Source organism: Sinorhizobium sp. 6-70 (assembly GCF_030124375.1).
Classification (GTDB): Bacteria; Pseudomonadota; Alphaproteobacteria; order Rhizobiales; family Rhizobiaceae; genus Sinorhizobium.
In genome coordinates, this window is sequence record NZ_JASKLS010000014.1 from 114,859 (window position 1) to 170,938 (window position 56,080).

A 56,080-nucleotide genomic window follows, 5' to 3' on the forward strand; every position below is an offset into this window, starting at 1 on the left:
TTCACCGCCCTTGACCGGATCGTTCCAGGCGTCCGGTGTCGTGCCGGTATAGGCCTCGAGCACCTTGACGTCCGCGCCGACCGACTTGGCACCGCCGACATAGCCGCAAGCGAACTTGTGGATCAGCGGGATGTCCATGCCGCCGACGAAGCTGACGGTCTTCGACTTGGAGGCGAGGCCGGCGAGCACGCCGACGAGGTAGGAGCCTTCCTGCTCCTTGAAGACGATCGATTTGACGTTCGGTTTTTCGACCACCATGTCGATGATCGCGAACTTCGTGTCCGGATATTCCGCGGCAATTTTCTCGAGTGATGCCGCCCAGTTGAAGCCGGCCATCACGATCGGGCTGTTGCCGTCGCTGGCGAAGCGGCGCAGCGCCTGTTCGCGCTGGGCATCATTGGCGATTTCGAATTCGCGGTATTCGATACCTGATTCGGTCTTGAACTTTTCGGCGCCGTTAAAGGCCGCTTCGTTGAAGGATTTGTCGAACTTGCCGCCGAGATCGTAGATGATCGCCGGCTTGATGTCGGCGGCCAATGCCGTCGCGGACATCATGGAGAAAGCAAAGAGACCGAGAATGGTTTTTTTCATCGTGCAGCCCTGTTGTCACTATTGATCTTATCGGGTCTGGCGACAGTCCAACGGGGGCCCGTACGCGCAGCCCGCCCCTCTCTTGTTAAGGCTTGGGTGGGCGCATCCTTGCACGGCTTCCGCAAAAAAACACTCAAAATTTTTCGGATGGTAAAAAAGATGCGGCACCTGGCACAGGGGCGCCGGACGCTGGTTCCAAGACGTAAATCGACCCGCCGTTTCCGTTAGGCGACAAGCCTACAGCGCCGCGCGTCTTCGGACGCGCAAGGTCGCTGTAGCACTTTGAATTACTGCGGCCGATCGGGCAGCTGACACCGGTGCCGCGAAGACGGCATTACACTTCGAACTGCTGCATGTTTTATCTGAATCCGCTGCGATTTAAGGAAACATGCAGCAGCGGTGATCAGGCGGCAAATCGCCCGGCGGCGGGGCGTTTCTTGTAGCCCGCCATCCAGAGGATGAGGGCGAGCGCCAGCAACACCGCGAAAGCGGGCCGGGCAAGGAGCCATTGCAACGCCGTCAGCCAGATGGCAGGCCCCGCACCGGTGCGCTGCAGGCCGTGCACCCAGTTGAGTGCCTCCGGGCCAAGGGCGGATATGGCGTCGGCAAGCGAAGTCATCGCCGGCTCCGACGCGGCAACCGACTGGATCGAGTCGACCGTCCCGGCGAGCACCGCGACCGCCAGCGCGAGAAAGCTTGCAAGCCTCAGCAGCAACCGCATCTTCGTCCTTTCGTCCGCCGTGGCCCGGTGCGCGCCGATGCGCGCTTCTCCGATCATTGACGCTCGTGCGCCAAGAAATAGGCGCCGCAAGTTGCGAGCGCAATGGCCGACGCCACAGGGCCATCTCACAAGATGTCAATAAACTGTCAGAAACCAGTTGATCCCGCGCGGATCATCGGTATATATCGCGCCCGTCCGCCGGTTCGTCCGGCGCACGGCGAAGAGTTCGCTCTTCCCATCCAGCCGGACTAACCAGCGGCTGTTTCAAGGATGGACAGGTGGCCGAGTGGTTGAAGGCGCACGCCTGGAACGCGTGTATACGTGAAAGCGTATCGAGGGTTCGAATCCCTCTCTGTCCGCCATTTCCATAACCGATTGTTTTCGCGACGATTTCTCGGCATTCTCCATGGTGAGATAAGCCGTCCGGGCGTCTACGCTGCGCAGGAGCCGTCCCGCCTCGGGCAGCGCTCTTGTCCGCAGGCGGTGTTGTTTGGGTCGATGGCAGCGCCGATTCGTCGGAGCCGAAGCCCGTTACACTGACTGCGTCGAAGGTGACCACGCGTGGATCAGCCATGCGAGCCCGTGGAAAATAAGGTCGATCCCCAACAGAAGCCCGAGCACCCAAATGCTGGTCGCCGGCCAGCCCGAGATGATGGCCAGCCCAGCCAGGATGCCGAATAACCCTGAGACGAGCATCAGCCAGCCGCCACCGCTCCAATGCCTGAAAGCGACAATGACCCGCACGACGCCCGAAGCCAGGAACACCAGCCCGAGGACGAAGGTGAGGATCAGGGCACCCGAAATGGGTTGGCTCACCACCATCCAGCCGAAGACGACATAGAGAACCCCGAGCAGGATCTGCCACAGGAAACCGCCCCAGCCCTTCGTCCAGAAGGCGTGAATAATCTCGAATGCGCCGACGGCAATCGCCGTAAAGCCGATGAGCAGCGTACTGACGAGCGTGGCCAACGCCACGTCACCCAGCACGAATATGCCGCCCACGAGCAGGACGATCCCGAGCAGGACACGAAGCCAGGTGGGCGGCGCGTAGAGGGTCGTGGGCGTTCCAGAATCGTAGGTGGTCATGTCTTTCTCCTCTGTTGGGTTCAAATTTTCCTCCGGGATCGCGGCTATGTCGCCGGCGGCTCCGTCGCAGGCTTCGTTCGCGGGGAAACCCACGCTGCAGCACGCTCGATCACGGCAAACAAGGTCGGGATGATGAAGAGGCCGATCGTCGTTGCCCCCACCATACCGCCGAGGATGGTGACGCCCACCGCCCGACCGGCGCCGGCGCCCGCGCCCGTCGAAATCGCGAGGGGCACGATGCCGAAGATGAAGGAAACCGCGGTCATCATCACCGCGCGGAAGCGCTGCTCGGCGCCGAGCTGTGCGGCCTCGGCGACAGATTGCCCTTCCTCGAGGCGTTCCTTGGCGAATTCAACGATCAGGATGGCGTTCTTCGACGCGAGCCCGATCAGGAGCACGATGGCGATCTGCGCGTAGAGGCTGTTCTGCAGCCCGAAAAGCATGAGTGCTCCGGTCGCGCCGAACAGGGCGGCGCCGAGCGACAGGATGACGGCGATCGGCAGCGTCCAGCTTTCGTATTGCGCGACCAGGAGCAGGTAAGCGAACAGAAAGGCCAACCCGAAGATGATCGGCTCCTGTCCGCTGCTGCGCCGTTCCTGAAACGACAGGCCGGACCACTCGAAGCCGTAGCCCGCCGGCAGCTCCTGTGCTGCCACCCGTTCGATCGCGTCCATGGCCGCGCCCGAACTGCCGCCGGGCGCGGCCTGTCCATTGATCTGGGCTGCGACCGACAGATTGTAACGGGAGAGGACGAAGGGCGCGAGAACGGTCGTTGTCGACACCACTGTTCTCAGCGGCACCATCGCGCCGGTGCGGTTGCGTACATGGAGATTGAGGATGTCCTGCGCATCCGCGCGATGCTCGGCGTCAGCCTGGAGATTGACCTGGAAGACCCGCCCCTCAAGTGTGAAATCGTTCACGTAGCGCGAGCCGAAGCTCGCGCCGATCGTCGAATAGATGTCGGCTACGCTCACCCCCAGGGCCTCGGCGCGGGTGCGGTCAACGTCGACGTATATCTGCGGCACGTCGGCGCTGAAGGTGGTCGCCGCACCGCCGACTTCCGGCTGCTGATTTATCTCCGAGACGAATGCGCGCACCACCTGGGCGATCTCTTCCGGCCGCTGCCCCTGCAGCGCTTGCAGGCGCAGGTCGAGGCCGCCGACGGCGCCGATTCCGGCGATCGCCGGTGGCGCAAAGACCGCGATATTGGCTCCCGGCATGGTCGCGAACTGAGCCCGCAACTTTTGAAGGATGGCGGAGAGCTGCAGTTCCGGCGCCGTGCGCTGGTCCCAGGGGTCGAGGGCCGCGATCACCATCGCTCCATTGGGGGAGGCGGCGCCTTGCAGGATACTGACGCCGGCGACAGAGATCACGTTTTCGACCCCGGCGGCCCCGGACAGCACATGCTCGACGCTGTTGACGACCGCCCGCGTACGGTCGAGCGAGGCGGCATCCGGAAGCTGGATATCCAGGAACAGGGCGCCCTGATCCTCGTCCGGGAGAAAGGTGGAGGGCAGGTGGGTAAATATGAGGAATGCGCCGAGGAAGCAGGCGGCAAGGGCGGCGAGGGGGATGATCCAAACGCGCACCAGAAAAGCGACTGCACGGCCGTAGCCGTCGCGTGTCGCATTCAGGACGCGTGTGAACCAGCCGAGCGGACCGCGCCGATAACCGCCCTGTCCGCGTCGCAGCAGGATTGTGCTGAGTGCCGGACTGAGCGTCAGCGCCACTATGGACGAGACGACCAGCGCGGCCGACAACGTAACCGCAAACTGACGATAGAGCTGGCCGTTGATGCCCGAGAGGAACCCGGTCGGTGTGACGACGGCGAGCAGCACCAGCGTCGTCGAGATGATCGGCCCCGTGATCTGCCGCATCGCCTTGCGGGTCGCACTGGCCGTATCGATGCCGGGATCGTCTTCCATGACATGTTTGACGTTCTCCACGACGAGGATCGCGTCGTCGACGACCAGCCCGATCGCCAATACCAGGGCGAGCAGCGAGATCGTATTTATCGAGTATCCGAAGGCGAGCAGAGCGGCCATGGCGCCGAGCATCGAAACAGGGATGGCCACGGCCGAAACCAGGGTGGCGCGCCAGTCCTGGAGGAACAGGAATGTGATGAAGAGCACGATCAGGAAAGCCTCGATGAGGATCTCGACGATCAGCGACAGGCTTGCCCGGACGAACCGCGTCGCGTCATAGACGACGTCGTATTCGAGCCCGGCCGGGAACCTCGGTGAAAGGCGTTCGAGCTCGGCGAGTACGGCACCGGCCGTCTGGATCGCGTTGGCGCCAGGTGCCTGGCTGATCTGCAGCATCGCCGCTTCGTGCCCGCCGAAATATGCCCTCGATGAATAGCTCCGCGCACCGAGTTCGATGCGCGCGATGTCGCCGAGCCGCACGACGGCGCCCGCCGCACCCGTACGCACGACGATGTCGCCGAACGCCTCAGGGCTTATGAGCCGCCCCTGGGCGACCAGAGTGTATTGCAACTCTGTGCCCTCTTGCGCCGGGGGAGCGCCCGCCTGCCCGAGGGAAGCCTGGATATTCTGGCTCTGGATCGCAGTTGCCACGTCGCCGGCGGTAATGCCGAGCGCATCCATGCGTGTCGGATTGAGCCACACGCGCATCGAGTATTCGGACGCGCCGACGACGGCGGCTTCGCCGACGCCCGAGACGCGCGAGAGCGCGTCGATGAGCGTCGTCGCGGCGAAATTGGTGATCTCGAGCGCGCCGAGCCTGCCGTCCGGCGAATAGAAGGCGATGCCGAGCACGAAATCGGGCGAGCGTGACCGCACAGATACACCTTGCTGGGTTACAGCCGACGGGAGCTGGGAAATCGCGAGTTGCGCCCGGTTCTGCACGTTCACCTGCGCAATGTCCGGATCCGTGCCCACTTCGAAGGTCACGGAAAGCGAATATTGTCCGGCGTTCGAGCTTGTCGACGACAGGTACATCATGTCGGCTACGCCGTTTATGGCCGTTTCCAACGGGCCGCCGACGACATCGGCAATCACATCGGCGCTGGCGCCGGGATAGGTTGCCGAGACGGTCACGGTCGGCGGCGTGATCTGGGGATACTGCTGTACCGGCAGCGCGAAGATGCTGATCGCGCCGGCGAGTGAAATGATGATCGAGATGACGATCGCCAGCCGGCTTCGGGTGATGAAAAGATCGGAGATCATGGGCCGCCGTCCAAGGGCTGGCCCTCGCTCGGCTGGACCGTCATGCCGTCGGCGAGGCGCTGGATTCCCTGGACGACAACCTGCTCGCCGCCGTTGAGACCTGTGGTAACCGCCCAGCCGTTGCTTATACGCGCACCCGTATCGATACGCCGTTGCGAGACGGTGTTGTTCTGGCCGAGCAGATAGACGAAGCGCCCCTCGCGATCCTGCAGCACCGCCATCTGCGGCACCACCGGCAGTTTGGGTACTTCCTTTTCCTCAATGGAAAGGGTGACGAACTGTCCCGGGATCAGCACGTGATGAGGATTGGGAAAGACCGCGCGAGCGGTGACCGTTCCGGTCTGCGGGTCGACCTCGTTTTCGACGAACTCGATTCGGCCAGGTTCGTCGTATTCCGTCCCGTTGGCGAGGCGCAGCGAAAGTCTGAATGCACCGGGGTCCAGCTGGCTCCCGCCTGCCTCCTGCTGCCGGGCGGTCACAAGCAGGCCCTCGGTCATGGCGAAGGCCACGCGAATCGGATCGAGGCTTACGACTCGCGCCAGCGAGCCGGAATCGGGTCCGACCAGGTTGCCAACCGTGAACATCGCCCGGCCGATCCTGCCCGAGATCGGTGCCGTGATACGGGTATAGGACAGGTTGAGCTCAGCAGTGTTCAGCGCCGCTTCGGCCGCCAGCGCGTCCGCGGCGGCGACATCGAAGGCGGCCTGGGCATCATCCAGAACGGCTCGCGACACGGTGTTGCGAGCGAACAGGTCCCGATTGCGCGCAAGGGTCCTTTCGGCCGATTTCCGCGTCGCCTCGGCGCGCGCTACCTGCGCCCGCGCCGAGGCGACCGAGGCCTCGAGCTGATCCGGCTCGATCTCAAACAGCGTGTCCCCGGTCTTGACCGCCTGGCCATCCCTGAATGCCACGGCGCGCAAGAAGCCGGTGACGCGCGCCCGGACGTCCACTGCATCGATCGCCTCGACACGGGCGGTAAACCGCGCGGGGTTGCTTACCTGCTGAACCTCCACCTTCTCGACGACGACGGCCGGTGGCGGCATTGCCTGGCGCGCTGCCTCCTGCTGGGCAAATGAAGTCGAATTGACGCACAAGGCCGTGCTCCCTGCCAGGCAGGCAAAGATCAGGCGAATCCTAGAAGCAGGTCCGATCATCGCGCTGTTTCCGATCCGTGCGTCCTCATGGCCGCGCTCTGCTTATCGTGAGGGCAATGGCGACGTACGCACCGCCGGCGACCAGCAGGGAAAGGCCGGCAATGGTGCCTGATGAAAATGTGCTGGTGTGGGGCAGCTTCAAAGCGAGCGCCGCACTGGCCGCCAGCGCAACCAAGCCCGAAATCGCGAACCAGTGCCAGCCATCCTGCTTGCGCACGACTGCCGCGAGCGCAATTTGCAGAATGCCCTGTACGAGGAGCACGAGGGCGATGAGGAGAGTGATCGCGAGGGCACCCTTCAGCGGGTTGAAATATATCAGGATGCCGCCGACCACCTCGACCGCGCCGGTCAGTTCCTGCCAGATGAAGCCGTTCCACTCCTTGACCTGCAAGGACTGGACCATCTTTACAACGCCCGCGAGCACAAGGACCGCGCCCAGGACGACGCTCGCCGCGAATTTGGAAATGGCAGGAAGCGTGACAGCCAATGCTCCGGCAAGCGCCATAACGATACCCAGTGCGAGGAACCATCCCCATCTGGAATGCAGGGACTTTGCCCGGCGCTCGTAATCGACTCCCTCTCCGGAGGAACCGCTCATCGGCGGTTGTCCCATTGGAGTTCCTGCCATGGCCGCGCCTTTCACGGGTCGTCGCGGTGCACTCGGAAAATTGTGCGCGGTTTTCCGCCCGCATCCACGTCTCGATTAGAATCAATCGCGTTTATGATTGGGTCGATTCGGCACAAAATCACCGTGATCTAATAGTCGACCGCATCACGGACGATCGGACATGTCATGCAGTGGCCGCCACCGCGTCCACGACCGAGCTCGGCCCCGGTAATGGTGATGACTTCAATCCCCGCTTTGCGCAGCAGCGTATTGGTGTAGGTGTTGCGGTCGTAAGCCAGCACCACGCCGGGCGACAGGCAGACGAGATTGGCGCCGCTGTCCCATTGCGTGCGCTCGCGCACATACGCATTGCCGCCCGTCTCGACCACGCGCATCTCCTTGAGGCCGAGGGCGTCGCGCACTGTTTCCACGAACGAACCCCCGTCCTTGTGCAGCTCGATGGCGCCCGGCTTGTCGCCCGGTCTGTAGGAGAAGGCCTCGATACCATTCACGATGTCGGGATAGATCAGCACGCAGTCGCGGTCGGCGAAGGTGAAAACCGTGTCGAGGTGCATGGCCGCACGCAGCTTGGGCATTGCGGCGACGATCACGCGCTGCGCTGCGCCCTTTTCGAACAGGGTTGCAGCGAGTTGGCTGATTGCCTGTCGCGACGTACGCTCGCTCATGCCGATCAACACGTTGCCTTTGCCGATCGGCATGACGTCGCCGCCCTCAAGGGTGGCGAGGCCCCAGTCCTTGGCCGGGTCGCCCCACCAGACATTGACCTTGCCGGCGAAATCGGGGTGGAACTTGTAGATAGCCGTGGCGAGGATGGTCTCCTCGTGGCGCGCCGGCCAATAGAGCGGGTTGAGCGTCACCCCACCGTAAATCCAGCAGGTGGTGTCGCGGGTGTAGAGCGTGTTGGGCAATGGCGGCAGGAGATATTCTGCGACGCCAGCAGCGTCCCGGATCAGTTCCAGCATCTCGCCGCCAAGCGTCTCGGGAAATTCATAGGTCGACAACCCGCCTATCAGGGTCTCCGCGAGCTCACGGTCGGCCAGCCCTTCGAGGTAGCTGCGGATTTCGTCCACGAGCTCAAGTCCAACCTGGTTCGGCACGACCTGGTTGTCGAGAATCCACTTCCTGGCTTCGGGAATTGCCACGGTCTGGGTCAGCAGGTTGTGCATCTCGACAACGTCGATGCCACGGTCGCGCATCTTGGTCATGAAGTCGAAATGGTCGCGCCTGGCGTTGTCCACCCATAGGACGTCGTCAAACAGGAGGGCGTCGCAATTGCTCGGCGTGAGCCGTTGATGCGCGCGCCCCGGCGCGCAGACCATGACCTTGCGCAGCTGGCCGACCTCGGAATGTACGCCGAAACTGTGCTGGGTCGAGCGTTCGGAAGACATGGCACATCTCCTTTTTCAGATCGTCAGGTAGCCGGTGGACAAGCCGATGATCGCGGCGATGCAGCCGATGACGGCAGCCGCGAAAATCAGCCAGTCGACCGATGTGTTGAAGACCTGCTTGCCCTGCTCGCGCCTGGCCCAGAAATAGAGGATCGTGCCAGGGGCATACAGAAGTGCCGACAGCAGGACGAACTTCATGCCGCCCGCGACAATCATGAAAAACGTATAGACGGCGGCGATGCTGGCGATGATCAGGTCGCGGCGGCGTTCCTGCGGCCTGACGTCGTAGGTCTCGGCGCGTCGCGCCAGCAGGAACCCGAAAGCCGCCACGAACAGGTAGGGGATCAGCGACATTGCGCTTGTCAGATTCAGCATCAGCGTGAACGCGTCCCGCGACCAGTACGTGCTGACGACGAACAGCTGGACGACGATGTTGGTGAGCCATAGCGCGGCGGCAGGGACCTTGTTCTTGTTCTCGGTGGCGAAAAGCCGGGGCATGTCGTCCGTGCGCGCCGCCACATAGAGCACTTCCGCGCACACCAGCGACCAGACGAGATAGGCGCCAAGCACGGAGACGATCACGCCGATGCTGATGAATACCGCACCCCAGGGGCCGACGGCGGCTGCAAGCACGCCGGCCATCGAAGGCTGGCTCATGGCGGCGATTTCGGGGCGTGTCAGCACGGCATAGGGCAGCAGCGTGACCAGCACCATCAGCGTGCTGACGCCGATGAAGCCCATGATCGTCGCCGTACCGATATCGGAGCGCGTCCGCGCATAGCGCGAATAGTTGCTGGCGCCTTCGATGCCGATGAAGACGAAGACTGTCGCCAGCATCGTCGCCTGGATCTGTTGGAGGAGGTTTGCCTCCGGCATCCCCTCGCCGCCCCAGAAGTTGAGCCGGAACAGGTCGAGCTTGAAGAAGACGAAGAGGATGATGATGAAGGCGATGATCGGAACGATCTTCGCGACGGTCACGACGGCGTTGATAAAGGTCGCCTGCTGAATGCCTCTGAGGATCATGAAGTGGAAGAGCCATATTCCGATCGAGGCGACGAGGATGGCAATGACGGTGTTGCCGTCGCCGAAGGCAGGAATAAAATTGCCGAGCGTGGACTTGATCAGCACCCAGTAAGACACGTTTCCGATGCAGCTGCCGATCCAGTAGCCGAAGGCGGAGAGAAAGCCCGGATAGTCGCCGAAGCCTTCCTTGGCATAGGCGAAAACGCCGGCATCGAGCTCGGGCTTGCGTTCGGCCAGCGACTGGAAGACGCGCGCCAGCATGTACATGCCGCCGCCGGCAATGCACCAGGCGATGATTGCACCAAACGGCCCCGTCGCGACGCCGAATGTTCGCGGGAGCGAGAAGATGCCCGCGCCGACCATGGAACCGACAACCATCGCGGTTAGAGCGAACAGGGACAGCTTCTGCTCAGCTTTGGTCGCCATCGCACCACTCCCGGGCTCGCCGACAGGCCGCCCGCGCCGGTGCGGACGCCGAACAATTCTGGAAATCGCTCTTGGTGCCAGGTGAACTCGTGGATCTTGCCAGTCGAAACTGCGATCTGAAGCGGCTATCCGCTTCTGGCACCACTTCTATAAATGCTTGGGTTCCCTGAACGCAATGTTAGCGTGTAATCCTCAGAATTCCTAGAGGGAATCGATCATCGGCTAAGAACGCCGACACAAGCGCGTGGGTGAGCTACAGCGCGCCGGGCCGAGTGTCTCTTGAGTTGAAAGATCGCGCGAGGCTCGGATCGGCACATCGCGCCGTGCCTGGCAGCATTGGACCCTGCCGGTCCAACACCGGCGCATTGTTATATGATGCGAATTCAAACATCATGCTGGGAGGCTGAATCGCAAACCAGCGCATGCCTGTGCCATGTCCCGAGTTTTGATCATTGTCGGACTTGTTGTCGTCGCGGTCGGCATTCTCTGGCCGTGGCTCACGCGCCTTGGCCTGGGCAAGCTGCCGGGCGATATTCTGATCGAGCGCGAGAATTTCACCATCTATATACCGATTACCACCGGGCTGCTTCTCAGCGTTGCGCTTTCGGCCATTCTCTGGCTCCTCAATCGGTAAGCGGGAACGTTGCCGGACCTGCTCCGAAAGAGTGCGGCAGCGCGCGTCCGACGACAAGGATTGGGAAGAGCTTGTGCCGGCCGGGACTCCTTGCCGCACTCATCGTTCCACCAACGCCTTGAGCCGCTCCAGTGCGTCGTCCCATTGTGCGGAAACTCTGTCGAGATACGACCGTGCCTCGGTGATCGGTTCAGGCCGGTAGCCGAACTGGCTTTCGCGGCCGACGCGGACGCTTCTGACAAGGCCGGCACGTTCCAGCACCTGCAGGTGCTTGGTCACGGCCTGCCGCGTCAGGTTCGTGTCGGCGGATAGCGTGACGATCGATCGTGTCTGGCCATCGCTGAGCTTCGTCAGAAGCGAAAGGCGGGTCGGGTCGCCGAGGGCGGCGAAGACCTCGACGGGGCCGGGATCGGCAAGCTCACGCTTCGACATAGGCCTTGATGTTTCCCGCCTGAATTTCCCATCCACCTTCGTTGCCGCGCAAGGCCTCCATGCGACGATCCTCCGGCAGCGTTTCGAAGCCGGATTCGATGATGGTCAGACGCGTGCCGTTCGCCGTCGGTTCGAGGCGGAATTCCACGAGCGTGGATGGGGATGTCGAGACATCGGTATCCTCGCCGTGCGGCCAGCGGAAGGAAAAGAGTGTCGGAGTCTCCATTCGCTCCGTCACCGACGTCCATTTGGTGCCCTCATGACCGGGGTAGGTCATTTCCCCGGTCGTTTCCTCGCCGACGACGAACGGTCCGTCGAGCCTTACCCGGAACCATTCGCCGAACGCCGTGTGGTCCGTCAGCGCATGCCAAACCTTTTCGATCGGAGCGTTGAGTTCGATGCTCTTCGTGATGCGATCCGTCATGATGCAACCTCCTGGTTGCCAATATTCTTGCAGGTCGAAACGAAAAAAGCAACCAAAAGGTTGCCTTTTTGTATATATTGGTGCCTCCGGGAGACGATTGCGCTCAGTCGGTTGATTCGTCCGGCCGTACCGTCAGTCGGTTTTCGACGCCCGAAACGCCGATCACCGAGGCGGCGGCCTCGCCGGCGCAGGCAATATCTGGCTCCTCGGCGACGTTGCCGGAAAGCACGACCATTCCACCAAGCGCCATGACGGAAATTCCGCTCGTGTCCACGAACGTGGCGTAGCGAATGAAGCGCAGCACCTTCTCGGCCAGATCGTCATCCGTCAGATGCGGATCGTCGTCCCGATGCGAGTAGATCGATTTGTCTGTCGGCATCAGCGTTTCCTGATCGTCTTTCGAAAACGCTGCTGTTGACTGAAGGTTCCGCGGCGACGGCAAGCGCCCTCGACCGCCACGCTTCCTGCAATGTGCCCTTGCCACTGCCGATCGAACGGGTCTATGCCTCTGGCACCATCCAAGGCTTACCATGTCCGATATTTTCCTGAATGTTCTCCCGATCTTCGTCCTGATCCTGACCGGCTGGCTGGTCGTGAGGCTCGGCTATCTGAAACCGGCTGTCGGCGATGCGCTGGGCGATTTTGTCTTTCGCATCGCCGTACCGGTCCTCTTGTTCCGCACGATTGCCGAAGCCGATTTCAAGGAGGGCTCGCCCTGGCCACTCTGGGTCGCCTATTTTTCCGGCGTTGCCGTTACCTGGACGCTCGGCCACCTGGCAGCGACCTTTGCCTTCGGGCGCGACGCGCGCGTGGGGGTGCTCGCAGGCGTGTCCTCGGCCTTCGCCAACACCGTGTTCATAGGCCTGCCGCTGGTTTCGCGCATGGTCGGCGAGGACGGGCTGGTGGCGCTGTCGATCCTGCTCTCCGTCCATCTGCCGGTCATGATGATCGCCGGAACCGTGCTGATGGAGCGTGCGGATCGGAAAACGAGCGGCAAGCCGGGGCAAAGTCCTTTGAAGCTGCTTGCCGGTGTCGGACGCAATCTCGTTCGTAATCCCCTGGTGATCGGTCTCGCCGTCGGTGCGCTCTTTCATCTTCTCGACCAGCCGCTTGGTGGCCCGGCGAAGGCCGTCGTCGATCAGATCGCAGGCACGGCGGCGCCGGCCGCGCTGGTGTCGATCGGCATGGCGCTCGACAAATATGGCCTGGCCGGGAACACCGGGCTTGCGGCCGTCACCAGCGCTTTGAAGCTGCTTGTGTTGCCCGGCGTCGTCTTCGGCACCTGCCATCTCCTGGGGCTTAACGACAGCTGGACGGCGGCGCTGGTGCTGACGTCCTCGGTGCCAACCGGCGTCAACGCCTGGCTGATCGCCAATCATTTCAATGTCGGCCATGCGCTCGCCTCCTCGACGATCACGCTGACGACGGCGCTGGGCGTGCTCAGCGTTTCGGCCTGGGCCTACCTGCTGATGTGACCACTGCATATTTCCATACAGCGTCGTTTGCGCGTCGCAAAGACGCGCCGCGGCGCTGTAGAAACGAAAAACCCGGCCAGAGGCCGGGCTTCCCAAATCAATCGGTTCCTTGACGACTTAGTTCGCCGGTGCGGGCGCCGGTGCCTGACCTTCCTGGGCGGCCTGCCCTTCGGCGGCAGCAGGCTGCGCAGCGCCGCCTTCCGCTCCAGCGGCAGGCAGCGGTGCCGGATTATCGGACTGTTCGCGCAGCCAGGCGAGCAGGTTGGCGCGCTCGTCCGCCTTCTTGAGGCCGGCAAAGCCCATCGCCGTGCCCGGCACATGCTTCTTCGGTGCTTCGAGGAAGAAGCTCAGGTGGTCAAAGTCCCATACGACCTTGCCGCCTTCCGAGAAAGTCTGCATCCCGGCGGAGTAGCTGAAGCCTTCATGCGAGGCGACCGGGCGGTTGACGACGCCCCAGAGATTCGGGCCGACCTTGTTCGGTCCGCCCTTCTCCACGGTATGACAGCTTGCGCATTTCTTGAAGACGGCCTCGCCAGCGGCAGCGTCGGCCTTGGCAAGCAGCGGCGCGATCGGTTCGGACGCCGCTTCCCCGCCGCCGGCCGTTTCTGCTTCGCCGCCAGCGGGTTCCTCGGCGACAATGGTGAAGCCTGGCTTCTCGGGAGCTTCGGAATGGAAAATGCCTTCCGATGCAATGGATACAGACATCAGAACGAAGACCGTACCCAGCAAGGCACCCACGCCCATGTTCACATATGAATTCATCTGCAAACGCTCCCTTTGCCACCGGCGTCAACAAAAACCCGGCCCATCTTGAAATCGCGCGGAACCTATGTCTTTTGGCTCTGCGTTGCAACAGAGATTATCGACCCTCAAGTGAGACTTTTTGACACTTTCAGCGGGGTTTTTTAAGGCTAGACGATGAATCACGGAAATTCTGGCAAAGCTCTCGTACTCATTCCTGCGCGGATGGCGTCAACACGCCTGCCCGGCAAACCGCTCGCCGACATCTGCGGCCTGCCGATGATCGTGCAGGTGGCCAGGCGGGCGGCCGAGGCGGATGTCGGCCGAATCGTTGTCGCCGTCGACGATCGCGATGTCTTCGAGGCGGTCAGCGACGCCGGCTTCGAGGCGATCATGACGCGGGTCGACCATCAGTCAGGCTCTGATCGCATCCATGAAGCCCTGCTGAAGGCGGATCCACACGGCGAGGCCGAGATCGTGATCAATGTCCAGGGCGACCTGCCGACGATCGAACCCGGACCGATCCGCGCGGCGCTGAGACCGCTCGAGAACGCCGCGACCGATATCGCGACGCTGACGGTCGAGATCACCGACGAACATGAAAAGACCAACCCCAATGTCGTCAAGGTCGTGGGCTCGCCGCTTTCGGAGAGCCGCCTGCGTGCACTCTATTTCACCCGCGCCACCGCGCCGCACGGCGCCGGGCCGCTCTATCACCACATCGGTCTCTATGCCTATCGGCGCAAGGCGCTCGAAACCTTCGTGTCGTTGAAGCCTTCGGTCCTTGAAAAGCGCGAGTCGCTTGAGCAATTGCGGGCGCTCGAAGCCGGAATGCGCATCGACGTCGAGATCGTCAACTCGGTGCCCCTCGGCGTCGATACGCCCGAGGATCTCGAAAAGGCCCGTCGCATTCTCTCCGTCAAAGCCTGAGAAGGAAATCGAAAGTGACCGTCAAGACCAACAGGATCTCCTTCCAGGGCGACTTCGGGGCCAATTCCGATATGGCCTGCCGCGACATGTTCCCGTCGATGGAGCCGCTGCCGTGCCAGACCTTCGAGGATGCCTTCGTGGCGGTGGAGAACGGCGATGCCGATCTCGCCATGATCCCGATCGAAAACACGATCGCCGGGCGTGTCGCCGATATCCATCACCTGCTGCCGGAATCGCGCCTGCACATCGTCGGCGAATATTTCATGCCTATACGCTTTCAGTTGATGGTGCTGCCCGGCGTCTCGCATGACGAGATCCGCACGGTGCACAGCCATATCCATGCGCTGGGCCAATGCCGCAAGATCGTGCGCGCCAATGGCTGGAAGCCGGTGGTGGCGGGCGACACGGCCGGCGCGGCCAAGCTCGTCAAGGAAACGGGCGACCGCTCCATGGCGGCGCTCGCCCCGCGCCTTGCCGCCGACCTCTACGGGCTCGATATCGTCGCCGAAAATGTCGAGGACACGGATAGCAACGTCACGCGCTTCGTCGTGCTTTCACGCGAAGAGCAGCGGATCGCCCGGTCTTCCGACGACGAACTGATCATTACCACCTTCGTTTTCAACGTGCGCAACATTCCGGCCGCGCTCTATAAGGCGATGGGCGGCTTCGCCACCAACGGCATCAACATGACGAAGCTCGAGAGCTACCAGCTCGGCGGCAAGTTCGTCGCAACCCAGTTCTATGCCGATATCGAAGGTCACCCGGACGATACGTCGGTCCGCCACGCGATGGACGAACTGCGCTTTTTCTCGGAGAAGGTGCGCATCCTTGGCACCTACCGGGCCCATCCCATGCGCGGTGTCCTCTGACCTACAGCGCCGCGCGTCGTAATGAGACGCGCAAAGGGCGCTGTGCCGCAACGAAGAAGATGGCGGAATTTCGTTAACTGGCTATTCGCTTAGCGCATGCCTAATCTGCAATCGTGGAACTACTTAAATCTTAGGCAAATGCCTATTTGACACCCGTGAAAGATATGGAGTGTCAAAAATGAAGATCCGCCAGAAGATCATGGAATACGCAAAGTTGCGCCGCGCTGTCCGCGAGCTGAACGCTCTCGACGATCACGTGCTGAGCGACATCGGTATTTCCCGTTCTCAGATCCAGGCCGCCGTTTTCGGCCGCTAATATAGAGGTCGCGCCCAAACATCGGGTGGCGCCACTGCATGATTCCTCAAATCGGAACCGATTTTAGGTCAAAATCATGCGGCGATTCAAAAATGCTACAGCGACCTTTGCGCATAAAGATGCGCGGCGCCGTAGAGTCTTCCACACCCCGCCGATGTCTCGCGCGGGGTGTGAGTGTCTTTATACCCCAAAGATCGCCGTGCGATCGACTGCATGTTTCCTTAAATCGTAGCTGATTTGGGGATAAAAGATGCAGCAATTCAAAGCGTACAGCGACCTTTGTGCGTCTGAACAGACGCAACCGCGCTGTAGGCCATCATTCGTCATAAAGACAGACCCTCAGGCGGTGCCCATCCGGATCGAGGGCGACGAATGTCGGTCCGAAATCCATTGTCGTCAGTTCCTGCGCGATCGGCAGGCCCATTGCCTGCCATTCATCGTAGTGGGCGCGTACTGCCTCTTCACCTTCAACCATGAAAGCCAGCTCTGAGCGGTTGCCCTCGACCGATGGGGCAGGTGCGACCGAATTTTGCGCCCAGAGCCCGAGTGTGAAGCCGCCGGACAGCTCGAACGAGGAAAAGCTCGGAAAGGCGACGGCGGGCTCCTTGCCCAACAGCTTGCGATAGAATTCGACGCTTGCCAGCGGATCGGCGACATAGAGGACGATAAGGTTGGCCTTTGCCATGGACGGTCTCCTTGTTGCGAGGCCGTCAGGCTAGCGCGAGTTACTGTCAATTTTTGTCAGCAGCAAGGTTCGCGCTCGTGATATCAGCCGCTTCCGCACCTTCCACACAGGCGGGCCTGTCCTGCCCTGCGCGCCAGTCCTTGAGCAGGGCTTGGCGACGGCGCGGATAGCGCGCGTCTTGTATGGCCGCTTCGGCGATACGATCCGTGCGGAAATGGCGAAAGTCCTGCCTGAGTTCGCACCAGGCGACCAGCACGCGTACCTGATCGAAAAAACCGAGCGCAAAAGGCCAGACGGTGCGGCGGCTGTCGCGTCCGTCGTTGTCCCTATAGCGCATATCGAGCTTTCGCTCGCTGCGGATCGCCTTGCGCAGCATGCCGAGATCGATGCCTTCGGCGATCGGTTGGCGCGATCCGACGAGAAGGGGCGAGGCGTCGAGACTTTCGCGCAGATCGGGCGGCAGCACGGAGGCGATCTTGGCAAGCGCGTCGGCAGCCGCCATTGCGAGGCGGTTGTCGCCACGCTTCGCCACCCAGCGCGAGCCGAGCACCAGCGCTTCGACCTCTTCCTCCGAGAACATCATAGGCGGCAGCATGAAACCCGGCTTCAGAACATAGCCGAGGCCCGGCTCCCCTTCGATATGGGCGCCCTGGGCCTGCAGGCTGGCGATGTCCCGGTAGAGCGTCCTGAGGCTGACGCCGGTCTCCTCCGCCAGCCGTCGGCCGCTTACCGGCTGCCGGTGGCGTCTCAGCACCTGCAAGAGATCGAGCAAGCGCTCCGATCGGGACATGGCTTCCTTCTCTCCGCGCGGGTCAATTCCGCTCGGGCCAGGCCAGCCAGTCGCGCATCAACTGGTGGGCAATCGCCCCTTTCGGCGGCGGAATGTGCTCGTCTCCGGTGTCGGCGATGCCGGTCGTGCGTTCCAGCATCGCTTCGGTCTCCGCGCGCGTGAACCAGCGCACGTCTTCAAGCTCTTGTTCGTCGCGTTTGATGACGGTCGATTTGGCTTCGGCGTAGCAGCCGATCATCAGGGTATGCGGCAGCGGCCAGGGCTGCGAGGCATGATAGCGGACCCGGCCGATGCGGATGGCCGATTCCTCCTGCGTTTCCCGGCGCACGGCGTTTTCGATCGTCTCTCCCGGTTCGACGAAGCCGGCGAGGCAGGAATACATGCCCGGCGCGAAATGGTGGCTGCGGCCGAGGAGGCAGAGATCGCGCTCGAGATCGATCGTCAGCATGATGACGACGGGGTCGGTGCGGGGAAAGACCATGTGGTTGCATGCTGTGCACACGCGCCGGTAACCGCCCGCCGCACCGTCCATCGGCCCGCCACAGCGGCCGCAGAAGCGGTTGTTGGCGTTCCAGACGATCAGGCTGGAGCCTTGCGCAAACTGGCCGAGCAAATCTTCCGGCAGCATCTGTTGGCGGTAGAGCGTTCGCGCGTCGGCGATCTTGAACGGCTCGGGCAGGTTCTCTTCCGTGAGCCCCGACGGCACGGCAAGGCGCGGCTCGCCGTTCGGCAGGTAACCGAGCAGGATCGCCTCGTCGAGCGCGGGTTCGAGGCCTTCGAGCTCATAGGGTGCGAACAGCGGGTCGATGATCTTCTCGTCGTGCTTGACGATCAGCTTCGCGCCGGAAAAGGCGAGGAAGTGTGCGCCCGGATGCCTCGACGCCACCTCGACGCAATCGTCGGGACGGTGCTCGGATTGGCGGTCCAGGTGATTTTCCGCAAAGGCGACGAGGGTGCTCGGCTCCGGATGCGGGCTTCGAAGGTCAAAGATCGATTTCGTCATCTTCAGAGATTTTCCAGAATACGTGCTGCGAATGCCTGCTGCTCGCCCTCCGGCCACGGCTCGGCCTTGCCGAAACCCCACACCGGTCCCGGCCAGTTCGGATCACCTTCCCGGCGGGCTATGATATGCACATGAAGCTGGCGGACGATATTGCCGAGCGCGCCGATATTGATCTTGTCGGCGGCGGTGACCTTCTTGAGTGCGGCCGCCACCATGTTGGTCTCGAAGGTTAGCATCGTCTGGTCGAGCGGCGTCAGCTCGAAAATCTCGGAAATGTCGGTGCGCTGGGGAATGAGGATCAGCCAAGGCCAACGGCGGTCGTTCATCAGCCGCAACTGGCACAGCCCGATCGAGGCGATCGGGATGCCGTCGCGCTGAAGCCGCTCGTCGAGAGGGAAGGTCGTCAACAAAGTCTCCTCTTCAGGAGCGGGATGAGGAAAAGTGTGTTCGGTTTTCCGCCCGCATCCCGCTCTAACTCTTTAGAATCGATCACATTTACGATTCTTGGATCGATTCGTCCCAAGAATCATCGTGATCCAACGCGCGGATTCGCCTTGTTTTGCATATCGATACCAGTTTTTTGACGCGTTGGCTTGCATTTGCTTGCGATATTGCCGATATGGAGGCCGGGAGGTTGGTGGTGGACGAGCCACTCGCCAACCGGGTCAGGTCCGGAAGGAAGCAGCCCTAACGAGCCCCGGCACGGGTCATCGTGCCAGCCTCCCACCTTATCTTCGTATCTCCGTCCTGTCGGGACAAGAGTTCGAGCAGCGGCAGGGTCGATGAGCGACGAAACGTCCATTTCATTCGAACAGAAGCCAGCCGCCTACCGTGTTCTGGCGCGTAAATATAGGCCCAAGGACTTCTCCGACCTCATGGTCGGGCAGGAGCCTATGGTGCGCACGCTCACCAATGCCTTCGAGACCGGCCGCATCGCGCAGGCCTACATGCTGACGGGCGTCCGCGGCGTCGGCAAGACGACGACGGCCCGCATCCTGGCGCGCGCTCTGAATTACAAGACCGCCGAGATCGACAAGCCGACGATCGACCTGCGTGTGCCGGGCGAGCATTGCCAGGCAATCATGGACGGCCGCCATGTCGACGTGATCGAGATGGATGCCGCATCGCACACCGGCATCGACGACATCCGCGAGATCATCGAGCAGGTGCGCTATCGCCCGGTTTCCGCCCGCTACAAGGTCTATATCATCGACGAAGTACACATGCTCTCGACGCAGGCCTTTAACGGCCTGCTCAAGACGCTCGAGGAGCCGCCGGAGCATGTGAAGTTCATCTTCGCGACCACCGAAATCCGCAAGGTTCCGATTACCGTCCTGTCGCGCTGTCAGCGCTTCGACCTGCGCCGTATCGGCGCGTCCGACCTTGTCGGTCTCTTCTCCACCATTCTCGCCAAGGAAGGCGTGCCTTTCGATCCGGAGGCGCTGGCGATGGTCGCGCGCGCCGCAGAAGGTTCGGCGCGTGACGGCCTGTCGCTGCTCGACCAGGCGATTGCCCACGGCGGGGGCTCGGTCGAGCTTGAAACCGTGCGCTCGATGCTCGGACTTGCCGACCGCGCCCGCATCGTCGATCTCTTCGAGCATATCGTCAAAGGCGACGTGACGGCGGCGCTTCAGGAGTTTGCCGCGCAATACGAGGCGGGCGCCAATCCGACGGTGGTGCTGACCGACCTTGCCGACTTCACCCATCTCGTCACACGGATGAAATATGTTCCGGACGCGGCGAACGACCAGTCGCTGAGCGAGATCGAGCGCGTGCGCGGCGCCGAATTCGCCGGCAATGTCGCGGTGACCGCACTTTCGCGCATCTGGCAGATGCTCTTGAAGGGCATCCCCGAGGCGGAAAGCTCTTCGCGCCCTGCGGGTGCCGCAGAAATGGTTCTGATCAGGCTCGCTCATGCCGCGCATCTGCCGTCGCCGGAAGACGCTGCACGACGGCTGTTGGAGCTTGCCGACGGCGAGGGCGTCGCCGGTCGCCCGGCACCGCGCAGCAATGGTGGCGGAAATCAGGCGCAGGCCGGACAGTCGACGCAGGCGCGTTCCGTCGACGCAGCGCCGCCCGTTCAGCGGTCCTCGAACAACGGCGCGACCATGCTGCGTGCCGTGCCGGATGCCCCGCCTCCGCCGATGACCGTCGGCCGCATCGAGGAACGGCCCGCACCGGCCCCGAAGCCGGAACCGAAAGTTCCGGTCAACTCGATCAGCGATATCGCCGATCTCTGCGGAAAGAACAGGGACATCAAGCTGAAGACGCTGGTGCGCGGCTTCCTGAGGCTCGTGCATATCGAGCCCGGCCGCCTCGACGTCAACGTGTCCGACGACGCGCCGAAGACGCTTCTTGGCGAACTCGCCGTCAAGCTCAAGGAATGGACCGGTATTCACTGGGTCGTCAGCTACAGCCGCGAACCGGGCGAACCGACGCTTGTCGAGGCCGAGCAGCGCGCACAGGAGCAGCGGGTCAACGACGCCCGCCAGGATCCGGACGTCGCGGCAATCCTCGCGCGCTTTCCGGGCGCCAGGATCACCGACGTGCGCATCCGCGCGACGGAGCAGGAAACCGAAGCGGTCGCTCCGGCAGCAGCCGAATCGGAAGACGGCGATATCGTCCCCGGCGACGACATCGAATAGTCCGGCCAACAAGCTTCTTGGAAGAGATTACCAAAGACAGGAGACGACGATGCGCGACATCATGGGCATGATGGGCAAGGTCAAGGAAATGCAGGCCAAGATGGAGAAGCTGCAGGCGGAGATCGCCGCGCTCGAAGTCGACGGCACCTCCGGCGGCGGCCTCGTCACGGTCCGCCTCGACGGCAAGGGCCACATGAAGAGCCTGAAGATCGATCCGTCGCTCTTCAAGGAAGACGATGTCGAAATCCTCGAAGACCTGATCGTTGCCGCGCACAAGGACGCCAAGGACAAGGCGGAAGCCGTGCAGGCGGAAAAGACCCGCGAACTCACCGCCGGCCTGCCGATCCCGCCCGGCATGAAGCTGCCGTTCTGATTGAGCGGGCTCCACCCGAGCCATTGGTGCCAGTTTCTCGCGTGGTCGCTGCAGTGTTGCGATCGCCCTGCGCTGATCGGCGTCAAAGCGATTCCGTTTGCCGATGAATTGAGCTAAAAGCCCGGCATGGCAAAGCGAGTCACTGGCCCCGAAATCGAAAAACTCATCCAGCTCCTGGCGAAGGTGCCGGGCCTCGGCCCCCGTTCCGCCCGGCGGGCCGCGCTGCACCTCGTGAAGAAGAAGGAGCAGCTGCTCGGTCCGCTTGCGGACGCGATGGGCGAGGCGCATCGCAAGGTCCGCATCTGCTCTTGCTGCGGCAATGTCGACACGATCGATCCCTGCACGGTGTGCACGGACGAACGGCGCGACCAGTCCGTGATCATTGTCGTCGAGGATGTCGCCGACCTCTGGGCGCTGGAGCGCGCCGGCGCGATGAACGCCGCCTATCACGTGCTCGGCGGCACGCTGTCGCCGCTAGACGGCATCGGGCCTGACGATCTCAACATCAAGGGCTTGGTCGATCGCGTCGCCAAGGGCGGCGTGCGCGAGCTGATCATCGCAGTCAATGCGACGGTCGAGGGACAAACCACGGCGCATTACATCACCGACCAGCTCGAAGGCATGGAGCTGAAAATCACTCGCCTCGCCCACGGCGTTCCGGTCGGGGGCGAGCTCGATTACCTTGACGAAGGCACGTTGACGGCTGCGCTCAGGGCGCGCACGACGATCTGAAGGGATGCCGATGCTTTTGAAGTCTCGTGTTCGCTCGTGGTTTGCCGGTCTTCGTGCTGAGGGGGGCAAACGCCGCGTGCGCCTGCTCGCAACGGTCACCGCTCTCCTCGCCCTCCACCTTCCCGCTCACGCTGCCACCAAGGCCGACGTCGAAAACCAGTTCCGCCGGTGGCTGCAGAGCGACCTTTGGCCCGAGGCGCAGAAATCCGGCATCTCCGCGACGTCCTTCAAGGCGGCTTTCGCCGATGTGAAGCTCAATTGGGATCTGCCCGACCTTGCGCCTCCCGGCTTTCCCAAGGCGAAGGAGCGCAAGCAGAGCCAGGCGGAATTTTCATCGCCCGGTTCCTATTTCTCCGAGAAGCGGCTGCAGGGATTGGCGGCGACCGGCCGGAGCCTCGCCTCTGCCCACGCCTCGACCTTGAGGCGCATCGAAAGAACGTATGGCGTTCCCGGTCCGATCGTGCTCGCCATCTGGGGCCGGGAATCCGGGTTCGGCAGGGCGAAGATCCCGCACCCGATCATGGACGTTCTGGCGACCAAGGCCTTTATGTCGACGCGACCCGAGCTTTTCCGGCGCGAACTGATCGCCGCGCTCCACATTCTCGATAGCGGCGACGTGCGCGAGGCGGAGATGCGCGGTTCCTGGGCCGGCGCCATGGGCCAGCCGCAGTTCCTGCCGTCGAGCTTCCTGCAATATGCCGTGGATTTCGACGGCGACGGCCGCCGCGACATCTGGAATTCGGTGCCGGACAGTCTGGCTTCGATCGCCAATTATCTCTCGCAGAAGGGCTGGCAAGCTGGCCGCGACTGGGGTTTCGAAGTCTTGATCCCGGAGGGTGTTTCCTGCGCCCAGGAAGGCCCGGATCTTGCCCGCCCGATTGCCGACTGGGCCGGCATGGGGATCGGGCGCATCTCCGGCAAGGGTTTCCCGTCGGCGGAACGCTCCGCATCCGGCATGATGCTGGTGCCGGCCGGAGTGCATGGACCGCAGTTCATCGTCACGCCGAACTTCTACGTGATCAAGGAATACAACAATTCGGATCTCTACGCGCTTTTCATCGGCAACCTCGCCGACCGCATCGCGTCGGGCGGCGGCGCCTTCCGGGGCGAGTGGGGCGATGTCGGAAACATGCTGCGTTCCGACGTGCTGGCGATGCAGAAGGCGCTCGTCACCAAGGGCTACGACGTCGGCAAGGTCGATGGCCTGCCGGGCTACAAGACACGCCGGTCGCTCGGCGACTGGCAGGCAAAGAACGGCCTGTCCGCAACGTGTTTCCCGGCCGCCTCGCTGAAATCTCAGTTGCGTTGACGGTCAGTCCGACGCGCCGGTCAATGCATCTCGGCGGGCTGCTTGTAGCGCTCGTAGTGCCCCGGAACGATGGTCTGCCGCTCGATCATCCGGTGGACGCGCGGCGGCGTCGTACCGCGGTGGAGCGCCGTCAGCTTGTCGCCGACCGCCGCATCGGCCTGCGTGCGCCGCTGGTTGTGGCGGACATATTCCACCCAGGTCGGCACATGGTAGGTCTCGGTCCAGGTCGTCGGGTTTTCAAGGTCGCGCATCAGGGCCCAGTGTCCCGCGCCGTCGCGAATGCGGATGCGCCGCCGCTCTGCCATGGTCGTCAGGAACTCGGGAATGTCGGGCTCGTGGATCTCATAGTCGATCATGATGACGATCGGGCCGCTGCGCGGCTTGAGATCGAGCTCGAGCGGCGGCTCGTTGAAGCGGTTGAGCGGGTCGAGGTTCAGCGACTCGAATTCCGGCAGCCCGAAGCGCAGGCCGACGGCCGCTCCGGCGAGCATGAGAAGACAGGAGCCGATGAGGGCGTTGGCGGCGCCGTACTGCTCGGCGGCAACGCCCCATAGCCAGCTGCCGCCGGCAATGCCGCCGAAGGTCATGGTCTGGTAGAGGGAAAGCGCCCGGCCGACCACCCAGCGCGGGGTGGAGAGCTGAACCGTGGTGTTGAACAGCGCCAGCGCCAGCACCCAGCAGGCGCCGGAGACGGTGAGGGCAAGCGAGGTCAGCCACGCCTCGGTGCTGATCGCCGTAACCGCCGCACTCGTGGCAAAGCCGGCGAAAGCGCAGCGCACGACCGACTCGCTCGACAGGCGTTCCCGGAGCCGGGCGCTCAGCAGCGCGCCGCCGATCGCGCCGAGGCCGAAGGCGCCGAGCATGATGCCGTAGGTGAGCGGGCCGCCGCGGACGAGATCGCGGGCGACAAGCGGCAGCAGCGCAAGGATGGCGCTGGCCGACAGGCCGAAGACGAAACCGCGCAGGAGCACCTTGCCGATGTTCGGCGACATCACGACATAACGAAGGCCGGCCGAAACCGCGCGCCCGAGCGTTTCGCGCGGCAACGGGCTTTCCGCAATTTCGCGTTTCCAGCGGAAAAGGGCGAAGAGGATCGCGAAATAGCTGAGCGTATTGACTGCAAAGGCTGCCGCGGCGCCCGCAGCCGCGACGATCGCACCGCCGATCGCCGGGCCGACGCTGCGCGTCATGTTGAACCCCATGCTGTTCAGCGCCACCGCCGCCGGCAGGTCATCGCGCGGCACCATGTCGCCGACCGAAGCCTGCCATGACGGGTTGTTGAGCGCCGTTCCGCAGCCTATCAGGAAGGTAAAGAGCAGAAGCAGCCACGGCGTGATCAGGCCGAAATAGGCGCAGACCGTCAAGATGGCCGAAACGCTTAGCATGAAGCCCTGTGCGACAAGCATGATCCGTCGCCGGTCGAAATTGTCGGCAAGCGCACCCGACACCAGCGAGAAAAGCATGATCGGCAGCGCAGTGGAGGCCTGCACCAGTGCCACCATGTTCACTGACTGCGAGATGGAGGTCATCAGCCAGGCGGCGCCCACTGCCTGGATCAGTCCGCCGAAATTGGAGGCAAGGCTGGCGATCCAGATGATCCGGAATGTCTCGTGTTTGAAGGGGGACAGGGGCGACATGCGGCTCGTCACCTTCTCTTTCGTTGACCAACGCGAAGCGGATGCTTCCTTATAGACTTCGAATTGTGGCACGCCAGCTGCTGAAATTGACGATCCGACACGAAAGTAGTTTTCTCTGCGTCGCCGCCTCTAGGGTTGCGGCTGCGAGCCTTGCAATTTGCGCCGATGAAGCGTATATGAGCGTCAAATTCTTGATCGGTAGATGAAGAGTGGGCCCGTCAGGACCCGCTCTTTTTTATTAGCCGGTCCGATGAGGAGACGATCGTTTGTCCGATAAGACAACGGCTGAAAACGCAAATGAACCGCGGCTGATCACCGAAACCGGTCTCGATCAGCGCATTGCCGACATCATCGAGCCCGTGCTCGTGCAGATGGGCTTCCGCCTCGTGCGCGTGCGCATGTCCGGCCAGAACGGCTTGACGCTGCAGATCATGACGGAGCGCAACGACGGCACCATGACCGTCGAGGATTGCGAAGAGGTTTCCAAGGCCATTTCGCCCGTCCTCGATGTGGAAGATCCGATCGACAAGGCGTATCATCTCGAAGTGTCGTCGCCGGGCATCGATCGCCCGATGGTGCGCAAGTCCGATTTCTTCCGCTGGCAGGGCCATCTGATGAAATGCGAGACTTCGGTGATGGTCGAAGGTCGCAAGCGGTTTCGCGGCAAGATCGTGTCGGTGGACGAAGACGGCTTCCGTCTCGAGCGGGACCAGCCCGCCTACGGTGAGGAAGCGGTTGTCGCGATCCCGTTCACGGCGCTTTCGGATGCCAGGCTGATCTTGACCGACGACCTGATCCGCGATGCGCTGACGGCCGACAAGAAGGCGAAGGCCGCGCGCGCCGCCAACGAGAATTTCGAAGACGAAGATTCACCTATCGAATAAGGCAGGGCGTGCTTCAAAGGCCCCTGCAACCAGACGGAGACAAGATATGGCAGTCAGTGCTAACCGGCTCGAACTTCTGCAGATCGCAGATGCTGTGGCACGCGAAAAGGTGATCGACCGCGAGATCGTTCTGGCCGCGATGGCGGATGCGATCCAGAAGGCGGCTCGCTCGCGTTATGGCTCGGAATCGAACATTCGCGCGGACATCAATTCGAAGACCGGCGAAATCCGTCTGCAGCGCCTTCTGGAAGTAGTCGACAAGGCGGACGATTATTCGACGCAGATCCCGCTGGAGCTTGCGCGCGATCGCAACCCCGACGCCAAGATCGGCGATTTCATCGCAGATCCGCTGCCGCCGATGGATTTCGGCCGTATCGCCGCGCAGTCGGCCAAGCAGGTGATCGTGCAGAAGGTCCGCGAAGCCGAGCGTGACCGCCAGTACGAGGAGTTCAAGGACCGCGTCGGCGAGATCGTCAACGGCACGGTGAAGCGCGTCGAATACGGCAACGTCATCGTTGATCTCGGCCGTGGCGAAGGCATCATCCGCCGCGACGAGATGATCCCGCGTGAAAACATGCGCTACGGCGACCGCGTCCGCGCCTTCGTCTACGATGTCCGTCGTGAACAGCGCGGGCCGCAGATCTTCCTGTCGCGCACGCATCCGCAGTTCATGGTCAAGCTCTTCACCATGGAAGTGCCGGAAATCTACGACGGCATCATTCAGATCAAGTCGGTTGCCCGCGATCCGGGCTCGCGCGCCAAGATCGCCGTCGTCTCCAACGACTCGTCGATCGATCCGGTCGGCGCCTGCGTCGGTATGCGCGGCTCTCGCGTCCAGGCCGTTGTCGGCGAGCTTCAGGGCGAGAAGATCGACATCATTCCGTGGTCGCAGGACCCGGCCTCCTTCATCGTCAACGCCCTGCAGCCGGCGGAAGTCGCCAAGGTCGTTCTCGACGAGGATGCCGAGCGTATCGAAGTGGTGGTTCCGGATGAGCAGCTTTCGCTCGCCATCGGCCGCCGCGGCCAGAACGTCCGCCTCGCTTCGCAGTTGACCGGCTGGGATATCGATATCCTCACCGAGCAGGAGGAAAGCGAGCGCCGTCAGAAGGAATTCAACGAGCGGACCCAGCTTTTCATGGAGGCGCTCGACGTCGACGAGATGGTCGGCCAGGTGCTCGCCTCCGAAGGCTTTGCCCAGGTCGAGGAACTCGCCTATGTCGATCTCGACGAAATCTCGTCGATCGACGGCTTCGACGAAGAGACCGCGACCGAGATCCAGACCCGCGCTCGCGAATATCTCGACAAGATCGAAGCCGAGATGGACGCCAAGCGCAAGGAACTCGGCGTCGCCGATGAACTGCGCACGATCAACGGGCTGACCAGCCAGATGCTGGTTGCGCTCGGCGAAGAGGGTATCAAGACCGTCGAGGACTTTGCCGGTTGCGCCGCCGACGATCTCGTCGGCTGGACCGAGCGCAAGGACGGCGAGACCAAGCGCTTCGAGGGCATCTTCTCGAAGTTCGAGGTGACCCGTGAAGAGGCCGAGGCGATGATCGTCCAGGCGCGTCTGGCCGCAGGCTGGATCACCGAAGAAGATCTGGCAAGCGAGACGGAAGAACCGATCGAGGTCGCCGAAGGCGCCGAGCAGGACGCCTGATCACGATGATAGCGGAAACCGATGCTGATACCCTGCCTTCGGACAAGGGCCCGAAGGACCGGAGCGGCAGCACGCGGACCTGCATCGTCAGTCGCGAGAGCGGTTCGCCAGACGAGTTGGTCCGCTTCGTTGCTGCTCCTGACGGACGCGTGGTGCCGGACCTGAAGCGACAGCTTCCCGGGCGCGGATGCTGGATCAAGGCGGAGCGGGCGCTTGTCGAGAAGGCAGCGGCGAAGAAGCTCTTCGCCCGCGCCCTCAAGGCCGACGCCAGGGCCGACTCGACACTGGCGGACGACGTCGACAGGCTGCTTGTCGAGCAGCTTGCCGGAATGATGAACATGGCGCGCAAGGCCGGCCAGTTCGTCTCCGGGGCGACGAAGACGGAACAGGCGGTGCGCGGTCTTGCGGCGCTCGCCGTCTTCCATGCCATCGATGCGGCCGCCGACGGTGTCCGCAAGATCGACCAGGCTCGCAAGGCGATGAGTTTCGTTGCCGAGGATGAAAGGGAAATAGCCGCCTTCCGCCCCTTCACGGCGGCGGAAATGGATGGGCTTTTGGGAAGTAATGCTTTTATCCATGCCGCAGCGCTTGCAGGGCAGGCGGGTGAGGGTGTAGTGAAGCGCGCAATCATGCTCGAAAAGTACCGAGGATCCGTCCCGGTCCGGGCCGAAGGCGGCGCTGGCAAGCCACAGCAATGATACGCGTCACCGGCAAGGGCCGGCATCGCGAGCATTGTTTGAGACAATTTGGAAGACAGGGTCAGGTGTTTCGCATCCGGCCTTGATCGCTAGGAACGGAACGGAATGACCGACAACAAAGACGACAAGACACTCAGCGTAGCGGGCAAGAAGACGCTGACCCTGAAACCCTCCGGGGTTCAGCAGGGGACAGTGCGTCAGGACATGGGCCGCGGCCGCACCAAGGCGGTTGTGGTTGAAACCAAGAAGCGGCGCCATTCCCGTCCTGAAGACGAGCGGCCGATCACGCCCATGAACACGTCGCCGGCAGCGCGTGCGCCGGAGCAGCGCCCCATGCCGCCGCAGCCGTCCGGCCGCCCCGCGCCGCAGCCGCAACCGCATCAGCCGCGGCAGGAGCAGAACCGTCCGCGCGGCGGCGTGGTTCTCAACGATCTGTCCGCTGGTGAGATGGAAGCCCGCCGTCGCGCCCTGGCCGAAGCCCAGATCCGCGAGGCCGAGGAAGCCAAGCGCCGCGTCGAAGAGGAAGCCCGCCGTCGGCGCGAGGAAGAAGAGCGTGCCGCACGCGAACGGGAAGAGGCCGCGCGCCGTGCCGCCGAAGAGGCAGCACGTCCGGCGGTCGTCGCCGAAAAGGTTGAGGAAGAGCGTCCGGCCGCGGCTGCGCCCGCCGTCACCGCGGAACGCCGCCCCGACACGCGCCCGCAACCGCCGCGTCCGGCTCCCGCTCCGGCTGCTGCCCCGCAGGCGCCGGGCGCCGCCGCCTTGCGCGGCCGCCGCGCCGGCGAAGACGAAGAGGACGATCGCGGCTCGCGCAGTGCTGGTCCCGCGCGGGGCAAGGTCACGCGTCCGGAACCCGCGAAGCCTGTCACCCGTCCGAAGGGTGATGACGGCCGTCGCCAGGGCAAGCTGACCCTGACGGCCGCCGTCGACGAGGATGGCGGTCAGCGTGGACGTTCGCTCTCGGCCATGCGTCGCCGGCAGGAAAAGTTCAAGCGCAGCCAGATGCAGGAGACCCGCGAGAAGATTTCGCGCGAAGTCGTTCTGCCGGAGACCATCACGATTCAGGAACTGTCGCAGCGCATGTCCGAACGCGCCGTCGACGTCATCAAGTTCCTGATGAAGGAAGGTCAGATGATGAAGCCGGGCGACCTGATCGACGCCGATCTCGCCGAACTCATTGCCGGCGAATTCGGCCACACTGTCAAGCGCGTCTCGGAGTCGGATGTCGAAGAGGGCATCTTCAACATCGCCGACACCGAAGAGACCATGGAGGCGCGTCCGCCGATCGTTACGATCATGGGCCACGTCGACCACGGCAAGACGTCGCTGCTCGATGCGATCCGCCACGCCAACGTGGTTGCCGGCGAAGCCGGTGGCATCACCCAGCACATCGGTGCCTATCAGGTCGAGCAGAACGGCCAGAAGATCACCTTCATCGACACCCCCGGCCACGCCGCCTTCACGGCGATGCGTGCCCGTGGCGCCCAGGCGACGGATATCGCCGTCCTCGTCGTGGCGGCCGATGACAGCGTGATGCCGCAGACGATCGAGTCGATCAACCACGCCAAGGCGGCTAACGTGCCGATCATCGTGGCGATCAACAAGATCGACAAGCCGACGGCGAATCCGCAGAAGGTCCGCACCGAGCTGCTGCAGCACGAAGTCTTCGTCGAATCGATGGGCGGTGAAGTTCTCGACGTCGAAGTCTCGGCGAAGAACCACACCAACCTCGACAAGCTGCTCGAGGCGATCCTGCTGCAGGCCGAAATCCTCGACCTCAAGGCCAATTCCAACCGGACGGCCGAAGGTACGGTGGTGGAAGCCGAGCTCGACCGCGGCCGCGGTGCGGTTGCGACCATTCTCGTCCAGAAGGGTACGCTCACGCCCGGCCAGATCATCGTCGCCGGCGACCAGTGGGGTCGCGTGCGCGCACTCGTCAACGACAAGGGCGAGCATGTGAAGTCCGCAGGCCCGTCGACCCCGGTCGAAGTCCTCGGCCTGTCCGGTACGCCGGCAGCCGGCGACAAGTTCGCGGTGGTCGAGAACGAAAGCCGTGCGCGCGAGATTTCCGAATATCGCCAGCGGCTCGCACGCGAAAAGATGGTTGCGCGCCAGTCCGGCTCGCGCGGTTCGCTCGAGCAGATGATGAGCCAGCTCCATGCTTCCGGCATGAAGGAGTTCCCGCTGGTCATCAAGGGCGACGTGCAGGGCTCGATCGAAGCGATCGCCGGCGCTCTCGAAAAGCTCGGAACCGACGAGGTTCGGGCGCGCGTCGTGCATTCGGGTGCGGGTGGTATCACCGAGTCGGATATCTCGCTCGCCGAAGCCTCGAACGCCGCGATCATCGGCTTCAACGTCCGTGCCAACAAGCAGGCGCGCGATGCGGCCGAGCGTGCCGGCATCGAAATCCGCTACTACAACATCATCTACGATCTGGTGGATGACGTGAAGGCGGCGATGTCCGGTCTGCTGTCGCCCGAACGGCGCGAGACGTTCCTCGGCAATGCCGAGATCCTGGAGGTGTTCAACATCACCAAGGTCGGCAAGGTCGCGGGTTGCCGCGTCACCGAGGGCAAGGTGGAGCGTGGCGTCGGTGTCCGTCTCGTGCGCGACAACGTCGTCATCCACGAGGGCAAGCTCAAGACGCTCAAGCGCTTCAAGGACGAAGTTTCGGAAGTCCAGGCCGGCCAGGAATGCGGTATGGCCTTCGAGAACTACGAGGACATCCGCGCCGGCGACACGATCGAGTGCTTCCGCGTCGAACACATTACGCGCACACTCTGATATCTGTCCGGTTGGAGATTGTGCGGGCGCCGGCTCCTGTTCGGCGCTCGCACTTTTTGACGCGGGATGAGAAAAGCGTGAGCGGTTGGCCGCCCGCCGCCCGCGTTTCATTTGAAATCGATCCCGTCGGTGATTTTGAGCGGATTCAATCCAAGATCATGCCAAGATCATGACGTGATCCGAGGTAAGCACGATGACCAAATCCACATCCTCCGCTCCGTCCCAGCGCATGCTGCGCGTCGGCGAACAGGTGCGCGCCGCGATCACGCAGGTCCTGCAGCGCGGCGAAGTGCGCGATCCGCTGATCGAGAACACGGTGATCTCCATTTCGGAAGTGCGCATGTCGCCCGATCTCAAGATCGCCACCGCCTATGTGACTCCGCTTGGTCTCAAGGATCACGCCTCGGTCATCGAGGCACTGAACAGGCATGCAAAATTCATCCGCGGGCGGCTCGGGCCACAGCTCCGGCAGATGAAATACATGCCCGACGTCCGTTTCAGGGACGATACGAGCTTCGACAACTATCAGAAGATCGACGCCCTGTTGCGCTCGCCGGAGGTCAGCCGCGACCTCGATTCCGATTCCGACGACGAAGAATAAGAAAGACCCATGTCCAAACCGCGCAAACCCAAGGGTCGCCCGATCTCGGGCTGGCTTATTCTCGACAAGCCGCTCGACTTTGGTTCCACCGAGGCCGTTTCCAAGATCAAGTGGCTGTTCAAGGCGCAGAAGGCGGGTCACGCCGGCACGCTCGACCCGCTCGCCTCCGGCATGCTGCCGATCGCGCTCGGTGACGCGACGAAAACCGTCCCCTACGTAATGGATGGGCGGAAGATCTACGAGTTCACCGTCGCCTGGGGCGAGGAGCGGGCGACCGACGATCTCGAAGGCGAGGTCGTCCGCGCGTCCGCTGAACGGCCAACGGAAGAGGCTATCCGTACGCTGCTGCCGAAATATACCGGTGTGATCAGCCAGGTGCCGCCGCAATTCTCGGCAATCAAGATCGACGGCGAACGCGCATACGATCTCGCCCGCGACGGGGAGGCGGTGGAGATTCCCGCTCGCGAGGTGGAGGTCTTCCGGCTCTCCCTGATCGGATGCACGCCGCATCTCGCGCATTTCGAGATCGAATGTGGCAAGGGAACCTATGTTCGCTCGCTTGCGCGCGACATGGGCCGCGATCTCGGCTGCTTCGGGCATATCGCCTCACTGCGCCGCACTTTCGTGGCGCCCTTCGGCGAGGATGACATGGTGCCGCTTTCCGACCTCGTCGCGCTGGAGAAGATCGAGGACGATGCCGAGCGGCTCGCCGCGTTGGATGACTTCCTGATCGAGACAGGCGAGGCCCTTTCCGGCCTGCCGCACATCGCCGTCAACGATGATCAGGCGCATCGCCTCAAGATGGGCAATCCGATCATCCTGCGTGGCCGCGAGGCACCATTGCCCGCTCCCGAGGCCTATGCGACGGCGCGCGGCAAGCTCGTAGCGATTGGCGAGATCGCCGAAGGCGAATTCCGGCCGAAGCGCGTGTTCGCCACGTCCTGATCCGACCGCACCAATGCATATTTCCTTAAATCCTGGCCGATTAAGGGATAAAAATATGTAGCAATTCAAAGTGCCGCTGCGTCCTTCGCGCAACTGGAAGACGCGCGGCACTGTTGGCGGTTTGCGTTTGGCGAAACGCTGACGCATGATCTCGGGTGGCGATTCGATCCGTTCGGATACGGCCATTCGCGGCAATCGAGGCCAATCCGAGATCGCGATTTCGCCATGCACGCCAACCCGTGGCGGTTGTGCGGCCGACGTGCAAGGAGCGCACGGGACCTCGTGTCAGCGTTGGCCACCGGCGGCGCGGCGACAGACGGGGAAAGGCGGGCCGGGGTGACTGGAGTGTCAGAGAAGGACCACGGAGAAGCTTCGCGCGGCGGCTTGCAGGCTGCAGCAGCCTTGGTTCGGGACCGTCTCCGCCGGCCGTTCAGCTTCTACCTGGTCTCGCTGCTGCTGATCGCGATCATCCCGTCCTTCATCTTCTCATTCGTCATCCTGAAACGCAGCGTGGATGCGCAGGAGCAGGTCGTGACTTCGCTTCTGAAGGCCTCGACCGGTTCCGTGGCGCGCATCGTCGAGCGCGAGGTCGAAGGCATGCTGACGACGCTCAAGGTTCTTTCGACTTCGAACGCGATGGAACTGCGCGACATGCGCGCGTTTTACAATCGCGCTTCTGTTGCCCTGGCGGACACCGATTCCAATCTGATCGTCATAGACAGGAGCCACAATCAGAGACTGAACACGCGGCTTCCTTTCGGTGCGCCGCTTGGACCGGCGTCCGATCCGGAGTCGATCGAGCTCGCCTTCAAGAACAAGGGCCCGCTCGTCTCCGGCGTGTTTTTCGATAGCACCGACGGGCGATGGGCCTTCAATGTCTATCTCCCGGTCAGCCTGCCAACCGGGGAGAGCTATCTGCTGGCCCTGACGCAGAACGCTGACGGGATGGCGAAGGCCGTCAATCGCGACACGCTGTCGCCGGGCTGGAATGCGGCACTGGTGGATGGCAGCGGCCGGGTGATCGTGTCTTCCGATGCCGCGGTCAAACCGGGTGACGCCTTCTTCCTCGAGAAGCTGCCGGCGATCAGCATCGGCGTCGCCAACATCAGCGAAAAGGGCGCCGACTACCGCGTCGCGACCGAGTTTTCCATCGTGACCGGATGGCGCATCGTCGCCTGGGCGCCGCGTGCGGTTGTCGATGCGCCGATATTGTGGTCGTTCCTCTGGTTGTCGCTTGGCGGCATCATCTTCGCAAGCCTCGCCGTGGCGGGTTCACTCACGATCGCCCGCCTGCTCTCGCAGGGGGTGAAGCTGCTTGCCATGGACGCGCGCCGTCTCGGTGCCGGCGAGCCGATCAAGCCGCGTCGCTACATGATCACTGAGGTCGAGGACGTATCGAGCGCGTTTGCCCAGGCTGCCGCGGCCCGCACCAAGGCCGAAGGGGAAATCCGCTTTCTGATGAGAGAGGTCGCGCACCGCTCAAAGAACCAGCTCACGGTCATTCAGTCGATGTTGAACCAATCGGCGTCTTCCACCGAGAGCGCTTCGGAATTCGCCGATGCCTTTCGAAAGCGGATCGCCGGGCTGGCCCGGTCGACCGACCTGATGGTTGCCAATGCCGCACTCGGCGTCGATTTCCGTGAACTGGCGCAGAACCAACTGCAACCCTTTGCTCCCGACGACTCGCGGCGCGTCGTCCTCAGCGGTCCGGCCGTACGGTTGGAAACACAGGTGGCGCAGATGCTCGGCATGGCGCTGCATGAGCTCGCGACCAATGCGACCAAACACGGCGCACTCGCCAACGCCACCGGTGTCATCAGACTCGACTGGTCGGTATCCGACGGAATGATCGCCATTCGGTGGCGCGAAGAGGGTGCCGATATCGCAGCGCCGCCCGAACAAGCTTCGGGGCAGGCAGCGGGGCGAACGGGCTTCGGAACAGTCGTGCTCGAGCGCATGCTTGGCATGGCGCTCGGGGCCGAACTCGAAAGGACGATGCACCCGGACGGCATCGAATGGACCATCCGAATTCCGCGTGGCGGCAGAGGCGACGCGCCGGCCGAAACCGGAAGTTGACGGGGCAACACGCGGACGCCGACGCTTTTCAAAGGCTTGCTGGATAGCACTCCCAGTTCCTGGAAGGGAGTAGCGCACCCTCATCCAACCGGCAATTGAGGCGTGACGCGTCGCTTCCGGACGCCGGGTTCCATGACCCTTTCCTTTTCGATCCATTTCGTTTATAGGCACGCCAGCGAAAGGCACTGCCTCTTCGTATGAACGGCCGCGGCTGGACGACATCCCGGCTGCCGGCGACCCCGAAATCCTCGAAACGAAAGGATCATCCGATGTCGATTACTGCAGAGCGCAAGGCTCAGCTCATCAAGGAATTCGCGACCGCTGAAGGTGACACCGGTTCTCCGGAAGTCCAGGTTGCGCTCCTGACGGAACGGATCAACAACCTGACCGAACACTTCAAGGGCCACAAGAAGGACAACCATTCCCGCCGTGGTCTTCTCGCGATGGTTTCCAGCCGTCGTTCGCTCCTCGACTATCTGAAGAAGAAAGACGAAGCGCGTTACACCAAGCTGATCGGTGCCCTGGGCATCCGTCGCTAAACGACTTGACCGGCGGATCGCTTGCGGTCCGCCGGTTTTTTATCGGGCGCGTGATCGCCTGCTGCATGCTTCCTTAAATCGGGGCCGATTGAAGGATAAAACCATGCAGAAACTCAAAGTGCTGCTGCGACCTTTGTATGTCTGAAAAGACGCGCGGCGCTGCAGGAAATCGTCTCTCCGCTGGCGCCTGTGGCGCAGGGATTGGAGAGAATGTCCAGCGAACCGGATGGGCCGGTATCGCGGATCAACCGATGGCCCGTCATGGGGCAGGATTGCAGGATGCTTCGGCGCCCGCGTGCCGTGAGCTGCCACGCGGGCAGCACGGCGAGACGGAACCGAGCCGGTTTGTTTTGAAGCCTCCCGTTGTCTTGCCCGTGATGCGCCACCACCAAGCGGCTTTCCGATCATCCGCGCTGCAGCAGCCGCGGAAGGTCTCCCGCACACGAAGGACAGAACATGTTCGAGACCCACAAGGTAGAAATCGAATGGGCAGGGCGTCCGCTCAAGCTCGAAACCGGCAAGATCGCGCGTCAGGCTGACGGTGCCGTTCTCGCCACCTACGGCGAAACGGTGGTGCTCGCCACCGTCGTTTCGGCCAAGGCGCCGAAGCCCGGCCAGGATTTCTTCCCGCTCACCGTCAACTACCAGGAAAAGACCTACGCTGCCGGCAAGATCCCCGGTGGTTATTTCAAGCGTGAAGGCCGCCCGAGCGAGAACGAAACGCTGGTTTCGCGCCTGATCGACCGGCCGATCCGTCCGCTCTTCCCGGAGGGCTACAAGAACGACACCCAGGTGATCGTCACGGTCATGCAGCATGACCTGGAAAACAATCCGGACGTTCTCTCGATGGTTGCGGCGTCGGCCGCGCTCACCCTTTCGGGCATCCCCTTCATGGGCCCGATCGGCGGCGCCCGCGTCGGCTACATCAACGGCCAGTATGTGCTCAACCCGCACCTCGACGAAATGGACGAATCCTCGCTTGATCTCGTCGTTGCCGGCACCCAGGAAGCCGTTCTGATGGTCGAGTCCGAAGCCAAGGAACTGCCGGAAGACATCATGCTCGGCGCTGTCGTCTTCGGCCAGAAGGGCTTCCAGCCGGTGATCGACGCGATCATCAAGCTTGCCGAAGTTGCGGCCAAGGAGCCGCGCGAGTTCGAACCGGAAGATCATTCGGCCCTCGAAAACGCCATGCTTTCGATTGCCGAAGATGAACTGCGCAATGCCTACAAGATCACCGAGAAGGCTGCCCGCTACGCCGCGGTCGACGCCGTCAAGGCCAAGGTGAAGGAACACTTCCTGCCTGAAGGCATCGAGAATCCTGCTCACACGGCGGAAGAAATCGCAGCCGTCTTCAAGCACCTGCAGGCCAAGATCGTCCGCTGGAACATCCTCGACACCCAGAGCCGCATCGACGGTCGCGACCTCGTCACGGTCCGGCCGATCGTCGCCGAGGTAGGCCTCCTGCCGCGCACGCACGGTTCCTCGCTGTTCACCCGCGGCGAAACGCAGGCGATCGTCGTTGCCACGCTCGGCACCGGCGAAGACGAGCAGTATGTCGATTCCTTGACCGGCATGTACAAGGAAAACTTCATGCTGCACTACAACTTCCCGCCCTTCTCGGTCGGTGAAACGGGCCGCATGGGTTCTCCGGGCCGTCGTGAAATCGGGCACGGCAAGCTCGCCTGGCGCGCCATCCACCCGATGCTGCCGACGGCGGAACAGTTCCCCTATACGCTGCGCGTCGTTTCCGAAATCACCGAGTCCAACGGCTCCTCTTCGATGGCCACCGTCTGCGGCACGTCGCTGGCGCTGATGGATGCAGGCGTCCCGCTTGCCAAGCCCGTCGCCGGTATCGCCATGGGCCTCATCAAGGAAGACGATCGTTTCGCCGTTCTCTCCGACATCCTCGGTGACGAAGACCATCTCGGCGACATGGACTTCAAGGTTGCGGGCACGGAAGCCGGCATCACCTCGCTGCAGATGGATATCAAGATCGAGGGCATCACCGAAGAGATCATGGGTGTTGCGCTCAACCAGGCCAAGGGCGGCCGCATGCACATTCTCGGCGAAATGGCCAAGGCCATCTCCGAGAGCCGTGGCCAGCTCGGCGAATTCGCACCGCGCATCGAAGTGATGAACATCCCGGTCGACAAGATCCGCGAAGTCATCGGTTCGGGCGGCAAGGTCATCCGCGAGATCGTCGAAAAGACCGGCGCCAAGATCAACATCGAAGACGACGGTACCGTCAAGATTGCATCCGCCTCCGCCAAGGAGATCGAAGCGGCCCGCAAGTGGATCCACTCGATCGTTGCCGAGCCGGAAGTCGGCCAGGTCTATGAAGGCACGGTCGTCAAGACCGCCGATTTCGGCGCCTTCGTCAACTTCTTCGGCGCCCGCGACGGCCTGGTCCACATCTCGCAGCTTGCCTCCGAACGCGTCGCCAAGACGACCGATGTCGTCAAGGAAGGCGACAAGGTCTGGGTCAAGCTGATGGGCTTCGACGAGCGCGGCAAGGTTCGCCTCTCCATGAAGGTCGTCGATCAGGCGACCGGCAAGGAGGTCGTCGCTGAGAAGACCGAGAAGAAGGACGGCGGCGAAGCGGCCGAATAAGCCTGCCGCCGGAAACATTCGGGGGCGCGGAGCGGATCGCTCCGCGCCCCCTTTCTGTAAGCAAAGAACGGATTCGACACCCCATGAGCCGCGATGCACTGAAAACCTTGTTCTACCCTTTCGAGACCGCCGTCATCGATCCGCCGGGAGAGGATGAACGCGTGCTCTTTCTCGGGGCAGAGGCCGGCTACAGGCTGCCGCAGGACTTCTCCGCCTCGATTGCCGCCGTGCAGCCCCTGAGGCCGCTCTATCGCGCACTGGAAGCGGCACGCGCCGACGTGACGCCGCTCGCCGAGGGCGAGGAGTATGACGCCGCGCTGGTGCTCTGCGGCAAGCACAAGGGCGAAAACGAAGATCGGATCGCCGAGGCGCTCAAGCGCACCCGCGCCGGTGCGCTGGTCATGATAGCAGGTGGCAAGGAGGACGGGATCCAGTCGCTGCGCAAGAAGATCGGCAAGTTCGGCTGGGACGGCGACTCGCTGCCGAAATACCATGGTGTCGCATTTTGGTTCACCCGCCCCGAGGATGTGTCGGAGGCCGTATCCGCGCTCGCCAAGGTGCCGGTGCGTGTCGATGGCCTGTTCGAGGCGTCGCCGGGCATGTTCTCGCACGACCGCGTTGATGCCGGTTCGGAGCTCCTTGCCTCGCGCCTTCCCAAGGATCTTACCGGCCACGCGGCCGATTTCGGCGCCGGCTGGGGCTATCTGTCGGTGATGCTCGCCCATGCCTCGCCGGGGCTGAAGGGCATCGATCTCTTCGAGGCGGACTATGAAGCGCTGGAGGCCGCGCGCGTCAACATGATGGCGAACGCCCCCTCGATACCGGCCCGCTTCTATTGGCACGACCTGACCAGCGAAGAGACGCGCGACAAATACGATCTGATCGTCATGAATCCGCCCTTTCACGAAGGCCACGCCGCAGAGCCGTCGCTTGGGACCGCGATCATCAAATCCGCCGCCAAGGCCTTGAAGCACGGCGGCAAGCTGATGCTGGTCGCCAATCGCGGCCTGCCCTACGAGCAGGTTCTTGCGGAAAACTTCAAGGAGAGCGGCGAGACCTGCCGCAATGCGCGCTTCAAGGTGCTCTGGGCGAAACGCTAGGAAGCTCCGGACGGCGCCGCGGCTCACCTGTGACGCTTCGTTGTTGCCAGCAGGGACGATCAGGCACACCATGGTCGTGTCGGTTATAACGACGCGACAGCACGAGCGTCTTTGCAGGAGAGGAGCAGGCTATGGGATTCGGACCCGCTCGACCCCCTATGATGGAAGATGTCGAAGAGGTGATTGCGCGCGACATCAAGAGTACGGAGGGACATGGCGAGACGTCGGAAGTTCCCCTGCCGTTCCTGCGCAGCCTCTATCGGGTGCCGCTTGTGCCGGGAAAACTGCGGCACATGCGTGGCGCCGTTGTCGGCCTCGGGCTTCTGGCCATTCTGTTCGGATTGATCTGGGCCTGGACGGCGGCCTGATCCGGGTTGTGAACAACCCGGATTGGCTGTCTTACTCCACGTCGGCGGTGCGCAATGCCTCGAGCGTCGGCATGGAGGTGATGTTGTAGCCGGAATCCACATAGTGGATTTCGCCTGTGACGCCGCGCGAAAGATCGGAAAGAAGGTACAGCGCGGAATTGCCGACATCGTCGATCGTCACCGTACGGCGCAGCGGCGAATTCTTTTGCTGCCAGGAAAGCATCGCGCGGGCGTCCGAGATGCCAGCGCCGGCGAGCGTGCGGATCGGCCCGGCGGAGATCGCGTTGACGCGGATGCCGCGCGTGCCGTAGTCGGCGGCGAGATAGCGCACCGAAGCTTCGAGTGCCGCCTTGGCTACACCCATCACATTGTAGTTCGGCATCACCCGCGTGGAGCCGCCATAGGTCAGCGTCAGCATCGTGCCGCCTTCGTTCATCAACTCTGCGGCGCGCCTGGCGATTTCGGTGAAGGAGAAGCAGGAGATGACCATGGTGCGGCTGAAGTTGTCGCGCGTGGTGTCCGCGTAAAGGCCCTTCAGCTCGTTCTTGTCGGAGAAACCGATGGCGTGAACGATGAAGTCGAGCTTTCCCCAGCGCTCCTTGATCGCATCGATCACGGCGTCGACCGAGGCGATGTCCTCGACGTCGCAGGGCAGCAGGAAGTCGGAATCGACTTCCGCGGCGAGCGGCTTCACCCGCTTGCCGAGCGCTTCGCCCTGATAGGTGAAAGCGAGTTCGGCACCCTGGGCGGCGAGCGCCTTCGAAATTCCCCAGGCAATAGAATGGTTGTTGGCCACACCCATGATGAGGCCGCGCTTTCCGTTCATCAGTCCGTTCATTGTGTTATCCGTTGTAGCGCTGGAAGACGAGCGTGGCGTTGGTGCCGCCGAAGCCGAACGAGTTTGAAAGAACCGTGTCGATCTTGGCGTTGTCGATCCGCTTGCGAACGATCGGTACGCCTTCGAACTCGGGGTCGAGCTCGTTGATATGCGCGCTTTCGCCGATGAAGCCGGCCTGCATCATCAACAGGCCGTAGATCGATTCCTGGACTCCGGCAGCACCCAGCGAATGGCCCGTGAGAGATTTGGTCGACTGGATATGCGGCATCTTCTCGCCGAAAACCTCGCGAATGGCGCCGATTTCCTTGGAGTCGCCGACTGGCGTCGAGGTTCCGTGGGTGTTGATGTAGTCGATATCGCCCTTCACGGTCGCGAGCGCCTGACGCATGCAGCGCACGGCGCCTTCACCGGATGGGGCAACCATGTCGTAGCCGTCGGAGGTTGCGCCATAGCCGACGATCTCCGCATAGATCTTGGCGCCGCGGGCCTTGGCATGCTCCAGTTCCTCGAGCACCAGAACGCCGGCGCCGCCGGCAATCACGAAGCCGTCGCGGTTGACGTCATAGGCGCGCGAGGCCGCGGACGGCGTGTCGTTGAACTTCGAGGACATCGCGCCCATGGCGTCGAAAAGGTTGGACATGGTCCAGTCGAGATCCTCGTGGCCGCCGGCGAACATCACGTCCTGCTTGCCCCACTGGATCATTTCCGCGGCATTGCCGATGCAATGCGCCGAGGTCGAGCAGGCGGACGAGATCGAGTAGTTGACGCCATGGATCTGGAACCAGGTCGCAAGCGTGGCCGAGGCCGTCGAGGACATCGCCTTCGGGACCGCGAAGGGGCCGATGCGCTTGGGGCTCACGTTCTTGCGGGTGACATCGGCAGCCTCGACGATGGTCCGGGTCGAAGGACCGCCCGAGCCCATGATGATGCCGGTGCGCTCATTGGTGATGTCGGCGGCTTCGAGTCCCGAATCCGCGATTGCCTGCTTCATCGCCACGTGATTCCAGGCGCCGCCCTGCGACAGGAAGCGCATGGCGCGCCGGTCGACGAGATCCGTCGGGTCGAGCGAAGGCGCGCCCCAGACCTGGCACTTGAAGCCGTTCTCGGCGAAATCCGGGGAAAACGTGATGCCCGATTTCGCATCGCGCAGCGACGCCGTGACTTCCTCGGCATTGTTGCCGATCGAGGAAACGATGCCGAGGCCCGTGACAACTACCCGTCTCATGGTAATGACCTTTTCTTAACTTGAACCCGTCCTGGCCGTTTTGCGGCTCAGTCGGCCTTTTCCTGGAAAAGACCGACCTTGAGGTCGCTGGCCTTGTAGATCACTTCGCCGTCGGCCTTCATCCAGCCGTCGGCAATGCCGAGCACCAGGCGGCCGCGCATCACGCGCTTGAAGTCGATGCCGTATTCGACCAGCTTGGTCTTCGGCGTCACCATGCCTGTGAATTTCACCTCGCCGGTGGAAATCGCGCGGCCCTTGCCGGGCTCGCCGATCCAACCGAGGAAGAATCCGGTCAGCTGCCACATGGCATCGAGGCCAAGGCAGCCGGGCATGACAGGGTCGCCCATGAAGTGGCAGGGGAAGAACCAGAGGTCCGGCGTGATGTCGAACTCGGCGCGGACGTAGCCCTTGTCGTGCGGGCCTCCGGTTTCCGAGATGTCGGTGATGCGGTTGAACATCAGCATAGGCGGCAACGGCAGCTGGGCATTGCCGGGGCCAAACATTTCACCTCGGCCGCAGGTCAGGATTTCCTCATAGCTGAAGCTGGATTGTCTGGTTGTCATGAATGGTTATTTCCCCGAGTGACTGAGTGTTCTCCGACCTGCTTTAGAGCAAGTTCGGGCTGAATTGAAGCGTGACCCTGCGCCAATGGCAATCCCGCCTGCCGCAGTTTCCGCTTCGACGATATCCTATAAGGTAGTGCGGATCGCGGCGAAAACCCGCTTCACTTTTTCTCTCATGCGGCTCTTATTAGCGACATCTTTCCGCCGTCGCTTACAATATGAATGTGGGCACGACCAGAGTTAAATGCCAGCCTTCCCCTGCTTTGGGCCGATTTTCAGGCGCTTGCACCCCCTGGAAGCTCGGAATCTATTGAAAGCGGCGGCGGCAGAAGTTATATCGCAAACGGATAATCTGTGAATTTTGGCCAGGATAGCGAAACGGCTGCGTATGACGAAAGCACCACAAATGTGTTCGCAGGAGAGGCTGCGCAATTCGGGGTTGCGCCCGACACGCCAGCGTGTCGCGCTTGCGGATCTCATTTTCGCCAAGGGCGACCGTCATTTGACCGTCGAGGAACTGCACGAAGAGGCGGTCGAGGCCGGCGTCCCGGTTTCGCTTGCCACCGTCTACAACACGCTGCACCAGTTCACCGAAGCGGGCATGATCCGCGTGCTGGCGGTCGAGAGCGCCAAGACCTATTTCGACACCAATGTGTCCGACCACCATCATTTCTTCGTCGAAGGGCAGAATGAGGTGCTCGACATTCCGGTGAGCAATATCCAGATCGACAATCTTCCGGAGCCTCCGGAAGGCATGGAAATCTCCCATGTCGATGTCGTGGTCCGCCTGCGTCGCAAGTCCGACCGCTGACCACAGGACCGGCGCCGCGTCCGTCGGACGCTGAAGGCGCCAGATCGTTTCCAGGACTTCTACATCACGTCGCTCGGGTCGCGACCCGGGCCGGCCTTGTCGATCGGCAAGGTCCAGCCATACCGCAACGCGCCGCCGCGCACGGCAAAGGCCGCCACCACTCCGAGCGTCGAGGTCACGGCCAAGGGCATGCCGATCATCGTCGCGGATACGAAAGCGCCGGCGCCGACAAGAGCCGCGGTGACGTAGATCTCCGGCCGCAGCAGCACGGAGGGCTCTCCGGCGAGCAGATCACGCAGGATGCCGCCAAAAGTTGCCGTCAGCATGCCGGTCACGATCGCGACGACCGGCGAGCCTGTCGCCGCCAGCCCCTTGGCGGCACCCATGACGCAATAGGCCGAAAGGCCGATCGCATCGAGCCACACGAGCATGCGGTAGCGGGATTTGAAGCGGTGAGAGGTGAGGAACACCAGGAGCCCCACCGAGGCGCAGACGATCAGATAGGCCGGGTTCAACACCCAGAACACGGGCGTTGCCCCCAGGATCACGTCGCGCATCGTGCCGCCGCCGATGCCGGTGACCGAGGCCAGGAAGAGATAGCCGATGATATCGAGCTGCTTGCGCGACGCCGAAAGTGCGCCGGTCGCGGCGAAGACGGCCACACCGGCATAGTCAAGAATTTCGAGGATCGGCATGGATGCTCCGCTTTGGACTGCGTTGATCAAGGATCGACGCTATCCGCGATCATTAGCGTAACGCTGCGAATAAGTCAGCGGGCGGCTCTATCATCAGGATATGCGCCCCTCTCGCGGTCGAAGGCACTTGCCCCTCACCCTGGCCCTCTCCCCGTAAGCGGGCGAGGGGACCGGGAGACCGCGGCTCGTCCCTTCGCCCCGCGTGCGGGGAGAAGGTGCCGGCAGGCGGATGAGGGGGCACCCGCCCTGGGCGCGCCGTGTCGCGACAGACCTAATGCGGCAAAAGCGTCTGCGTCCGGCCGAGCAGGTAATAGGCGAGCAGCCCGGTCCATTCCTTGGCGGCGGTCGTCGTCAGCTGCGCGTTGAGTGCAGGCTGGGTGAAGTCGAAGCCGAGCCGCACCTTGCCGCTCGTTCGATAGTCCGTCGGCCAGGGCAGCACGTCGATGCCGAACGAACGAAAGAGGCCGACCGAGCGCGGCATGTGGTAGGCAGAGGTGACGAGCGCGCAGTGCTCCATTCGGTTCGTGCTCAATAGATCCCTCGTATTGCGTGCGTTCTCGAAGGTGGTGCGCGAGTCTTCCTCGCGGACGAGACGTTCGGGGGCGATGTCGAACGCGCCGAAGAATGCCCGCGAGGCTTCCGCGTCGCCGGCATAGCCGCCGCTCAAGGAGCCATCGCCGCCCGACACGAGGATGCGGGCAGCAGGATAGGTCTTGGCAAGCCGGACGGTCTCGACGAAGCGCTCCGCCGCCTGGTTGAGTTCGATGCCGCCGCGCCCGGCAATCACCACGTTCTCGAAGGCGCCGCCAAGCACGATGATGCAGGAGAGCTCCGCCGGCGGAGACAGGCGAGGAAACCGCTCTTCGAGGATCTGCAGGAAATAGGAGCCGGTGGTGGTAAACAGCGTCAGGAACAGCACCCCGAGGCCGAGTGAGCCGAAGACACCACCGATGCGCGCGCGGCCGCGCAGCGCCAGCACAAAGCCGATGAGGATGCTGAAGAAGGCGAGCGAGAGCGGCTGGGCAAGGAGCCAGAAGATTTTGGAGGCAAGGAACATGGGCAACTGTTCTGGTGCCTGGTTGGTTAATTTTCTGCGAATTCCGGCGTCATCATGCGGGCAGCGAGGCCGTCGCATTCGTCACCGGCTGAAGCTGTCGTAACTCAGACACATTCTGACGACGTTGCCGAGAATGCAACGCGTACGCGCAAGAATCTGCGCAGTCATAGACCTTCGTATCGCAAGTCATTGGAAATTTTGGTGGAGCTAAGCGGGATCGAACCGCTGACCTCTTGCATGCCATGCAAGCGCTCTCCCAGCTGAGCTATAGCCCCATCAGGGTCCGGCAGTGCCGGTTCCGGGAAGATCGTCGGGCGTTGTGCCCAGCGAGTGGCGGCTTATTACTTCTGCTTTTTGCAGATGGCAAGCCGAAAATTTAAAGCCGGTGCGATTTTGTTGCTCGTTCCGGGAAAACGCCCCGACCGCGAGGTGTTGCGGCGGGCGGGGCGTCTTTCATGCGTGATTTGAAACGCTTAGCGTGATGAAGAAATGTGTGCGGCGGGTTTCCCGCCCACATCTTGCCGATGATTAGACGTCTTCGTCCTCGTCGGAGACGCCGATGAGGTCGCTCATGTCGTCTTCGTCGTCTTCGTCGTCGGTCTCGAGGAAGGTATCGTCGTCATCGCCGTCGATCTCGACGTCGTCGTCGCCGAGATCCGGCAGGTCGTCGCCGCCCGATGCCTCGTCGTCGGCATCCTCGAGCGAAACGAGTTCGACCTCGGTGTTCTCTGCATCGACTTCCGTTACGTCTTCCTCTTCTTCCTTCTCGAGCACCTTGGCGACGGAGCTCTCCTCGAAGAAGGACAGCGGATAGGACTTGCCCGTGTAGGGGGAGACGATCGGGTCACGGTTCAGATCGTAGAATTTGCGCCCCGTTTCCGGGTCGATGCGCTTTGTTCCAAGTTCCGGTTTTGCCACAGTCAAAGCCTCTTGAATGGCCGGACGAACCGGCTCTTGCCGGAAAGCCGGCGGGTGGAAAGTTATCAAGCTTATGATGATTAGCCGGTCCCCATAATCGTCTTGACGACTTCTGTCAAAGACAAACTTCGGCCGGGCCTCGCTCGCATTTTCTTCGTCCGGGAGGATGACCCTATTTGTGCTTTATGTTAGGGAGCCGGCGAGACCGGCGGTCCGCTCCGTAACGCGCGAGAAGGGCGTGATGTTCCATGGCCGCCGGCAGCCGGATTGTCAGAGGAAAAACAACATGTCCCATGGCTCAAGCCCGCGGCCTGCCACCGCAAAGAAGTCTTCCGATCTCAAGGGCACGGTCCGCATTCCCGGCGACAAGTCGATCTCGCATCGCTCCTTCATGTTCGGCGGTCTTGCTTCGGGCGAGACCCGCATCACCGGCCTGCTTGAGGGCGAGGACGTGATCAACACCGGCAAGGCGATGCAGGCCATGGGCGCCAAGATCCGCAAGGACGGCGACACATGGATCATCGACGGCGTCGGCAACGGCGCGCTGCTCGCGCCGGAAGCGCCGCTCGATTTTGGCAATGCCGGCACCGGCTGCCGGCTGACCATGGGCCTTGTCGGCGTCTATGATTTCGACTCGACCTTCATCGGCGATGCCTCGCTTACCAAGCGGCCGATGGGTCGCGTGCTGAACCCGCTGAGGGAAATGGGTGTCCAGGTGAAATCGGCCGAAGGCGATCGGCTGCCGGTGACGCTGCGTGGCCCGAAGACGCCGAACCCGATCATCTATCGCGTGCCGATGGCGTCTGCCCAGGTGAAATCTGCCGTGCTGCTCGCCGGCCTCAACACGCCCGGCATCACCACGGTCATCGAGCCGGTGATGACGCGCGACCACACCGAAAAGATGCTGCAGGGTTTCGGCGCCAGTCTGACGGTCGAAACCGATGCGGACGGCGTGCGCACCATCCATCTCGAAGGGCGCGGCAAGTTGACGGGCCAGGTGATCGACGTGCCCGGCGATCCGTCCTCGACGGCCTTTCCGCTGGTGGCCGCCCTTCTCGTGCCGGGCTCGGACGTCACCATTTTGAACGTCTTGATGAATCCGACGCGCACCGGCCTCATCCTGACGCTACAGGAAATGGGCGCCAACATCGAAGTCATGAATGCGCGGCTTGCCGGCGGCGAGGATGTCGCCGATCTCCGCGTGCGCTATTCGGAGCTGAAGAGCGTCACGGTGCCGGAAGAGCGCGCCCCCTCGATGATCGACGAATATCCGGTGCTCGCCGTCGCTGCCGCGTTTGCGGAAGGCACGACCGTCATGAACGGCCTCGACGAACTGCGCGTAAAGGAATCCGACCGCCTCTCCGCCGTCGCCGACGGCCTGAAGCTCAACGGCGTCGACTGCGACGAAGGCGAAGCCTCGCTGGTCGTGCGCGGCCGCCCCGGCGGCAAGGGCCTCGGTAACGCTTCGGGCGGTGAGGTCAAGACCCATCTCGACCACCGCATCGCTATGAGCTTCCTCGTGATGGGTCTCGCTTCCGAACATCCGGTGACGGTCGACGACGCGACGATGATTGCGACGAGCTTCCCCGAATTCATGAACCTGATGACGGGGTTGGGCGCGAAGATCGAGCAGACGGAAGCCAAGGTGGCTTAATGACACTCACCATCGCCATCGACGGACCCGCTGCCGCCGGCAAGGGAACGCTTTCGCGGCGGATTGCCGAGGAATACGGCTTCCACCATCTCGACACCGGGCTCACCTATCGTGCGACCGCCAAGGCGCTTCTTGATGCCGGATTGCCGCTCGATGACGAGGCGGTCGCCGAGAAGATGGCGCGCGAGGTCGAGCTTGCGGGGCTTGATCGCTCGGTGCTCTCGGCCCATCAGATCGGTGAGGCGGCGTCGAAGATCGCCGTCATGCCGGCCGTGCGTCGGGCGCTGGTCGAGGCCCAGCGCGGCTTCTCGCGGAAGGAGCCGGGCACCGTGCTCGACGGGCGCGACATCGGCACCGTTGTCTGCCCCGACGCCGCCGTGAAGCTCTATGTGACGGCGTCGCCGGAAGTCCGGGCGAAACGCCGCTACGACGAGATCGTCGCCGGCGGTGGCTCGGCCGATTACCATGCGATCTTCGAGGATGTGAAAAAGCGCGACGAGCGCGACATGGGCCGGGCCGACAGCCCGCTTCGCCCGGCGGCGGATGCGCACTTGCTTGACACTTCCGAAATGAGTATAGAGGCGGCATTCCAGGCGGCGAAGACGCTGATCGACGCGGCCTTGCAAACGAAGATTTGAAGAAAGCCATCATCGGCTCGTGCCGGATCGCCTTCTTTTAAAGCCTGAAATTCCGTCCACGCGCCGGATTGCTCCTTCAAATGGGGCGGACTGGGTTCAGGCCCATTTAACGCTAACCCCCGGCGCATGTGCGTCTCTTCGCGAGATGCATCAGGAGATTTTATGTCTGCAACCAACCCCACCCGTGATGATTTCGCAGCGCTTCTCGAAGAGTCCTTCGCCAAGACGGACCTCGCCGAAGGCTATGTCGCCAAGGGCGTCATCACCGCGATCGAAAAGGACGTCGCGATCGTCGACGTCGGTCTGAAGGTCGAAGGCCGCGTGCCGCTGAAGGAATTCGGCGCCAAGGCCAAGGACGGCTCGCTCAAGGTCGGCGACGAAGTCGAAGTCTATGTCGAGCGCATCGAAAACGCGCTCGGCGAAGCCGTTCTGTCGCGCGAGAAGGCTCGCCGCGAGGAAAGCTGGCAGCGCCTGGAAGTGAAGTTCGAAGCCGGCGAACGCGTCGAAGGCATCATCTTCAACCAGGTCAAGGGCGGCTTCACCGTCGATCTCGACGGCGCCGTAGCCTTCCTGCCGCGGTCGCAGGTCGACATCCGTCCGATCCGCGACGTCACCCCGCTGATGCACAACCCGCAGCCCTTCGAAATCCTCAAGATGGACAAGCGCCGCGGCAACATCGTCGTTTCGCGCCGTACGGTTCTCGAAGAGTCCCGCGCCGAGCAGCGTTCTGAAATCGTTCAGAACCTCGAGGAAGGCCAGGTTGTCGAGGGTGTCGTCAAGAACATCACCGATTACGGTGCGTTCGTCGACCTCGGCGGCATCGACGGCCTGCTGCACGTCACGGACATGGCATGGCGTCGCGTCAACCATCCGTCGGAAATCCTGAACATCGGCCAGCAGGTCAAGGTTCAGATCATCCGCATCAACCAGGAAACCCACCGCATCTCGCTCGGCATGAAGCAGCTCGAGTCGGATCCGTGGGATGGCATCGGCGCGAAGTATCCGGTCGGCAAGAAGATCTCCGGTACCGTCACGAACATCACCGACTACGGTGCGTTCGTCGAGCTGGAGCCGGGCATCGAAGGCCTGATCCACATCTCCGAAATGTCCTGGACCAAGAAGAACGTGCACCCCGGCAAGATCCTGTCCACCAGCCAGGAAGTGGACGTGGTCGTTCTCGAAGTCGATCCGACCAAGCGTCGTATCTCGCTCGGCCTCAAGCAGACGCTGGAGAACCCGTGGCAGGCATTCGCGCATAGCCACCCGGCTGGCACCGAAGTCGAAGGCGAAGTCAAGAACAAGACCGAATTCGGCCTGTTCATCGGCCTCGACGGCGATGTCGACGGCATGGTCCACCTCTCCGACCTCGACTGGAACCGTCCGGGCGAGCAGGTCATCGAAGAATACAACAAGGGCGATGTCGTCCGTGCTGTCGTTCTCGATGTGGACGTCGAGAAGGAGCGCATCTCGCTCGGCATCAAGCAGCTCGGCAAGGATTCTGTCGGTGAAGCTGCCGCCTCTGGCGAACTGCGCAAGAACGCCGTTGTTTCGGCCGAAGTCATCGCGATCAACGATGGTGGCATCGAAGTGAAGCTCGTGAACCACGAAGACATCACCTCGTTCATCCGTCGTGCGGACCTGTCGCGTGACCGTGACGAACAGCGTCCGGAGCGCTTCTCGGTTGGTCAGGTTGTTGACGCCCGCGTCACCAACTTCTCCAAGAAGGACCGCAAGATCCAGCTGTCGATCAAGGCTCTGGAAATCGCGGAAGAGAAGGAAGCCGTCGCTCAGTTCGGTTCGTCCGACTCCGGCGCTTCGCTCGGTGACATTCTCGGCGCCGCTCTGAAGAACCGCCAGACCAACGAGTAATCGTTGCGGAATCTGAAATGACGAGCCCGCGGAGAGCGATCTCCGCGGGCTTTTTCGTTGAGCGGGAAAGAAAACGGGGGCTAGCCGAGACCGCCGAGTTTTCTGTAGAGATCATACGCATTGATGGCGCCGGGCTCGTCGCTCTTCTCTTCCGCTCCACCATCGGAAGATTCCTTTGCGGGCGTTTCACGATCGCCTTCGTCGCTCTCTGCGTCTGCTCCAGCATCGCTCTCCCCATCGCCAGTCCACTCCTGCTGGTCGGGCTTGCCCGCGCCGTCTTCGGCGTCCGCTTTGGCCGGAGGGTAGGGAACGAGGGCGAATGGTATCGCCTCGCGGGGAAGCCCGTTTTCGACGAGGCGGGTGATCATCTGCTGCATCGCCGGATCGTCGCCGGCGTTCGACGCCTTCGCTTGATTGGCTGAGCGCAGCGCCGCCGTCCTCTCCGGCTCGTCGGATTTGGGGTCGCTCAGCGGAGCGGCCCCGGTCGCCTCGTTTCTGGGGCGCATCAACGGCGAATGTTCCGCCGCATCGCTCTCCTGCGGTGCCGCTGGCATCTGCTCGCCAGTGTCACCGCCCTTCGGTTCAGCCGACTTTCCGCCGTCGCCAAAAACTTCCGGAAGAGCGAGGCCCTCACGGACAAGTGCTTTTACGGCGTCGGCAGAAAAACGCGCGGCCTGACTGCCTGGCTCTGCGCGCGGACCAGCAGGTCGCGTGCCGTGCCCGTCGTTATCGGGCGTCGGACGGCCATAGGTGCCATCCGTATCGAGCCCGTCGGCATCTGCCGCCTCGGCAACCCCACGTTCGAGCAAGGCCTCCATGTCGCTTGCGGTCTGTTCTGCGTCTTCCGGAACGGGGAGGATCGGTTCGGACGGCGAGGCGTCGAAGCCCTCCGTTTCGCCGGGGAAGTTGCCGGTGCTGGCGGGACCTGCGCCGGTGGCGCGCACTTCATCTTCCGGCTGCATTGGGGGGGGCGCCGCATCGGTCTCAGCTATTTCACCCGGCATGCCGCCGCCTGCAACCGACGCCGCTGTCTCCATATCCGGACGGCCCGACACCGGTATCCGCTGCGTGCGCGCGTCCGAGGTCCTTGCGGCATCCGGCCTCCTGGAGTCCTTCGGCAGCTCGTCCGGCGCTTCCTCGAACATCGCCTCGGCCGGATCGCCCTCTTCGTCTGCGCCGAAGGTCTTCTTCAGAATCGATTGAAGCAGCGCGACCTCGCTTGATGCGGAAGCCTTTATCGCGGCGAACTGGGGCGGTGCGGCTGTCTGCACCGGCAGATTGCGGATCGCTTCCTTGGGCTGAGATTGAGGAAGTCCTGCATTGGCCCCCACTACCCCAGTTGGTGCGGTTCTTTCGCCGAGGCCGGACGGCATCGCGGTCAGCACGGCGAGGCGGTGCGCGAGGCTGCGTCCGCCGAGTTGCCGCTCCAGCAGCAGACGCTCCGGCATCGGCATGGATTGAAGGAAACCGATCAGGCGCTTGACGAAGTCACGGCCGCTTTCCTGCGGCAAGGGCGGAAACTTGAGGATGCGCGCGAGATCCTCCATCAACCGCACCAGCGCGTACCTGGAAAGAACCTCCTTGCCGGAGAGATGACGGCTGAGCGCGTCGAGAATCTTCTGGATCGCCTCGGCGCGCTGACCGGATGGAGGCGCTGCATGGCGGATCTGCGACGTGGTTTCGTCGCCTGGGCCGACCGCGTTCCTGGTTATGAGAATGGGCAGCATTCCGGTTTCCACTTTGCTTGCAGCAACGCTCTGCCGTTCTCGCAGCACCGCGCGTAAAGGCCTCGGACGGCCTCGGATCGCCATGATTGCTGTCGGAGAGCGCTTCATGCGCGCAGCGGCCAGGCCGAGCCAGCCCACGGCCTGGCCGCGGGCATTTACAGCGGCGCGCGTCTTGTCAGACGCGCAAAGGGTCTCTGCGTGTTTTGTCCTCAAATCGTCGAGGATTGAAGCAAACATGCAGCAGGGCATGATCGTTAAGGGTAGGCCAAAGAAGTTTATGAAATCTTAACCATGTCGCCTGCTGCGCCGGAACCTTGCGTGATGGCCTTTCCCGGTCCATCCTGCCCCTATAGCGTCATGCGCCTTATCAGATGCGCGACGCTGTAGCACTTTGAATTGCTGCATGTTTTATCCTTGAATCGCGACGATTGAAGGATACGTGCCCTTCACGGAGCTGCCGATGACATTCCGCCTTCCGCAATCGCTGAGCCGCTCTGATACAAGGAGCGGCGTGAACGTGCTCGAATATGAGCTGATGGCGGAGCGTGCCGACGCGCTTGGCCGCCACGGCTTGAAGGTGGAGAGGGCGATTGCGGCGCTGGACCAACTCGACAGCGGCAAGGATGGGCCAGCTGTCCGCGAGCGGCTTCTCGACGAGGCGGCGGACGCCGTCTGGGCCTTCCTCATTCAGCGGGAGATATGCGGCCTGCGCGACAGCCGCGATGCGGTGCGCCGCTACGGCATTCCAAAGGAGGTCATGGCCCGCCTCGGGATCGTCAGAAAGCGATAGTCAGCAATTCAAAGGGCGCCGGAGCGCAGGGATCATTGTGATCCAGCCAGCTTGCGCCTGATAAAGTCGTAGATGCCGTCTTCGTCAACGTGAAGAACGAACAGATCGCGCGCCTCGGCAGCCTGCTGGTCGGTCTGTTTTTCGCCATCCTCATGGAGCGCAGCCATGAGGCTTGCCTCTTCCTTTGTGATACCGGCATTGTCGCGCGCACTGTCTTGGCCTCGCGAGGTGACCTGCTCGTCGTCGTCGCGATCGTTCTGTGCCTGCGTTTCCGCGACCTCGGCGCCGGCGGCGAGCACCGTCAGCATCTCGGCGGCGCCGACGCCTTCTCCGTCGGGCGGTATTTTCCCGGCGTCGCCATCGGCGGCAACCTCGTTCCGCTTCCTGACGGCCTCATGCAGTTCCTTGACATCGTCGAGCTTGTCATTCGCCTCCAGCGCGCGGATCGTCTTCTCGCGCTCGGCACGGGTCTCCGCGTCCTCGACGCGCGTCGGATCGCTCTCAGTCCGTTCGAGTTTCAGTTCCTCGAGCGATTTCGGATTGGCGGCATCCTCCAGCCGTTGCAGCACCTTTGCCGTTTCGATGGCATTCAGCCCGCCGTCCTGTGCCTTGGTTTGCAGCGCCGCCTCGAGCTTGTCGTCTTCCGCGCCGTAGGGATTCTTGATCGCGGCCAGGACTTCCGAAAGCGAAAGGTCGAGTGTGTCGAGGCCGAGCGCCTTCTCGACCACACGGATTTGCTCGGGCTCGAGACTGGAAAGCGCTTCTTCGAGCTGGCGCCCGTAGGCGTAGGCCGATTGGCCGTCGGCTCGCTCCAGGCCGACGAGTTCGCCAAGCTTGCCGATCAGTTCGAGCTTGAGCTCGGTGACGTCGACCACCGCGCGATTGAAGAAGTGATTGTTGATCTTGTCGTTGGCAGCCTTCTGCGACTCGTCCGACTTGATCCGCGCCTTGAGGATCTTGTCCTCCTTGGTCGCTTTCGCCTTTTCCTCGTCCTCCGCGCGACGCTTTTCGATGTCCTCGATGATCGAGCCCACGAGGGTGGTCGAGACGGTCGCGCTTGCCTGCTGGGTCGGAAGCAGCATCGTTTCAATCCGCCATCTGATTGTACCGATCTGGAACGATAGGTGGCCGAGGTTAACTGCGCCTTAATAATGCCGGTCGAAACCCGGCCTGCCTCGATCGGCATCTCGGTGAGGCTGCTGATGCCTGTCTGGGCCTCTCCTATACGGCACGAGATATCCGGCGTCCGCGACGGCCGCGACGCGGTGCGCAGCTACCGCCTTCCGAGGGGAGGTCATGGCCGCGCCTCCGCGACGCCCGGCGCGGCAATCTGCGCAGTCGTCGCTTCAAGAATCAAGAAGGCCCGGCGGGAGGACCCGTTCGCGCCTCGTTCGAGCGGGCGCTTACCAGCCCCGGACGAAGCCCCCATAGTATCCAGGTCGGTAATAGCGATGTCCGTAGTAGCCGGGGCGATAGTAGCCGTACGGAGCGCCATAGTACCGGTATGGATAGTAACCGGGATAGTAGCCGGGGCCGTAATAGCGGGTCCCGTAATAATACCGGTTCCCATAGTAGTAGCGACCTGGATAGTAGCCGACGCCAGGCCCGAAATAGAAGGCGATGCCGGCCCGGCGATAGCCGGGAGAGTAACCCGGCCAGCCGCCGTAATAGCCGCCGCGCCAGCGCGGATAATAGCCCCGACCATAATATCCGCGGTGGGTCACGTTCTGGACATCTGCGGAGGCCCTGATCGCTATATCGAGCGCCGGACGCGGCATGGCCTGCACAGGCGCGACAGGGGGAATCATGGAGGCGGCCGCCAGTGCGCAGCTCATAACGAAATTCCGAAATCCCGTCATTTTTTCCTCACTTTCAGAAAGACGTGCTTTCCGGTTTGTCCCTGCTCCATAAACGTTTGTGTTGCTTGGTTTATTTCATGACGTCGGGTCGCGCACGCGTGCTCATCCGCCGGACTTCCGCGCCGATCAGCCGTCGGAGAAAGCATGCGCCTCTCCGGCGCGCATGTCACTGAAATTCTTGCCCTATCTTTACGGGTTTGGAGTACTCCGATCGGACCGGCGGAAGGCATGGCTCGACGAAGTAGGGTCACTCCCCGCAGCTTTTTCGTGGTCCGACACGAAAACTTCAAAATGCCTGTTGACACTTCGGCCTCGGCCTTTTACATGCCGGTCCGTCGCCCAGATGGCGGAATTGGTAGACGCGCAGGTTTCAGGTACCTGTGCCGCGAGGCGTGGAGGTTCGAGTCCTCTTCTGGGCACCATTTCCCTTTAAGTTATTGAGGCCCTTGTTTTCCGGGTAAACCGGACCACCGATTGGTACACGCCGGTGGTACGCATGAGGCTTCGCATGACTTCGCCTACCAGGCGGTCAGGTACATCTTCCTATCAATTTCGAAAGCGAATTCCGTCCGACCTCACAAGCAAAGCGCATGACAAGCTGCTTGTGCTGGAGTTCGATTCCGAACGCGGCGATCGCACCATGAGTGTGGCGGTGACCGTTGGCCACCGCCGAAGTCCTTCTGCGCCTGTGCGGCGAGCCATGGCTGCTCCCGGTCGCAGAGACACGGTGAGCCCACGAAATCTAGGTAGTCCTGTGGAAAACGATGTGGAGAAATTGGGGGAGCCGTACCGATGCGCACCACTGGGTCGGCGCGTAGTGTGAGCCTGCCGCCTTGGTAATGGACTGCCCATTGCGCCCCGTGGGCTCCCTGACTCTGACGCGGAGCTGAAGCCTTTCTATAACCGACCAGCTGTCACGGGGTGGCGATCCGGGCGCCGGAGAGGGAGATTTGCAGCCATGCACACGTTCGCGAAGCAAATGGTGCCCTGGATCTTCAGCGCAATTGCATCGACCACCCTGGCCGCGTCAGCAGGAGAGCCGGTACAGCCCGACGTTCATTCTGGCGACGCGTCGAGACAGGTGGTCTTGCCGGGCACCGGACTCATTGTCGCGCCCGATGCCTTCGTTCTCGGGTCAGAGCCCAACCATTTGCGGCAAGCTGCGCTGAAGGCGATCGCGGCGTGGCTTTCGTCGGAATTCGGTCTTCCGCTGATCGACGAACCGCCTGCTATCGCCTTCGCGTCCGCCAAGCGCATGATTGGTCTGCGCTATCGGGATGTGCCGTTGGACCGATGGAGCGGAGGCTCTGCCCATCTGGACGCGCCTGGCGAACGGCCCGCCGTCGTGGCTGTCTACGATGATGAGGCAAGAACTGTCTATCTGCCGGACGGATGGACGGGGAAGACGCCGGGGGAGGTCTCCGTGCTTGTGCACGAAATGGTCCACCACATTCAGAATGTGGCAGGATTGAAGTTTGCATGCCCGGAGGAACGCGAGAAGACAGCCTTCGAAGCGCAGAAACGATGGCTGGGTCTCTTCGGCAGCGACCTCGAGGCAGAGTTCGGGCTTGATCCCTTCACAGTGTTGGTCCGTACAAACTGTTTGTACTGACGCTCGATCTTCTGGATCGATCATGATTTCGTAGTCGGCGGCGCCCTGAGGAGAGGAGGCGGCGCCCATATCGGTTCGGTCGAAGGCACGACTTGTGACGCAACGAATCGGACTTCCGGAGCGACCGCTTCATTACACCGCGCATGCCACACCTATCCTCGGCTTGGGTGCGATCACAAACAGTCCGAAGGGCTCATCGGCCTTCAGCTCACCGAAAGTTGCGCTAGTCTAGTCAGCCGGGCCTTCTTGTTGTCTGGCAAGCGGGAGTGCCGCTGACGCCTACGCCGCCGTTCCGGTTTGCGCTTCGTCCATTTTCACTTCGGCGGCAGGGTTCGCTGCCAGGACCTCGTAGATGTCCAGGGCTG

The 56,080-nt window shown here is 62.6% G+C and carries 53 protein-coding genes, 3 tRNA genes and 1 other RNA gene (2 of these 57 running past the window's edge); 29 read left to right on the top strand and 28 right to left on the bottom strand.

The genetic code is table 11. The features are described 5' to 3' along the window. Nucleotides 1-591: the 5' portion of a BMP family protein gene (locus QN222_RS23750; protein ID WP_180939763.1), read on the bottom strand. Its footprint begins 402 nt before the window's first position; the window shows 591 of its 993 coding nt (coding positions 1-591); it begins with the start codon at nucleotides 589-591; the stop codon falls past the left edge of the window. Between the two features lie 403 nt (nucleotides 592-994). Continuing rightward, complete coding sequence (locus QN222_RS23755) at nucleotides 995-1,312, bottom strand: hypothetical protein (RefSeq protein ID WP_283962502.1); 318 nt, start codon at nucleotides 1,310-1,312, stop codon at nucleotides 995-997. A gap of 272 nt (nucleotides 1,313-1,584) precedes the next feature. On the opposite strand from QN222_RS23755, the gene QN222_RS23760 reads away from it, so the two are divergent. After that, nucleotides 1,585-1,674: transfer RNA gene (locus QN222_RS23760), tRNA-Ser, on the top strand. Nucleotides 1,675-1,843: 169 nt separating this feature from the next. Here the strand turns inward: QN222_RS23760 and QN222_RS23765 are convergent. From QN222_RS23765 to QN222_RS23790, 6 genes are all read right to left on the bottom strand, one after another. Next, nucleotides 1,844-2,398, bottom strand: a complete 555-nt coding sequence (locus QN222_RS23765) for an HdeD family acid-resistance protein (RefSeq protein WP_283962497.1) — start codon at nucleotides 2,396-2,398, stop codon at nucleotides 1,844-1,846. Between the two features lie 44 nt (nucleotides 2,399-2,442). Next, nucleotides 2,443-5,586, bottom strand: coding sequence for an efflux RND transporter permease subunit (locus QN222_RS23770; protein ID WP_283962496.1), 3,144 nt, complete (start codon nucleotides 5,584-5,586; stop codon nucleotides 2,443-2,445). Beyond that, a complete protein-coding gene (locus tag QN222_RS23775) occupies nucleotides 5,583-6,629 on the bottom strand; it encodes an efflux RND transporter periplasmic adaptor subunit (protein ID WP_284005616.1) in 1,047 nt (348 codons plus the stop codon). Before QN222_RS23775 ends, QN222_RS23770 begins: the two co-directional genes overlap by 4 nt. Before the next feature lie 136 nt (nucleotides 6,630-6,765). After that, nucleotides 6,766-7,338: an HdeD family acid-resistance protein gene (locus QN222_RS23780; protein ID WP_283962494.1), complete on the bottom strand. Its 573-nt coding sequence runs from the start codon at nucleotides 7,336-7,338 to the stop codon at nucleotides 6,766-6,768. Nucleotides 7,339-7,496: 158 nt separating this feature from the next. After that, nucleotides 7,497-8,756, bottom strand: coding sequence for an arginine deiminase (gene arcA, locus QN222_RS23785; RefSeq protein WP_283962493.1), 1,260 nt, complete (start codon nucleotides 8,754-8,756; stop codon nucleotides 7,497-7,499). 15 nt (nucleotides 8,757-8,771) lie between these two features. Continuing rightward, entirely contained in the window at nucleotides 8,772-10,205 is a 1,434-nt protein-coding gene (locus tag QN222_RS23790) for a basic amino acid/polyamine antiporter (protein ID WP_283962492.1), read from the bottom strand. 433 nt (nucleotides 10,206-10,638) lie between these two features. Between QN222_RS23790 and QN222_RS23795 the strand changes: the two genes are divergently transcribed. Then, entirely contained in the window at nucleotides 10,639-10,839 is a 201-nt protein-coding gene (locus QN222_RS23795; RefSeq protein WP_283962491.1) for a DUF2905 domain-containing protein, read from the top strand. 99 nt (nucleotides 10,840-10,938) lie between these two features. Here QN222_RS23795 and QN222_RS23800 read toward each other — a convergent pair whose 3' ends face one another. From QN222_RS23800 to QN222_RS23810, 3 genes are all read right to left on the bottom strand, one after another. Then, a complete protein-coding gene (locus QN222_RS23800; RefSeq protein WP_283962490.1) occupies nucleotides 10,939-11,271 on the bottom strand; it encodes a metalloregulator ArsR/SmtB family transcription factor in 333 nt (110 codons plus the stop codon). Continuing rightward, nucleotides 11,258-11,695 (bottom strand): SRPBCC family protein, encoded by a 438-nt coding sequence (locus QN222_RS23805; protein WP_283962489.1) that lies wholly within the window; start codon nucleotides 11,693-11,695, stop codon nucleotides 11,258-11,260. The genes QN222_RS23800 and QN222_RS23805 overlap by 14 nt, the downstream gene beginning before the upstream one ends. 103 nt (nucleotides 11,696-11,798) lie before the next feature. After that, on the bottom strand, nucleotides 11,799-12,074 hold the full coding sequence (locus tag QN222_RS23810; protein WP_180939774.1) for a BON domain-containing protein: 276 nt from the start codon (nucleotides 12,072-12,074) through the stop codon (nucleotides 11,799-11,801). Between the two features lie 151 nt (nucleotides 12,075-12,225). Between QN222_RS23810 and QN222_RS23815 the strand changes: the two genes are divergently transcribed. Then, the gene (locus tag QN222_RS23815) at nucleotides 12,226-13,170 is read left to right on the top strand and encodes an AEC family transporter (protein WP_283962488.1); all 945 of its coding nucleotides are present in this window, start codon (nucleotides 12,226-12,228) and stop codon (nucleotides 13,168-13,170) included. 117 nt (nucleotides 13,171-13,287) lie between these two features. Here the strand turns inward: QN222_RS23815 and QN222_RS23820 are convergent, their stop codons facing one another. Beyond that, nucleotides 13,288-13,932, bottom strand: a complete 645-nt coding sequence (locus QN222_RS23820) for a cytochrome c family protein (protein WP_283962487.1) — start codon at nucleotides 13,930-13,932, stop codon at nucleotides 13,288-13,290. A 156-nt stretch (nucleotides 13,933-14,088) separates the two neighbouring features. Here QN222_RS23820 and QN222_RS23825 point away from each other — a divergent pair, with 156 nt between their 5' ends. The 3 genes from QN222_RS23825 (at nucleotide 14,089) to QN222_RS23835 (ending at nucleotide 16,026) form a co-directional block, all read left to right on the top strand. After that, nucleotides 14,089-14,841, top strand: a complete 753-nt coding sequence (locus tag QN222_RS23825; RefSeq protein ID WP_283962486.1) for a 3-deoxy-manno-octulosonate cytidylyltransferase — start codon at nucleotides 14,089-14,091, stop codon at nucleotides 14,839-14,841. A gap of 14 nt (nucleotides 14,842-14,855) precedes the next feature. Continuing rightward, entirely contained in the window at nucleotides 14,856-15,710 is an 855-nt protein-coding gene (locus QN222_RS23830) for a prephenate dehydratase (RefSeq protein ID WP_283962485.1), read from the top strand. A 178-nt stretch (nucleotides 15,711-15,888) separates the two neighbouring features. Further along, nucleotides 15,889-16,026: a DUF1127 domain-containing protein gene (locus QN222_RS23835; RefSeq protein ID WP_180939779.1), complete on the top strand. Its 138-nt coding sequence runs from the start codon at nucleotides 15,889-15,891 to the stop codon at nucleotides 16,024-16,026. 316 nt (nucleotides 16,027-16,342) lie between these two features. On the opposite strand, the gene QN222_RS23840 is transcribed toward QN222_RS23835, so the two are convergent. The 4 genes from QN222_RS23840 to QN222_RS23855 are packed head-to-tail and all read right to left on the bottom strand — an operon-like array spanning nucleotide 16,343 to nucleotide 18,911. Next, on the bottom strand, nucleotides 16,343-16,711 hold the full coding sequence (locus tag QN222_RS23840; protein ID WP_283962484.1) for a VOC family protein: 369 nt from the start codon (nucleotides 16,709-16,711) through the stop codon (nucleotides 16,343-16,345). Between the two features lie 46 nt (nucleotides 16,712-16,757). Further along, a complete protein-coding gene (locus QN222_RS23845; protein ID WP_283962483.1) occupies nucleotides 16,758-17,501 on the bottom strand; it encodes a YafY family protein in 744 nt (247 codons plus the stop codon). Nucleotides 17,502-17,523: 22 nt separating this feature from the next. Continuing rightward, nucleotides 17,524-18,504, bottom strand: a complete 981-nt coding sequence (gene nudC / locus QN222_RS23850; protein WP_283962482.1) for an NAD(+) diphosphatase — start codon at nucleotides 18,502-18,504, stop codon at nucleotides 17,524-17,526. A gap of 2 nt (nucleotides 18,505-18,506) precedes the next feature. Beyond that, the gene (locus tag QN222_RS23855; protein WP_283962481.1) at nucleotides 18,507-18,911 is read right to left on the bottom strand and encodes an HIT family protein; all 405 of its coding nucleotides are present in this window, start codon (nucleotides 18,909-18,911) and stop codon (nucleotides 18,507-18,509) included. Nucleotides 18,912-19,133: 222 nt separating this feature from the next. Here QN222_RS23855 and ffs point away from each other — a divergent pair. The 5 genes from ffs to QN222_RS23880 all read left to right on the top strand — a co-directional run bounded on the left by ffs (nucleotide 19,134) and on the right by QN222_RS23880 (nucleotide 23,563). Then, an RNA gene (gene ffs / locus QN222_RS23860) (signal recognition particle sRNA small type) lies at nucleotides 19,134-19,231 on the top strand. Between the two features lie 55 nt (nucleotides 19,232-19,286). Beyond that, nucleotides 19,287-21,149 (top strand): DNA polymerase III subunit gamma/tau, encoded by a 1,863-nt coding sequence (locus tag QN222_RS23865; protein ID WP_283962480.1) that lies wholly within the window; start codon nucleotides 19,287-19,289, stop codon nucleotides 21,147-21,149. 49 nt (nucleotides 21,150-21,198) lie between these two features. Further along, complete coding sequence (locus QN222_RS23870) at nucleotides 21,199-21,522, top strand: YbaB/EbfC family nucleoid-associated protein (RefSeq protein WP_136509280.1); 324 nt, start codon at nucleotides 21,199-21,201, stop codon at nucleotides 21,520-21,522. Nucleotides 21,523-21,648: 126 nt separating this feature from the next. Next, nucleotides 21,649-22,254, top strand: coding sequence for a recombination mediator RecR (gene recR, locus QN222_RS23875; RefSeq protein ID WP_283962479.1), 606 nt, complete (start codon nucleotides 21,649-21,651; stop codon nucleotides 22,252-22,254). Between the two features lie 10 nt (nucleotides 22,255-22,264). Further along, nucleotides 22,265-23,563 carry a lytic murein transglycosylase gene (locus tag QN222_RS23880; RefSeq protein WP_283962478.1) on the top strand — a complete coding sequence of 433 codons (1,299 nt, stop codon included), beginning with the start codon at nucleotides 22,265-22,267 and terminating at the stop codon, nucleotides 23,561-23,563. Nucleotides 23,564-23,583: 20 nt separating this feature from the next. Here QN222_RS23880 and QN222_RS23885 read toward each other — a convergent pair whose 3' ends face one another. Continuing rightward, a complete protein-coding gene (locus QN222_RS23885; RefSeq protein WP_283962477.1) occupies nucleotides 23,584-25,200 on the bottom strand; it encodes an MFS transporter in 1,617 nt (538 codons plus the stop codon). A 266-nt stretch (nucleotides 25,201-25,466) separates the two neighbouring features. Here QN222_RS23885 and rimP point away from each other — a divergent pair, with 266 nt between their 5' ends. The 11 genes from rimP (at nucleotide 25,467) to QN222_RS23940 (ending at nucleotide 39,459) form a co-directional block, all read left to right on the top strand. Further along, entirely contained in the window at nucleotides 25,467-26,084 is a 618-nt protein-coding gene (gene rimP, locus QN222_RS23890) for a ribosome maturation factor RimP (RefSeq protein ID WP_283962476.1), read from the top strand. 46 nt (nucleotides 26,085-26,130) lie between these two features. Next, the gene (nusA, locus tag QN222_RS23895; protein WP_283962475.1) at nucleotides 26,131-27,741 is read left to right on the top strand and encodes a transcription termination factor NusA; all 1,611 of its coding nucleotides are present in this window, start codon (nucleotides 26,131-26,133) and stop codon (nucleotides 27,739-27,741) included. 5 nt (nucleotides 27,742-27,746) lie between these two features. Continuing rightward, entirely contained in the window at nucleotides 27,747-28,439 is a 693-nt protein-coding gene (locus QN222_RS23900; RefSeq protein ID WP_283962474.1) for an RNA-binding protein, read from the top strand. Nucleotides 28,440-28,544: 105 nt separating this feature from the next. Continuing rightward, the gene (infB, locus tag QN222_RS23905; RefSeq protein ID WP_284005617.1) at nucleotides 28,545-31,220 is read left to right on the top strand and encodes a translation initiation factor IF-2; all 2,676 of its coding nucleotides are present in this window, start codon (nucleotides 28,545-28,547) and stop codon (nucleotides 31,218-31,220) included. 193 nt (nucleotides 31,221-31,413) lie between these two features. After that, a complete protein-coding gene (gene rbfA, locus QN222_RS23910; protein WP_283962471.1) occupies nucleotides 31,414-31,821 on the top strand; it encodes a 30S ribosome-binding factor RbfA in 408 nt (135 codons plus the stop codon). A gap of 9 nt (nucleotides 31,822-31,830) precedes the next feature. Further along, on the top strand, nucleotides 31,831-32,766 hold the full coding sequence (gene truB / locus QN222_RS23915; protein WP_180939794.1) for a tRNA pseudouridine(55) synthase TruB: 936 nt from the start codon (nucleotides 31,831-31,833) through the stop codon (nucleotides 32,764-32,766). A 336-nt stretch (nucleotides 32,767-33,102) separates the two neighbouring features. Further along, complete coding sequence (locus QN222_RS23920) at nucleotides 33,103-34,842, top strand: sensor histidine kinase (protein WP_283962470.1); 1,740 nt, start codon at nucleotides 33,103-33,105, stop codon at nucleotides 34,840-34,842. A gap of 269 nt (nucleotides 34,843-35,111) precedes the next feature. Then, nucleotides 35,112-35,381 carry a 30S ribosomal protein S15 gene (gene rpsO / locus QN222_RS23925; RefSeq protein WP_136509269.1) on the top strand — a complete coding sequence of 90 codons (270 nt, stop codon included), beginning with the start codon at nucleotides 35,112-35,114 and terminating at the stop codon, nucleotides 35,379-35,381. A 456-nt stretch (nucleotides 35,382-35,837) separates the two neighbouring features. Then, on the top strand, nucleotides 35,838-37,991 hold the full coding sequence (gene pnp, locus QN222_RS23930; protein ID WP_283962469.1) for a polyribonucleotide nucleotidyltransferase: 2,154 nt from the start codon (nucleotides 35,838-35,840) through the stop codon (nucleotides 37,989-37,991). 83 nt (nucleotides 37,992-38,074) lie between these two features. Further along, nucleotides 38,075-39,091, top strand: a complete 1,017-nt coding sequence (locus QN222_RS23935; RefSeq protein WP_283962468.1) for a class I SAM-dependent methyltransferase — start codon at nucleotides 38,075-38,077, stop codon at nucleotides 39,089-39,091. 131 nt (nucleotides 39,092-39,222) lie between these two features. Further along, nucleotides 39,223-39,459 carry a hypothetical protein gene (locus tag QN222_RS23940; protein WP_283962467.1) on the top strand — a complete coding sequence of 79 codons (237 nt, stop codon included), beginning with the start codon at nucleotides 39,223-39,225 and terminating at the stop codon, nucleotides 39,457-39,459. Between the two features lie 31 nt (nucleotides 39,460-39,490). Here QN222_RS23940 and fabI read toward each other — a convergent pair whose 3' ends face one another. From fabI to fabA, 3 genes are read right to left on the bottom strand one after another with little or no spacing between them, the layout of a single operon-like run. Then, the gene (fabI, locus tag QN222_RS23945; RefSeq protein ID WP_283962466.1) at nucleotides 39,491-40,297 is read right to left on the bottom strand and encodes an enoyl-ACP reductase FabI; all 807 of its coding nucleotides are present in this window, start codon (nucleotides 40,295-40,297) and stop codon (nucleotides 39,491-39,493) included. 4 nt (nucleotides 40,298-40,301) lie between these two features. Beyond that, a complete protein-coding gene (gene fabB / locus QN222_RS23950) occupies nucleotides 40,302-41,522 on the bottom strand; it encodes a beta-ketoacyl-ACP synthase I (RefSeq protein WP_283962465.1) in 1,221 nt (406 codons plus the stop codon). Nucleotides 41,523-41,569: 47 nt separating this feature from the next. Then, a complete protein-coding gene (gene fabA / locus QN222_RS23955; RefSeq protein ID WP_283962464.1) occupies nucleotides 41,570-42,085 on the bottom strand; it encodes a 3-hydroxyacyl-[acyl-carrier-protein] dehydratase FabA in 516 nt (171 codons plus the stop codon). A 388-nt stretch (nucleotides 42,086-42,473) separates the two neighbouring features. Here fabA and irrA point away from each other — a divergent pair, with 388 nt between their 5' ends. Continuing rightward, a complete protein-coding gene (gene irrA, locus QN222_RS23960; RefSeq protein ID WP_153442464.1) occupies nucleotides 42,474-42,896 on the top strand; it encodes an iron response transcriptional regulator IrrA in 423 nt (140 codons plus the stop codon). A gap of 59 nt (nucleotides 42,897-42,955) precedes the next feature. Here the strand turns inward: irrA and QN222_RS23965 are convergent, their stop codons facing one another. The 4 genes from QN222_RS23965 to QN222_RS23980 all read right to left on the bottom strand — a co-directional run bounded on the left by QN222_RS23965 (nucleotide 42,956) and on the right by QN222_RS23980 (nucleotide 45,566). Further along, the gene (locus tag QN222_RS23965; RefSeq protein WP_283962463.1) at nucleotides 42,956-43,591 is read right to left on the bottom strand and encodes a trimeric intracellular cation channel family protein; all 636 of its coding nucleotides are present in this window, start codon (nucleotides 43,589-43,591) and stop codon (nucleotides 42,956-42,958) included. 271 nt (nucleotides 43,592-43,862) lie between these two features. Then, nucleotides 43,863-44,648 carry a YdcF family protein gene (locus QN222_RS23970; protein ID WP_283962462.1) on the bottom strand — a complete coding sequence of 262 codons (786 nt, stop codon included), beginning with the start codon at nucleotides 44,646-44,648 and terminating at the stop codon, nucleotides 43,863-43,865. A gap of 199 nt (nucleotides 44,649-44,847) precedes the next feature. Then, nucleotides 44,848-44,923: transfer RNA gene (locus QN222_RS23975), tRNA-Ala, on the bottom strand. Between the two features lie 253 nt (nucleotides 44,924-45,176). Beyond that, nucleotides 45,177-45,566 (bottom strand): TIGR02300 family protein, encoded by a 390-nt coding sequence (locus tag QN222_RS23980; RefSeq protein ID WP_283962461.1) that lies wholly within the window; start codon nucleotides 45,564-45,566, stop codon nucleotides 45,177-45,179. Between the two features lie 286 nt (nucleotides 45,567-45,852). On the opposite strand from QN222_RS23980, the gene aroA reads away from it, so the two are divergent. From aroA to rpsA, 3 genes are all read left to right on the top strand, one after another. Then, a complete protein-coding gene (aroA, locus tag QN222_RS23985) occupies nucleotides 45,853-47,220 on the top strand; it encodes a 3-phosphoshikimate 1-carboxyvinyltransferase (RefSeq protein ID WP_283962460.1) in 1,368 nt (455 codons plus the stop codon). Further along, on the top strand, nucleotides 47,220-47,858 hold the full coding sequence (cmk, locus tag QN222_RS23990; RefSeq protein WP_283962459.1) for a (d)CMP kinase: 639 nt from the start codon (nucleotides 47,220-47,222) through the stop codon (nucleotides 47,856-47,858). Before aroA ends, cmk begins: the two co-directional genes overlap by 1 nt. Before the next feature lie 162 nt (nucleotides 47,859-48,020). Continuing rightward, on the top strand, nucleotides 48,021-49,727 hold the full coding sequence (rpsA, locus tag QN222_RS23995; RefSeq protein WP_136509254.1) for a 30S ribosomal protein S1: 1,707 nt from the start codon (nucleotides 48,021-48,023) through the stop codon (nucleotides 49,725-49,727). Nucleotides 49,728-49,807: 80 nt separating this feature from the next. Here the strand turns inward: rpsA and QN222_RS24000 are convergent, their stop codons facing one another. Continuing rightward, nucleotides 49,808-51,454 carry a hypothetical protein gene (locus QN222_RS24000; protein WP_283962458.1) on the bottom strand — a complete coding sequence of 549 codons (1,647 nt, stop codon included), beginning with the start codon at nucleotides 51,452-51,454 and terminating at the stop codon, nucleotides 49,808-49,810. A gap of 460 nt (nucleotides 51,455-51,914) precedes the next feature. Here QN222_RS24000 and QN222_RS24005 point away from each other — a divergent pair, with 460 nt between their 5' ends. Beyond that, nucleotides 51,915-52,244 (top strand): DUF6665 family protein, encoded by a 330-nt coding sequence (locus QN222_RS24005; RefSeq protein WP_283962457.1) that lies wholly within the window; start codon nucleotides 51,915-51,917, stop codon nucleotides 52,242-52,244. Between the two features lie 32 nt (nucleotides 52,245-52,276). On the opposite strand, the gene QN222_RS24010 is transcribed toward QN222_RS24005, so the two are convergent. Continuing rightward, the gene (locus QN222_RS24010) at nucleotides 52,277-53,326 is read right to left on the bottom strand and encodes a hypothetical protein (RefSeq protein ID WP_283962456.1); all 1,050 of its coding nucleotides are present in this window, start codon (nucleotides 53,324-53,326) and stop codon (nucleotides 52,277-52,279) included. A gap of 321 nt (nucleotides 53,327-53,647) precedes the next feature. Then, the gene (locus QN222_RS24015; protein ID WP_283962455.1) at nucleotides 53,648-54,103 is read right to left on the bottom strand and encodes a BA14K family protein; all 456 of its coding nucleotides are present in this window, start codon (nucleotides 54,101-54,103) and stop codon (nucleotides 53,648-53,650) included. Nucleotides 54,104-54,440: 337 nt separating this feature from the next. Here QN222_RS24015 and QN222_RS24020 point away from each other — a divergent pair. Continuing rightward, a tRNA-Leu gene (locus QN222_RS24020) sits at nucleotides 54,441-54,525 on the top strand. A 536-nt stretch (nucleotides 54,526-55,061) separates the two neighbouring features. After that, nucleotides 55,062-55,715 carry a DUF6647 family protein gene (locus tag QN222_RS24025; RefSeq protein ID WP_283962454.1) on the top strand — a complete coding sequence of 218 codons (654 nt, stop codon included), beginning with the start codon at nucleotides 55,062-55,064 and terminating at the stop codon, nucleotides 55,713-55,715. Between the two features lie 279 nt (nucleotides 55,716-55,994). Here QN222_RS24025 and QN222_RS24030 read toward each other — a convergent pair. Next, nucleotides 55,995-56,080, bottom strand: part of the annotated coding region (locus QN222_RS24030) for an adenylate/guanylate cyclase domain-containing protein (RefSeq protein ID WP_284005618.1) (this coding region is incomplete at its 5' end). 243 nt of the annotated region lie beyond the right edge of the window; 86 of its 329 annotated nt are in view.

Coding starts and splice junctions, on each gene's coding strand:
- rpsA (WP_136509254.1), top strand. CDS start 48,021: ATGTCTGCAACCAACCCCACCCGTGATGATTTCGCAGCGCTTCTCGAA.
- pnp (WP_283962469.1), top strand. CDS start 35,838: ATGTTCGAGACCCACAAGGTAGAAATCGAATGGGCAGGGCGTCCGCTC.
- QN222_RS24005 (WP_283962457.1), top strand. CDS start 51,915: ATGACATTCCGCCTTCCGCAATCGCTGAGCCGCTCTGATACAAGGAGC.
- QN222_RS23870 (WP_136509280.1), top strand. CDS start 21,199: ATGCGCGACATCATGGGCATGATGGGCAAGGTCAAGGAAATGCAGGCC.
- QN222_RS23765 (WP_283962497.1), bottom strand. CDS start 2,398: ATGACCACCTACGATTCTGGAACGCCCACGACCCTCTACGCGCCGCCC.
- QN222_RS24000 (WP_283962458.1), bottom strand. CDS start 51,454: ATGCTGCCCATTCTCATAACCAGGAACGCGGTCGGCCCAGGCGACGAA.
- nudC (WP_283962482.1), bottom strand. CDS start 18,504: ATGACGAAATCGATCTTTGACCTTCGAAGCCCGCATCCGGAGCCGAGC.
- QN222_RS23840 (WP_283962484.1), bottom strand. CDS start 16,711: ATGGCAAAGGCCAACCTTATCGTCCTCTATGTCGCCGATCCGCTGGCA.
- QN222_RS23885 (WP_283962477.1), bottom strand. CDS start 25,200: ATGTCGCCCCTGTCCCCCTTCAAACACGAGACATTCCGGATCATCTGG.
- fabA (WP_283962464.1), bottom strand. CDS start 42,085: ATGACAACCAGACAATCCAGCTTCAGCTATGAGGAAATCCTGACCTGC.
- QN222_RS24010 (WP_283962456.1), bottom strand. CDS start 53,326: ATGCTGCTTCCGACCCAGCAGGCAAGCGCGACCGTCTCGACCACCCTC.
- rbfA (WP_283962471.1), top strand. CDS start 31,414: ATGACCAAATCCACATCCTCCGCTCCGTCCCAGCGCATGCTGCGCGTC.
- fabB (WP_283962465.1), bottom strand. CDS start 41,522: ATGAGACGGGTAGTTGTCACGGGCCTCGGCATCGTTTCCTCGATCGGC.
- QN222_RS23965 (WP_283962463.1), bottom strand. CDS start 43,591: ATGCCGATCCTCGAAATTCTTGACTATGCCGGTGTGGCCGTCTTCGCC.
- QN222_RS23775 (WP_284005616.1), bottom strand. CDS start 6,629: ATGCCGCCACCGGCCGTCGTCGTCGAGAAGGTGGAGGTTCAGCAGGTA.
- infB (WP_284005617.1), top strand. CDS start 28,545: ATGACCGACAACAAAGACGACAAGACACTCAGCGTAGCGGGCAAGAAG.
- nusA (WP_283962475.1), top strand. CDS start 26,131: ATGGCAGTCAGTGCTAACCGGCTCGAACTTCTGCAGATCGCAGATGCT.
- QN222_RS24015 (WP_283962455.1), bottom strand. CDS start 54,103: ATGACGGGATTTCGGAATTTCGTTATGAGCTGCGCACTGGCGGCCGCC.
- QN222_RS23795 (WP_283962491.1), top strand. CDS start 10,639: ATGTCCCGAGTTTTGATCATTGTCGGACTTGTTGTCGTCGCGGTCGGC.
- QN222_RS24025 (WP_283962454.1), top strand. CDS start 55,062: ATGCACACGTTCGCGAAGCAAATGGTGCCCTGGATCTTCAGCGCAATT.
- QN222_RS23865 (WP_283962480.1), top strand. CDS start 19,287: ATGAGCGACGAAACGTCCATTTCATTCGAACAGAAGCCAGCCGCCTAC.
- QN222_RS23805 (WP_283962489.1), bottom strand. CDS start 11,695: ATGACGGATCGCATCACGAAGAGCATCGAACTCAACGCTCCGATCGAA.
- irrA (WP_153442464.1), top strand. CDS start 42,474: ATGACGAAAGCACCACAAATGTGTTCGCAGGAGAGGCTGCGCAATTCG.
- truB (WP_180939794.1), top strand. CDS start 31,831: ATGTCCAAACCGCGCAAACCCAAGGGTCGCCCGATCTCGGGCTGGCTT.
- fabI (WP_283962466.1), bottom strand. CDS start 40,297: ATGAACGGACTGATGAACGGAAAGCGCGGCCTCATCATGGGTGTGGCC.
- rpsO (WP_136509269.1), top strand. CDS start 35,112: ATGTCGATTACTGCAGAGCGCAAGGCTCAGCTCATCAAGGAATTCGCG.
- QN222_RS23935 (WP_283962468.1), top strand. CDS start 38,075: ATGAGCCGCGATGCACTGAAAACCTTGTTCTACCCTTTCGAGACCGCC.
- QN222_RS23800 (WP_283962490.1), bottom strand. CDS start 11,271: ATGTCGAAGCGTGAGCTTGCCGATCCCGGCCCCGTCGAGGTCTTCGCC.
- arcA (WP_283962493.1), bottom strand. CDS start 8,756: ATGTCTTCCGAACGCTCGACCCAGCACAGTTTCGGCGTACATTCCGAG.
- QN222_RS23940 (WP_283962467.1), top strand. CDS start 39,223: ATGGGATTCGGACCCGCTCGACCCCCTATGATGGAAGATGTCGAAGAG.
- QN222_RS23810 (WP_180939774.1), bottom strand. CDS start 12,074: ATGCCGACAGACAAATCGATCTACTCGCATCGGGACGACGATCCGCAT.
- QN222_RS23780 (WP_283962494.1), bottom strand. CDS start 7,338: ATGAGCGGTTCCTCCGGAGAGGGAGTCGATTACGAGCGCCGGGCAAAG.
- cmk (WP_283962459.1), top strand. CDS start 47,220: ATGACACTCACCATCGCCATCGACGGACCCGCTGCCGCCGGCAAGGGA.
- QN222_RS23970 (WP_283962462.1), bottom strand. CDS start 44,648: ATGTTCCTTGCCTCCAAAATCTTCTGGCTCCTTGCCCAGCCGCTCTCG.
- QN222_RS23755 (WP_283962502.1), bottom strand. CDS start 1,312: ATGCGGTTGCTGCTGAGGCTTGCAAGCTTTCTCGCGCTGGCGGTCGCG.
- recR (WP_283962479.1), top strand. CDS start 21,649: ATGGCAAAGCGAGTCACTGGCCCCGAAATCGAAAAACTCATCCAGCTC.
- QN222_RS23835 (WP_180939779.1), top strand. CDS start 15,889: ATGAAGATCCGCCAGAAGATCATGGAATACGCAAAGTTGCGCCGCGCT.
- aroA (WP_283962460.1), top strand. CDS start 45,853: ATGTCCCATGGCTCAAGCCCGCGGCCTGCCACCGCAAAGAAGTCTTCC.
- QN222_RS23790 (WP_283962492.1), bottom strand. CDS start 10,205: ATGGCGACCAAAGCTGAGCAGAAGCTGTCCCTGTTCGCTCTAACCGCG.
- QN222_RS23880 (WP_283962478.1), top strand. CDS start 22,265: ATGCTTTTGAAGTCTCGTGTTCGCTCGTGGTTTGCCGGTCTTCGTGCT.
- QN222_RS23825 (WP_283962486.1), top strand. CDS start 14,089: ATGAATCACGGAAATTCTGGCAAAGCTCTCGTACTCATTCCTGCGCGG.
- QN222_RS23900 (WP_283962474.1), top strand. CDS start 27,747: ATGATAGCGGAAACCGATGCTGATACCCTGCCTTCGGACAAGGGCCCG.
- QN222_RS23820 (WP_283962487.1), bottom strand. CDS start 13,932: ATGAATTCATATGTGAACATGGGCGTGGGTGCCTTGCTGGGTACGGTC.
- QN222_RS23845 (WP_283962483.1), bottom strand. CDS start 17,501: ATGTCCCGATCGGAGCGCTTGCTCGATCTCTTGCAGGTGCTGAGACGC.
- QN222_RS23815 (WP_283962488.1), top strand. CDS start 12,226: ATGTCCGATATTTTCCTGAATGTTCTCCCGATCTTCGTCCTGATCCTG.
- QN222_RS23770 (WP_283962496.1), bottom strand. CDS start 5,586: ATGATCTCCGATCTTTTCATCACCCGAAGCCGGCTGGCGATCGTCATC.